Origin of the sequence: Sphingomonas sp. (assembly GCF_036677245.1) — a bacterium.
GTDB lineage: Bacteria > Pseudomonadota > Alphaproteobacteria > Sphingomonadales > Sphingomonadaceae > Allosphingosinicella.
In genome coordinates, this window is the sequence record NZ_JAKFCG010000060.1 from 1 (window position 1) to 41,145 (window position 41,145).

General features: G+C 65.9%; 37 protein-coding genes, 2 tRNA genes and 1 pseudogene. 29 read left to right on the forward strand and 11 right to left on the reverse strand.

Going from position 1 to position 41,145, the window contains the following annotated elements; translation table 11 throughout:
• On the forward strand, positions 1 to 340 hold a 340-nt coding region (locus V6M48_RS06805; RefSeq protein ID WP_332811780.1), incomplete at its 5' end, for a cytochrome P450.
• Between the two features lie 16 nt (positions 341 to 356).
• Here the strand turns inward: V6M48_RS06805 and V6M48_RS06810 are convergent.
• The 3 genes from V6M48_RS06810 to V6M48_RS06820 all read right to left on the reverse strand — a co-directional run bounded on the left by V6M48_RS06810 (position 357) and on the right by V6M48_RS06820 (position 2,150).
• Entirely contained in the window at positions 357 to 992 is a 636-nt protein-coding gene (locus V6M48_RS06810) for a 3-oxoacid CoA-transferase subunit B (protein ID WP_332811781.1), read from the reverse strand.
• Entirely contained in the window at positions 992 to 1,699 is a 708-nt protein-coding gene (locus V6M48_RS06815; RefSeq protein WP_332811782.1) for a CoA transferase subunit A, read from the reverse strand. Before V6M48_RS06815 ends, V6M48_RS06810 begins: the two co-directional genes overlap by 1 nt.
• Positions 1,700 to 1,844: 145 nt before the next feature.
• On the reverse strand, positions 1,845 to 2,150 hold the full coding sequence (locus tag V6M48_RS06820; protein WP_332811783.1) for an SCP2 sterol-binding domain-containing protein: 306 nt from the start codon (positions 2,148 to 2,150) through the stop codon (positions 1,845 to 1,847).
• A gap of 163 nt (positions 2,151 to 2,313) precedes the next feature.
• On the opposite strand from V6M48_RS06820, the gene V6M48_RS06825 reads away from it, so the two are divergent.
• Together V6M48_RS06825 and V6M48_RS06830 are read left to right on the forward strand one after the other, a co-directional pair.
• Positions 2,314 to 3,975 (forward strand): thiamine pyrophosphate-binding protein, encoded by a 1,662-nt coding sequence (locus V6M48_RS06825; protein WP_332811784.1) that lies wholly within the window; start codon positions 2,314 to 2,316, stop codon positions 3,973 to 3,975.
• A gap of 7 nt (positions 3,976 to 3,982) precedes the next feature.
• On the forward strand, positions 3,983 to 4,714 hold the full coding sequence (locus tag V6M48_RS06830; RefSeq protein ID WP_332811785.1) for a tetratricopeptide repeat protein: 732 nt from the start codon (positions 3,983 to 3,985) through the stop codon (positions 4,712 to 4,714).
• Here the strand turns inward: V6M48_RS06830 and V6M48_RS06835 are convergent.
• Both V6M48_RS06835 and thiS read right to left on the reverse strand, forming a co-directional pair.
• Positions 4,711 to 6,693: a protein-L-isoaspartate(D-aspartate) O-methyltransferase gene (locus tag V6M48_RS06835; RefSeq protein WP_332811786.1), complete on the reverse strand. Its 1,983-nt coding sequence runs from the start codon at positions 6,691 to 6,693 to the stop codon at positions 4,711 to 4,713. The two genes, V6M48_RS06830 and V6M48_RS06835, sit on opposite strands and share 4 nt — an antisense overlap.
• Positions 6,694 to 6,768: 75 nt before the next feature.
• Complete coding sequence (gene thiS / locus V6M48_RS06840) at positions 6,769 to 7,782, reverse strand: sulfur carrier protein ThiS (RefSeq protein ID WP_332811787.1); 1,014 nt, start codon at positions 7,780 to 7,782, stop codon at positions 6,769 to 6,771.
• A gap of 51 nt (positions 7,783 to 7,833) precedes the next feature.
• Here thiS and aroQ point away from each other — a divergent pair, with 51 nt between their 5' ends.
• The 6 genes from aroQ (at position 7,834) to aat (ending at position 12,292) form a co-directional block, all read left to right on the forward strand.
• Positions 7,834 to 8,274: a type II 3-dehydroquinate dehydratase gene (aroQ, locus tag V6M48_RS06845; RefSeq protein WP_332811788.1), complete on the forward strand. Its 441-nt coding sequence runs from the start codon at positions 7,834 to 7,836 to the stop codon at positions 8,272 to 8,274.
• A gap of 34 nt (positions 8,275 to 8,308) precedes the next feature.
• Complete coding sequence (gene accB, locus V6M48_RS06850; protein WP_332811789.1) at positions 8,309 to 8,788, forward strand: acetyl-CoA carboxylase biotin carboxyl carrier protein; 480 nt, start codon at positions 8,309 to 8,311, stop codon at positions 8,786 to 8,788.
• A 57-nt stretch (positions 8,789 to 8,845) separates the two neighbouring features.
• A complete protein-coding gene (accC, locus tag V6M48_RS06855) occupies positions 8,846 to 10,207 on the forward strand; it encodes an acetyl-CoA carboxylase biotin carboxylase subunit (protein ID WP_332811790.1) in 1,362 nt (453 codons plus the stop codon).
• Positions 10,204 to 10,551, forward strand: a complete 348-nt coding sequence (gene arsC, locus V6M48_RS06860; RefSeq protein ID WP_332811791.1) for an arsenate reductase (glutaredoxin) — start codon at positions 10,204 to 10,206, stop codon at positions 10,549 to 10,551. The genes accC and arsC overlap by 4 nt, the downstream gene beginning before the upstream one ends.
• A 146-nt stretch (positions 10,552 to 10,697) precedes the next feature.
• Entirely contained in the window at positions 10,698 to 11,444 is a 747-nt protein-coding gene (locus V6M48_RS06865; protein ID WP_332811792.1) for a ParA family protein, read from the forward strand.
• Between the two features lie 101 nt (positions 11,445 to 11,545).
• The gene (gene aat / locus V6M48_RS06870) at positions 11,546 to 12,292 is read left to right on the forward strand and encodes a leucyl/phenylalanyl-tRNA--protein transferase (protein WP_332811816.1); all 747 of its coding nucleotides are present in this window, start codon (positions 11,546 to 11,548) and stop codon (positions 12,290 to 12,292) included.
• Positions 12,293 to 12,327: 35 nt separating this feature from the next.
• Here aat and V6M48_RS06875 read toward each other — a convergent pair.
• From V6M48_RS06875 to V6M48_RS06895, 5 genes and pseudogenes are all read right to left on the reverse strand, one after another.
• Positions 12,328 to 12,711: pseudogene (locus V6M48_RS06875) on the reverse strand (DUF2155 domain-containing protein); the annotation flags it as partial.
• Between the two features lie 42 nt (positions 12,712 to 12,753).
• Positions 12,754 to 13,134 carry an NADH:ubiquinone oxidoreductase subunit NDUFA12 gene (locus V6M48_RS06880; protein WP_332811793.1) on the reverse strand — a complete coding sequence of 127 codons (381 nt, stop codon included), beginning with the start codon at positions 13,132 to 13,134 and terminating at the stop codon, positions 12,754 to 12,756.
• A gap of 166 nt (positions 13,135 to 13,300) precedes the next feature.
• A complete protein-coding gene (locus V6M48_RS06885; RefSeq protein ID WP_332811794.1) occupies positions 13,301 to 13,801 on the reverse strand; it encodes a DUF192 domain-containing protein in 501 nt (166 codons plus the stop codon).
• Positions 13,802 to 13,822: 21 nt separating this feature from the next.
• Positions 13,823 to 14,422 carry a cold-shock protein gene (locus tag V6M48_RS06890; protein ID WP_332811795.1) on the reverse strand — a complete coding sequence of 200 codons (600 nt, stop codon included), beginning with the start codon at positions 14,420 to 14,422 and terminating at the stop codon, positions 13,823 to 13,825.
• A gap of 77 nt (positions 14,423 to 14,499) precedes the next feature.
• Positions 14,500 to 15,036, reverse strand: coding sequence for a RecX family transcriptional regulator (locus V6M48_RS06895; RefSeq protein WP_332811796.1), 537 nt, complete (start codon positions 15,034 to 15,036; stop codon positions 14,500 to 14,502).
• 136 nt (positions 15,037 to 15,172) lie between these two features.
• On the opposite strand from V6M48_RS06895, the gene V6M48_RS06900 reads away from it, so the two are divergent.
• From V6M48_RS06900 to V6M48_RS06985, 18 genes are all read left to right on the forward strand, one after another.
• A complete protein-coding gene (locus tag V6M48_RS06900; RefSeq protein ID WP_332811797.1) occupies positions 15,173 to 16,921 on the forward strand; it encodes a fatty acyl-AMP ligase in 1,749 nt (582 codons plus the stop codon).
• A gap of 109 nt (positions 16,922 to 17,030) precedes the next feature.
• Positions 17,031 to 17,106 (forward strand) — tRNA-Trp (locus V6M48_RS06905).
• 125 nt (positions 17,107 to 17,231) lie between these two features.
• Positions 17,232 to 17,429, forward strand: coding sequence for a preprotein translocase subunit SecE (gene secE / locus V6M48_RS06910; RefSeq protein WP_332811798.1), 198 nt, complete (start codon positions 17,232 to 17,234; stop codon positions 17,427 to 17,429).
• Positions 17,430 to 17,437: 8 nt separating this feature from the next.
• The gene (nusG, locus tag V6M48_RS06915) at positions 17,438 to 17,977 is read left to right on the forward strand and encodes a transcription termination/antitermination protein NusG (RefSeq protein ID WP_332811799.1); all 540 of its coding nucleotides are present in this window, start codon (positions 17,438 to 17,440) and stop codon (positions 17,975 to 17,977) included.
• A gap of 111 nt (positions 17,978 to 18,088) precedes the next feature.
• Complete coding sequence (gene rplK, locus V6M48_RS06920; protein ID WP_332811800.1) at positions 18,089 to 18,520, forward strand: 50S ribosomal protein L11; 432 nt, start codon at positions 18,089 to 18,091, stop codon at positions 18,518 to 18,520.
• 4 nt (positions 18,521 to 18,524) lie between these two features.
• Positions 18,525 to 19,223, forward strand: coding sequence for a 50S ribosomal protein L1 (gene rplA, locus V6M48_RS06925; protein WP_332811801.1), 699 nt, complete (start codon positions 18,525 to 18,527; stop codon positions 19,221 to 19,223).
• 312 nt (positions 19,224 to 19,535) lie between these two features.
• Complete coding sequence (gene rplJ / locus V6M48_RS06930; RefSeq protein ID WP_332811802.1) at positions 19,536 to 20,051, forward strand: 50S ribosomal protein L10; 516 nt, start codon at positions 19,536 to 19,538, stop codon at positions 20,049 to 20,051.
• Between the two features lie 53 nt (positions 20,052 to 20,104).
• Positions 20,105 to 20,476: a 50S ribosomal protein L7/L12 gene (rplL, locus tag V6M48_RS06935; protein WP_332811803.1), complete on the forward strand. Its 372-nt coding sequence runs from the start codon at positions 20,105 to 20,107 to the stop codon at positions 20,474 to 20,476.
• A 361-nt stretch (positions 20,477 to 20,837) separates the two neighbouring features.
• Positions 20,838 to 25,004: a DNA-directed RNA polymerase subunit beta gene (rpoB, locus tag V6M48_RS06940; RefSeq protein WP_332811804.1), complete on the forward strand. Its 4,167-nt coding sequence runs from the start codon at positions 20,838 to 20,840 to the stop codon at positions 25,002 to 25,004.
• Positions 25,005 to 25,089: 85 nt separating this feature from the next.
• Positions 25,090 to 29,361 carry a DNA-directed RNA polymerase subunit beta' gene (gene rpoC / locus V6M48_RS06945; protein WP_332811805.1) on the forward strand — a complete coding sequence of 1,424 codons (4,272 nt, stop codon included), beginning with the start codon at positions 25,090 to 25,092 and terminating at the stop codon, positions 29,359 to 29,361.
• Between the two features lie 144 nt (positions 29,362 to 29,505).
• Entirely contained in the window at positions 29,506 to 30,687 is a 1,182-nt protein-coding gene (locus tag V6M48_RS06950) for a glycosyltransferase family 4 protein (RefSeq protein ID WP_332811806.1), read from the forward strand.
• A 62-nt stretch (positions 30,688 to 30,749) separates the two neighbouring features.
• Positions 30,750 to 32,075, forward strand: coding sequence for a replication-associated recombination protein A (locus V6M48_RS06955; RefSeq protein WP_332811807.1), 1,326 nt, complete (start codon positions 30,750 to 30,752; stop codon positions 32,073 to 32,075).
• Positions 32,076 to 32,132: 57 nt separating this feature from the next.
• A complete protein-coding gene (locus V6M48_RS06960) occupies positions 32,133 to 33,428 on the forward strand; it encodes a mechanosensitive ion channel (RefSeq protein ID WP_332811808.1) in 1,296 nt (431 codons plus the stop codon).
• Positions 33,425 to 34,276, forward strand: coding sequence for a hypothetical protein (locus tag V6M48_RS06965; RefSeq protein ID WP_332811809.1), 852 nt, complete (start codon positions 33,425 to 33,427; stop codon positions 34,274 to 34,276). Before V6M48_RS06960 ends, V6M48_RS06965 begins: the two co-directional genes overlap by 4 nt.
• 17 nt (positions 34,277 to 34,293) lie before the next feature.
• Positions 34,294 to 34,369, forward strand: a tRNA-Thr gene (locus tag V6M48_RS06970).
• A 77-nt stretch (positions 34,370 to 34,446) separates the two neighbouring features.
• Positions 34,447 to 35,211, forward strand: coding sequence for an SDR family NAD(P)-dependent oxidoreductase (locus V6M48_RS06975; protein WP_332811810.1), 765 nt, complete (start codon positions 34,447 to 34,449; stop codon positions 35,209 to 35,211).
• A gap of 7 nt (positions 35,212 to 35,218) precedes the next feature.
• Positions 35,219 to 36,409 carry an acyl-CoA dehydrogenase family protein gene (locus V6M48_RS06980; RefSeq protein ID WP_332811811.1) on the forward strand — a complete coding sequence of 397 codons (1,191 nt, stop codon included), beginning with the start codon at positions 35,219 to 35,221 and terminating at the stop codon, positions 36,407 to 36,409.
• On the forward strand, positions 36,399 to 37,460 hold the full coding sequence (locus V6M48_RS06985; RefSeq protein WP_332811812.1) for a phosphotransferase: 1,062 nt from the start codon (positions 36,399 to 36,401) through the stop codon (positions 37,458 to 37,460). Before V6M48_RS06980 ends, V6M48_RS06985 begins: the two co-directional genes overlap by 11 nt.
• Positions 37,461 to 37,500: 40 nt before the next feature.
• On the opposite strand, the gene V6M48_RS06990 is transcribed toward V6M48_RS06985, so the two are convergent.
• Positions 37,501 to 38,244 carry an alpha/beta hydrolase gene (locus V6M48_RS06990; RefSeq protein ID WP_332811813.1) on the reverse strand — a complete coding sequence of 248 codons (744 nt, stop codon included), beginning with the start codon at positions 38,242 to 38,244 and terminating at the stop codon, positions 37,501 to 37,503.
• Positions 38,245 to 38,430: 186 nt separating this feature from the next.
• Between V6M48_RS06990 and V6M48_RS06995 the strand changes: the two genes are divergently transcribed.
• A complete protein-coding gene (locus V6M48_RS06995; protein ID WP_332811814.1) occupies positions 38,431 to 39,171 on the forward strand; it encodes a dienelactone hydrolase family protein in 741 nt (246 codons plus the stop codon).
• Between the two features lie 175 nt (positions 39,172 to 39,346).
• The coding region (locus tag V6M48_RS07000) for a cytochrome P450 (protein WP_332811815.1) at positions 39,347 to 41,145 on the forward strand (1,799 nt) is incomplete at its 3' end.

Consider the following 41,145-nt stretch of genomic DNA (forward strand, 5'->3'; position numbering starts at 1 on the left):
CTCATTCGCGCGGCAGGTCACGACCGACCATGACATCGACGGAGTGACCCTGAAGGCCGGGTCCCGCGCATTGATGCTTTATGCCTGCGCCAACCGCGATCCGGCGAAATATCCGGACCCGGCTCGGTTCGACGTCACCCGCAAGCCCAGCGACCATCTCGGCTTCGGGTTCGGGACGCACGTCTGCGCCGGCATGCACCTCGCCAAGCTCGAGCTCGCCGTCCTGTTCGAGGCGATGGTGACGAGAGTCGCCGCGTTCCGCGCTGAAGCGCCGGTGCGCAGGCCCCACAATACATTGCGCGGCCTGGCGTCGCTGCAGGCGGAGCTGCTCGCCGCCTGACATCGGATCGCGGCGCTCAGCTGGTGTAGCGGGCGGTGGTCTTGGCGGCGACTTCCTCGGCGGTGACGCCAGGCGCCATCTCGATCAGCGCGAACGGCGCCTCGTGGTTGGGCCGGCGGAACACGCACAGATCGGTGATGATCATGTCCACCACATTCTTGCCGGTCAGCGGCAGCGTGCATTGCGGAATGAATTTGGGATCCCCGTTCTTGGAGACATGCTCCATCACGACGATGATCTGCTTGACGCCGGCGACGAGGTCCATCGCGCCGCCCATGCCCTTGATCATCTTCCCGGGGATCATCCAGTTGGCGATGTCGCCGTTCTCGCTGACCTCCATCGCGCCGAGCACGGTGAGATCGATATGTCCGCCCCTGATCATCGCGAAGCTGTCGGCCGACGAGAAGAAGGAGGAATCGGGAAGCTGGCTGATCGTCTGCTTGCCGGCGTTGATCAGATCGGGATCGGCTTCGTCCTCATAGGGAAAGGGGCCGATGCCGAGCATGCCGTTCTCGGACTGAAGGGTGACCTGCACGCCGGGCGGGATGTGGTTGGCGACCAAGGTCGGGATGCCGATGCCGAGATTGACATAATAGCCGTCGCGCAGCTCCTGCGCGGCGCGCGCGGCCATCTGGTTGCGATCCCAAGCCATCAGGCAGCCTCCCTCGGACGCGTCGTGCGGAATTCGATCTTCTTCTCGTAGGGCGATCCGTCGATCAGTCGTTTCACATAGATGCCCGGCAGATGGACGTGATCGGGATCGATGCTGCCGACCGGCACGATCTCCTCGACCTCGGCGACGCAGACGCGACCGGCGGTCGCGAGCGGCTGGTTGAAGTTGCGCGCGGTCTTGCGGAAGACGAGGTTGCCGGCCTCATCGGCCTTGTGGCCCTTGATGATCGCAAGGTCGGTGCGGATGCCGCGCTCGAGGATATAGGTCTCGCCGTCGAACTCCTTATGCTCCTTGCCCTCGGCGACGATCGTTCCGACCCCCGTCCTGGTGTAGAAGCCGGCGATCCCCGCGCCCCCTGCCCGGCAGCGTTCGGCGAGCGTCCCCTGCGGCGCGAATTCGACCTCGATCTCGCCCGCGAGATATTGCCGCTCGAACTCCTTGTTCTCGCCGACATAGGAGGAGACCATCTTCCTGATCTGGCGCGACCGCAGCAGCTTGCCGAGGCCTTCATTGTCGATGCCGGCATTGTTCGAGACGAAGGTCAGATCCTTGACGCCGCTTGCGAGGATCGCATCGATCAGCCGCTCGGGAATGCCGCTGAGCCCGAAGCCGCCGGCAGCAATCGTCATCCCGTCGAACAACAGGCCTTCGAGCGCCGCCCCGGCATTGGCATAGATTTTCTGCATCGATCGCTTCCTAAGCGAAGATCAGGCGATAGGCGGCGGCGGCGGACGCGGTCAAGGCACCTTTGCCGCAGTGCAATATTCCCCGGAATTGTTTGGGGCCGCATTGCTGTTTGCGAAAAGCCGGTACCCGCCTTTTCGCGCAATGCTAAGAGGCGCCCCCGAGGTCCGCGAAAATGCGCTGGAGGTGCAGCGCGTTAGCGAAATCACCGTCGATCCGGATGCGGCCCTGCATCAGCGCCGCCATTGGATCGAGCTCGCGCCGGCCGAGCGCCTTGAGATCGGCCCAGCTGACGCCGATCACCGTGTCGGCCGCGCCATCCTCTTCCGTGACCGCCTCCGCGACGCCGTCGAGCATCACCACGCCGTCGCTGCCGAAATCGATCTTGATACGCTTGCCGGGCAGCCAGCCGCGCTTGGCGTCCAGAATCGCCGTGATTTCACTCTTGGTCATGGCGCTCCCCTATGCGCCGCGACAATCGGGTCAAGCCTGTAGGCGGTGAAAGTCCGCGTCCCGGAGAGGATCCGGGTCGACGAGAGTGTCCGCGCGTCCGCCCTAACCCATATCGCGCATCGAGGCGTTTCCACCGCATTGGGAAATGGTCTAGGGCGCAGCCATGGCTGATCTTCGAAGCGGCGGTCGCATCCTCATCGACAATCTGGTCGCGCAAGGCTGCGAGCGGATCTTCTCGGTCCCGGGCGAGAGCTTCCTGCCGGTGCTCGACGCGCTGCTCGACACACCGCAGATCGAGTTTGTGATCTGCCGCCAGGAAGGCGGCGTCGGCTATGCGGCCGAAGCCGATGGCAAACTCACCGGCAGGCCCGGCGTCGCCTTCGTCACGCGCGGGCCAGGCGCGACCAATGCCGCGATCGGGGTCCACGCGGCGATGCAGGATTCGACGCCGATGATCCTGCTGATCGGCGATGTCGGGCGCGACGTGCGGGATCGCGAAGTCTTCCAGGAGGTCGACTTCGTCGCGATGTTCCGGCCGCTGGCGAAGTGGGTGGCGCGGATCGACGATGCGCGGCGAATCCCCGAATATATCGCGCGCGCTTATTCGACCGCGACGGCCGGCCGCCCCGGCCCCGTCGTGCTCGCGCTCCCCGAGGATGTGCTGAGCGATGAAGTCGAGGCAATCGATCGTCCTCAGGTGAAGCCGCCGGTCCAGCCTGCCTGTGCAATGGCGACGATGACGTTGATGGGCCTGCTCAACGACGCCGCCGCGCCGGTCGCGATCGTCGGCGGTGCCGGCTGGGATGCAGCCGCCGCGCATCATTTCACCGAATTCGCCGAGCGCATAGGACTGCCGGTGGCGACCGCCTTCCGGCGGCAGGATGCGATCCCGAGCAGCAGCGCGGTCTATGCCGGCAATCTCGGCTACGGCCCCAATCCCAAGCTGGTCGAGCGGATCAAGCAGGCCGATCTCCTGCTCGTCGTCGGCCCGCGGCTCGGCGAAGCGACGACCGACGGCTATACGATCGTCACGCCCGAGCATCCCGGCCAGATCCTCGTCCATGTCCACCCGGATCCCAACGAGCTCGGCAGCGTCTATCGCACTGATCTGCCGATCTGCGCCGACATGCGCGAGTTCGCCGAGCTGGTCGCCGGCTGGGACGATGAGGTGATCTCCTTCTCCTCGGGCGCCGAAGCGCGGCGCGAGTGGCTCGAATGGAGCACGCCGCAGCCCAAGGAGACGAAGCTCGATCTCGGCATGGTCGTGCTCGCGATGCGCGAGATGCTGCCCGCTGACACCATCCAATGCAGCGGCGCCGGCGCTTTCTCCGGCTGGTTCCACCGCTATTGGCGCCACGGCCCGTTCCCGAGCCAACTCGCGCCGACCAACGGCACGATGGGCTATGGCCTGCCCGCCGCGATTGCCGCGGCGCTGCGTTTCCCGGAGCGGATGGTGGTCGCGACCACCGGCGACGGCGACTTCCTGATGACCGGCCAGGAGCTTGCCACGGCCGTCCAATATGGTGCCGAGCTGATCGTGCTGGTGATCGACAACGGCAGCTACGGCACGGTGCGGATGCACCAGGAACGCGAATATCCCGAGCGTGTCTCGGGCACCGAGCTGCGCAATCCCGATTTCGCCGCGCTGGCGCGCGCCTATGGCGCGTGGGGAGAGACGGTGCTGACGACCGAGGAGTTCGCCCCGGCGCTCGAACGCGCCAAGGCCGAGCGCGGCGTCAGGCTGCTCCATCTCAAGACCGACGTCGAGATGATCGCGCACGGCACCACGATCACGCAGATCCGCAACCGCGCTCGCAAATCGTAGCATTGCGATGAGAGCAAGGTTGCGCCTGTTCCTGCCGCTCGCGCTGTTCGCCGCTTGCTGTCCCCCGGCCGCTGCGGCCGATGCGACTGTGAGGGCAAAGCTCGAAAAACTCGCAGCCGAGCGCAATCCCCAGGCCGCCTATCACCTCGGCATGATCTACCATCTTGGGCTGGGCGGGGCCGCGCGCGACCCCGCCAAAGCGTTCGAGCTGTTCAAGCAGGCCGCCGAAGGCGGCGATCCGCTCGGTGCCTATAAGATTGGATGCTATTATGCCGGCCAGGGCGAAGGTGTCGTCGCAGCCGATCCGGCCCTCGCGCTTCGCCACAAATTGGTGGCCGCCGAAGCGGGATACGCGCTCGCCCAATTTGAAGTGGCGCAGCATTATCTGCAGCGGGGCGACAGGGAAGAAGGGCTGCGTTGGCTCGAGGCGGCTGCGCGGCAAGGCTCTTCCCCCGCCTTGCTCGCGCTTGGCTCCTACCACTCCGGCCGGCCGTTTGCGGACGCAAGGGACGGCGCGAAATATTATGCTTACACCTTGCTCTCGCTCGCGGGCGAAGATGACGAGACGCGCGCCTTCGCCGCTGAGCTCAAGGCGATGTTCGCGACGGGCCTCTCCGAACAAGAGAGAGCCGGCGGCGAGAAGATCATCGCGAGCTGGCGCGCCGAACCGACGCCCCTGACCTTGAGGGCGAACGCCGGGCAGAAAGCTGCCGAAGCGCTGGTTGCCGCCCGCGATTAAAGCCCGAACGGGTAGGTATCGTCCTCGCCGGCCTGAACCGCGCCCGGCAACGGAGTCACCGCCCGCGTCTCATCGAACCACAGCCAGGCGTCGAACTGACCCGGCAGCGATGATTCGGCATAATGGCTCCAGCGCTCGGTCTCGGGCCGGTAGATCACCCCGATGAAGCGCTCGAGCTTCGAGGCCCAGAGCGCATCGCGCGCCTCCTCGTTGCGGCCCTCGCGCAGGTCGAGAAGAAAGCGGCCGACTCCGGAATCGTGGCAGAGGCGCTCATAGCTGTCGGCGAGCGACGGGCGCACATTCTTGATTTCCATCTCGGCATCCCAGTCGCTTGCGGCCGCAACGGTGCCGCTGTGGGTGCCGAAGCCGATCAGCACCGCGTCGTCGCCGAACCGTTCGCGGCAGAGCTGGCCGATGTTGAGCTCCTCGCGGACCCGGCCCATTTCGGTCTGCGACGCATCGCCGATATGCGAATTGTGGGCCCAGACGATCGCCTTGGCGCCGCTTCCCTTGGCGTCGAGAAGCTGGACGAGCGTCTCGAACATGTGCGTGTCGCGCAGGTTCCAGCTCTCGGCCGCGCCATGGTACATCACGCGGTAATAAGCCTCGGCGTTCTTGACGAGCCGCGCATTGGCGGCCGCATCGAGGAATTCGTCGCCGTCCTCCCCGACATAATCGGCGCGCTTCTGCAAAAGCTCGCGCAGCATCTGGACGACGGGCTGCTCGCATTGGGCGAACCCCTGGGTGATCGCCATGCGGCCATAGCCGGCCGGATCCTTGCTCCACGGGCGAAGGCAGCCGTAGCGCTCGCGTGCCACCGCCGCCGCCTCGGGATCGACATCGTCGAGATAGTCGATCACCGCGCGGATGGAGCCGCCGAGATTGTAGAGGTCGAGCCCGTAGAAGCCGGTCATGGCCTCGGCTGGCCGATCCTGATTGTGCCGGCGAAGCCAACGCACGAACGAATCGACGTCGGTGTTGCGCCACATCCATGTGGGGAACCGCTGGAAGGCCGCCTCCTCGCCTTCGCGCCTCGGGCGATGACGGACATAGCGGTCGATGTTGGCGGCGTCGGGCCAATCGGCTTCGACCGCGAGGATGTTGAAGCCGTGGCGCTCGATCAGGCGGCGCGAGATCGCGGCGCGCGCCTGGTAGAATTCGGACGTGCCGTGGCTCGCCTCCCCGAGCAGCACGATCCGCGCATCGCCAAAGCGGTCGAACAAGGCACCGAAGGCGGGATCGTCGAATTCGGGCAGCGGCTCGGCGGCCGAACGGATGAGCTCGGGCAAGGCGAGCGGCTGCGAGCGTTCGCCGCCGCCATCGCCGGCCGCGTCGCGCCAGCCGTGCTGGCCGATCAGCGGCACGAACCGGACCGGGCCAAGATCCTCCTGCTCATATTCGTCGGCGCCGACCCTGGTGACCTTGACCAGGCTCTGGACCGAATACGGCTCGCCGATCGGCATCACCAGCCGCCCGCCGATCACGAGCTGGGCGAGCAGCACCTCGGGGACGTGCGAACCGCTCGCGGCGGCGAGGATGGCATCGAACGGCGCTTCCTGCGGGCACCCCTTGCTGCCGTCGCCGTGACGGATTTCGACATTGGGGTAGCCGAGCCGCTCGATCCGCGCGCGGGCGAGATCGGCAAGCTCCTGGTGGCGCTCGATCGCAATCACCTGCTTCGCGACCCGCCCCATCACCGCCGCCGCATAACCCGAACCGGCGCCGATCTCGAGCACGCGGTCGGTAGGCGAGATTTCCGCCGCCTCGATCATCAGCGCGACGATATAGGGCTGCGAAATGGTCTGATCGGCTTCGATCGGGAGCGGCGAATCCTCGTAGGCGAATTCCTCGAGATGCGCGGGGACGAACGCCTCGCGCGGCACCTCGCGCATGGCATCGAGCAGGCGATGGCCCATGATTCCGCGGGCGGCGACCTGCCGCTTGACCATGCGGTTGCGCTCCGCGGCGAAGTCGCCCATTCGGACCCCTCCAATCGATGCGCCTACCAACTCGCGCCGGTGTCGGCTGTTCCTGCCGACGGCGGAGGGAGGAAGCTAGATCAGCCCTGCGAGCGGGCTCGACGGGTCGGCGTAGCGGCGCTTGCCCATGCGGCCGGCGCGATAGGCCAACCGGCCCGCCTCGACCGCTGCTTTCATCGCGCGCGCCATCAGCACCGGATCCTTCGCTTCCGCGATCGCGGTGTTCATCAGCACCCCGTCGCAGCCGAGCTCCATCGCCACCGCTGCGTCGGAGGCGGTGCCGACGCCGGCATCGACCAGCACCGGAACTTTGGAATTCTCGACCATCAGCCGGATCATCACCTGATTCTGCAGGCCAAGTCCGGAGCCGATCGGCGCACCCAACGGCATGATCGCGACGGCGCCCAGATCCTCGAGCCGCTTGGCCGCGATCGGATCGTCGGCACAATAGACCATCGGCTCGAAGCCTTCCTTGGCGAGGATCTCGGTTGCGCGCAAAGTCTCGACCATGTCGGGATAGAGCGTCTTCGCTTCGCCGAGCACCTCGAGCTTGACCAGGGTCCAGCCGCCGGCTTCGCGCGCGAGGCGCAAGGTGCGGATCGCCTCTTCGGCGGTGAAGCAGCCCGCGGTGTTCGGGAGATAGGTGATGATCTTGGGATCGATATAATCCATCAGCAGCGGCTGGCTGCGGTCAGCGATATTGACGCGACGCACCGCGACGGTGACGATTTCCGCGCCCGATGCCTCGACCGCAGCGGCATTCTGCTCGAGACTCTTATATTTGCCGGTCCCGACGATCAGCCGCGATCGGAAGGTGCGGCCGGCGACCGTCCAGCTGTCAGTCCCGCCTTCGGTGGCCGTGCCGACATGATCGCCGCCGCCGACGAAGGTGACGATCTCATAGTCGTCGCCATCCTCGATCTCGACGTCGGCCAGGGTCGAACGCGGCACGATTTCGAGGTTGCGCTCGACCGCCACCTTGGTCGGCTCCAGCCCGAGCTCGAGCGCGAGCTGCGCGATCGTCATCCCCTTCGGCACGCGACGGTGCTCGCCGTTCACGCGGATCGACAGGGTCTGGTCGTCTACCATAAGCGGGCTTGCCTTTGCGCTCTTCGGATTACCGCCATATAGGGACTCGCGATGGCGACGCTACCGATGATCTACGTGCTCAATGGCCCGAATCTCAACCTGCTTGGGACGCGGGAACCGCATATCTACGGATCGGACACGCTCGACGACATCGCAGGCGCGCTGGAGGACCGAGCGAAGGCGCTCGGCCTCGGCATCGACATGCGCCAATCCAACCATGAGGGGCATCTCGTCGACTGGCTGCAGGAGGCCAATGCGAGGGGTGCGAAAGCGGTGATCCTCAATGCCGGGGCGTTCACCCACACCTCGGTCGCGATCCACGACGCGATCAAGGGGATCGACGTGCCGGTCATCGAGGTTCACCTTTCGAACCCCCATTCGCGCGAGCCCTTTCGCCATCACAGCTATATCACGCCGGTCGCGAGGGGCATCGTCGCGGGCTTCGGAGCCTCGGGCTACGAGCTTGCTCTGGACGCGGCGGCGCGTCTCTGACAAGGCGCGCGACAACAGGGGATAAGAGGCTCGGATGACGGATAGTGACGGCAATGCCGAAACTGGCATGCAGGTCGATGCCGATCTGGTTCGCCAGCTCGCCGAATTGCTCACCGAAAACGATCTGACCGAGATCGAGGTCGAGGACGGCAGCCGCCGGATCGTCGTCAAGCGTCAGCTGATCGCCGCTCCGGTCGCGGCACCGGTCGCGGCGGCGCCGGTGGCGGTGCACAGCGAGCAAGCGGCAGCCGCCACGGCGGACGAGATCGCGCGCAACCATCCCGGCCTGGTCAAATCGCCGATGGTCGGCACTGCCTATCTTGCCGGCGAGCCGGGGGCAGAGCCGTTCGTTGCGCCGGGCACCAGGGTCAATGCCGGCGATACATTGCTGCTGATCGAGGCGATGAAGGTGATGAACGCCATCGCTGCGCCCCGCGCCGGCACGGTAACCCAGATATTGGTGCAGAACGCGCAGCCGGTGGAATACGATCAGCCGCTCGTCGTCATCGAGTAGAACGGACATGGCTGTTCACCCGGTCCCGACCGTCTCCGCCAGCGGGGCGAAGCGCTGATGCCGATCAAGAAGATCCTGATCGCCAACCGCGGCGAGATCGCGCTCCGCATCCACCGTGCCTGCCACGAGATGGGCATCAAGACGGTCGCGGCGCATTCGACCGCCGATGCCGACGCGATGCACGTGAGGCTCGCCGACGAAGCGATCTGCATCGGCCCGCCGCCGGCCGCCGATTCCTATCTCAACATCCCCAACATCATCTCGGCCGCCGAGCTCGCTCACGCCGATGCGATCCATCCCGGCTACGGCTTCCTTTCGGAGAATGCGCAATTCGCCGAGATCGTCGAGCTGCACAACATCATCTGGATCGGCCCCAAGCCCGAGCACATCCGCACGATGGGCGACAAGGTCGAGGCGAAAAGGACCGCGGCGAAGCTCGGCCTGCCGCTGGTGCCGGGCTCCGACGGTCCGGTCGAGGAGTTCGCCGCGGCGCGAATAATCGCGGCCGAGACCGGCTATCCGGTGATCATCAAGGCCGCATCGGGCGGCGGCGGCCGCGGGATGAAGGTCGTCCGCCACGAAGGCGAGCTCGAAGCGCAGATGATGCAGGCGCGCAGCGAGGCGAAGAACGCATTCGGCGACGACACCGTCTATATCGAGAAATATCTCGACGATCCCCGGCACATCGAGTTCCAGGTGTTCGGCGATGGCCAGGGCAATGCGATCCATCTCGGCGAGCGCGACTGCTCGCTCCAGCGCCGCCACCAGAAAGTGCTCGAGGAAGCACCCTCCCCGGTCATAACGGAAGAACAGCGTGCCCGGATGGGGGCGATCGTCGTCAAGGCGATGGCCGAGATGGGTTATCGCGGCGCGGGAACGATCGAATTCCTCTACGAGAACGGCGAATTCTACTTCATCGAGATGAACACGCGGCTTCAGGTCGAGCATCCGGTGACGGAGATGATCACCGGCATCGATCTGGTGCGCGAGCAGATCCGCATCGCATCGGGCGAAGGCCTGTCGTGCCGGCAGGAGCAGGTGCAGTTCCGCGGCCACGCGATCGAGTGCCGGATCAACGCCGAGGATCCGCAGACCTTCGCGCCCTCCCCGGGCCTGGTCAAAAATTACGTCGCCCCGGGCGGCATGCACGTCCGAGTCGATAGCGGCCTCTACGCCGGCTATCGCGTCCCGCCTTATTACGACAGCATGATCGGCAAATTGATCGTCTATGGGACGACCCGCGAGCGCTGCATCCTGCGGCTGCGGCGCGCGCTCGAGGAATTCGTCGTCGACGGCATGAAGACGACGATCCCGCTCCACCAGAAACTGGTCGACGATCCCGAATTCAGGAGCGGCGACTATACGATCAAATGGCTCGAGCAATGGCTGGCCCGGGCGGAGGTCGAGCAAGACGTATGAAAGCCACCATCTACCACAATCCACGCTGCGGCACGTCGCGCAAGACGCTCGAGCTGCTCGGCGATGCCGGCGCCGATGTCACGGTGATCGAATATCTCAAGAACCCGCCGAGCAAGGCGGAGCTCAAGCGGCTCTATGCGCGCGCCGGCATCAGTGCGCGCGAAGGCCTTCGCGCCAAGGAACCGCTCGCGCAGGAGCTCGGCCTGCTCGGCGACGACGTCAGCGATGAGGCTATCCTCGACGCGATGGTCGAGCATCCGATCCTGATCAACCGTCCTCTGGTCGAGACCGACAAGGGCGTGCGCTTGTGTCGCCCGCAAGAGGAAGTTCGCTCGATCCTCTGACTGTCCCCTCCCTGCGGAGAGGATGAGGGCAGCGGGCCAGGCGGCTCTGTCATAAAAGAGTCGCGGTCCGGCAGCTATCCCGTCTCCGATCCACGCAGCTTGCCGATCTTGCGGCAATGCCCAATAATGCGCGGATGCGGGGAAAGATGAAATCTATCGCCATCTACAGCCTCAAGGGCGGCGTGGGTAAGACCACCTTCGCGGTCAACCTCGCCTGGGCCGCGGCCGCCTTGTCGGCGCGCAGGACCTTGTTGTGGGATCTCGATCCGCAGGCGGCGGCAAGCTTCCTGCTCGACGGCGAGCGCAAGGGCGAAGGCGAGGCGCAGGCGGTGTTCGCGCGCGACGTCGCCCCTGCCAAGCTCATCCAGCCGACCGCCACGCCGCGGCTCGACCTGATCCCCGCCGATGCCTCGTTGCGCGGGCTCGACCGGCTGCTGTTCGGCCTTGGCAAGAAGAAGCGGCTCGAGAAGCTGCTCGAGCGGCTCAGCAAGGATTATGACCGGATCTTTCTCGATTGCCCGCCGGGGCTCACCGAGACCAGCGAGCAGGTGCTGCGCGCAGCCGACCTGATCATCGTGCCGGTGATCCCCTCGCCGCTCTCGCAGCGCGCGCTCAACGAGGTGATCGCGTTCCTCGATCGCCACGAGATCCGCCGCGGTGCGCTGCTGCCGGTCTACAATATGGCCGATCGGCGGCGCTCGATGCATCTGCTCGCGCTGCGATCGAACCCGGAATGGCCGGTGGTGCCGATGGCGAGCGCGATCGAGGCGACGACCGAGCGGCACCAGGCGGTCGGGGCGTTCGCGCCGCGCTCGCCGGGCGCTGAGGCGATGGCGGCCTTGTGGCAGGCGATCGAGCGGCGGCTCGCGCGCAGCAATTCGACGCCGCGCTAAGACCACCGACCCTAGGTCATTTCCCCGGCGACGGTTCAAAGTCGGCCGAAATCGAACCAAGCCGGTTGACCGGCCGTGCGGCCCGCTCCAATTTCACCACAATGGCGGTACTTGATCCGGAATTGCTGCTGCGTGCTTATTCCGTCGGAGTCTTCCCGATGGCCGACAGCCGGGACGCGGCGAAGATCTTCTGGGTCGAGCCGCGCCGCCGGGCGATCCTGCCGTTGAACCGCTTCAAGGTGTCGCGCTCGCTGCGCAAGACCCTGGTTCGCGGCACGTTCGAGGTGACGGCCGATCAGGCGTTCGGCGCGGTCGTCCGCCATTGCGCCGACCGCGAGGAAACCTGGATCAACGATGAGATCGAAAGCAGCTACAATCTGCTCCATCGGCTCGGCCATGCCCATTCGGTCGAATGCTGGGCCGACGGCGCGCTCGTCGGCGGCGTCTACGGCGTCAAGCTCGGCGGCGCCTTCTTCGGCGAAAGCATGTTCTCGACGCGCACCGACGCCTCGAAGGTTGCGCTGGCCTGGCTCGTCGCACGGCTGATCGTCGGCGGCTACAGGCTGCTCGATTGCCAATTCATGACCGAGCATCTGCGAAGCCTCGGCGCGATCGAGATCAGCCAGAAGGATTATCTGGCGCTGTTGTCGTCCGCGCTTGCCTCGGGCGCGCCCGAAGACGGTTCAGGCGCCGGTGCTGCGGGCGGCGCTGCCGGCGCCGGCGCGGCCGGCCCGGTCGGCGTCGAATTCGGGGCCCTCGACCGGTTGCTCGCCGGCGATCCGAGGCGGACGGTCGACTCCCCAGCCTCGGGATGGGTCATCGCGCAGCTCTTGGGCCAGACGTCGTAGATCGGATGCTCGACGACGTTGAGCGACGGCGTTTCCTTGTAGAGCCAGCCTGAGAAGACCCGCTGGAACTGGTCCTGCGGGTTGCGCACGTCGAGCTGGACGAACGCGCCGGTAAGCTTCTGCACCTCCCAGGGCGCGGTCGTCTCACAGGCACGCAGGCGGATGATCACGTCGCCGAGACGGACCGCCTGACCAGGCTTCAGCGTGACGTCCCGCGAAATCCCGTTGCGCTTGTTGAGCAGCCCGATCACCGCCACCCGCTCGGCCATCGGCGTCGTTCCCGGCGCGATCGCATCGACGGTCTGCGGCACGTCGACCGTCACCGGCTCCGGCTCGCCCTTGCCCGATCGCGCCGACGGCGTCGGCGAGCGATCGCAAGCGCCAAGCGCAAGCAGGCCGGCCGCGGCTGTCATGGCCATCAGGTGGTTGGGAAGCGGGCTCCTCACCGGGGCGCCATCAGCTCAATTCGGAGTCCAGGCTTCATAGTCGCCGCTCGCGGCCTGGCGTTGCCCGCCGCGGTCGAGCGAACCCGACGGCCGATAGGCAGCGGACGTGCCGGTCATGTTGGGCATCGGCGGCTTGAGGAATTTCGGCGGCGGCGGCAGCGCCTCATCCGGCAGGCCCTCGATCTGATGATGGATCCATGCATACCATTCGGGCGGGATCCGGCTCGCATCATTGGGGCCGTTGTAGATCACCCAGCGGCGCGTGCCCTTCTTGGCCTGGAAATAGACGTTGCCATAGACGTCGCTGCCGACGCGGACGCCGTTGAAGCGCGTGAACAATGCCGTCCCAAAGGTCGCGCCGTCCCACCAGGTGAACATCATCTTCAACGCTCGCATCATGACTGCACGAACCTTGCGCTGCGGGAGCCGCCGGAGCGGCGGGGGACGGGACCGGCTTTCATAGCAGCGGCGTTAGCGCCGAAGCCCGCGCGAGCGCAAGCATTGTCCCCCCAGGCGAGCATCATCCCGCGCAGCCCCAGGCATCATCCCAGTCGGCCAAAGGTCAGGACGCCGGAGCGCCCGCCCAGATCACGCGATCGCCGGCGGCGATGCCGAGCTCGGTGGAGCGGCCGCCCCTCAACTCGAGCACGGCAACGACCGGCTCGCCCGCGGATACCGGATCGAGCGAGTAAGGCACGGTGTTGACCGCGATGCGCGCGATGACGCCGTCGGCGCGGATGAAGAGCATGTCGAGCGGCACGACGGTGTTCTTCATCCAGAAGCTCGCGACGACCGGCGCGCGGAATGGGAAGATCATCCCTTCATTGTCGCCGACCCGCTCGCGGAACATCAGTCCGCGGGCCTGCTCGTTGGGCGTGCGCGCCACCTCGACCGAAAAATGGTGGGTGCGGCCGCGGCTCTTGATCTCGAGCGGCACCGTCTCCAGCCCGGCGGGCGACAGCTGCCGCGCCGCCGGCTGTGCGGCCGAACCGCGCGTCTCGGCCGTGCAGCCGGCGAGCGCGACGAAGATCGCAAGCGGAAGAAGGAAGGGATTGCGACTCACTGTGAAAACTCCGGGTCCGGCTCAGACAGGCTCGACCTCGACCGCGAGCGGGCCCTTGCGACCGAGCGCCACCCGGGCGCGCAACGGCTGGTCGGGCGTCAAATCGCTGAGGCCACCCCGCCTGACCGTCTCCATATGAACGAAGATGTCCTCGCCCCCGGTGGCAGCTTCGCTTTCGCGGACCAGAAAGCCATAGCCCTTGAGGCGATTGAACCATTTCACCCGCACCCGTTCGAACGGACCGGCCTCGTCGAGCAAGGCGGCGGGGTCGATGCGCTCGCCCCCTGCCGCGGCAGGCCGCGCCAGCTCGGGCACGATTGCCTGGCTGAGATCGATCGACAGGATCTTCTTGGCCTGGAGGCCGCGCTCCTGCTCCGCCACCAGGCACTCGACGATCGTCCCCTCGGGGAGGCTCCTGCGGTCATGCTCCTTGAGGATGCTGAAGTGGATGAGGATGTCGCCCTTGGCCTGATCGCTCACCAGGAAGCCGAAGCCGCGGGTCGCGTCGAACCATTTGACCGAGCCGGTCAGCTTGACGAATGCGTCGCCTTCGGACGGCCCGTCGCCAGCTCCGTCCGAAGGCGCGTCATTGTCTGCAGCCGCTCCGGGGCGCGCGATCATGAACCGTCCATTCACCATATTAGAGGGTCACGACTATCATGGTCTCCCCGGACTTGTGAACTGTTCCGACACGATTTTTACGGCTCGTCGAATTCCTGCAACTCTTCGGGGGACGCGCCGAGGACCTTCCGGACGATTTCACCGGGGTGGCCGGCCCTCATCATTGCCGCAAACGCCTTCTGCTGCGCCGCCCGATCGGCGGGCGCGGCGGCGTAGGGCCCGATCTTCCGCCGTCGCGCGAAGCGGAGCGCGGCGGCGAACGCGCCGTCCTCGAGCTGCTCGCGGACCGCATCCGCCGCGTCGCCCGCAACTCCTGCGCTGCGCAGCGCAAGCCCCACCCGGCGCGCGCCGAAGCCGCGTCGCTGCAGCGCCTCCCCTCGCGCCAGCGCAAAAGCTTCGTCGTCGATATAGCCGAGCTCGACGAACCGCTCGACGATCGAGTCCACTCCCGGCGCGGAGGGATCCTTCCATCCGCGTTCCCGCACCTTGCGGTTCAGATAAGTGCGAAGCTTGGCCTGGGTGGTGGCATAACGGCCGACGTAAAAAAGGCCGAGCCTCTCCAGGCCCGGCTGATCGAGCGGGCGAGGCGCTGCTTTGTGACGTCCAGATCTCACGCGCCATGATTGTGCCACAGTCGAGCCGGAATATGAACGCGCCTTGTTTCCAAAGCAGGGGAACAATGTGTGTGCGTCCTACCGGGCGACAATGAGGATCCATGCGACAGTGCTTGAAGAGGAAAAAGGCAAAGCTATGCCGCGCCAATCGGCTGACCAGCTCATTCCGACTCCAACTGCCGACGATCTTCCCCGCCGCTACGCGGACTTCGAAACGCTCGGGGACGCGCTCGACTATGCCGCCAAGGGTATTCGCGGCCTCAATTTCCACGATCCGCGCGGCACCTTGGCGCGCGCCTACCGTTTCAGCGAGCTGCGTGAGGATGCGCTCGCCGCCGCGCGACGCCTGATCGCGCGGGGGATCGGCCGCGGCGATCGCGTGGCGCTCGTCGCGGAAACCGGCCCCGACTTCGCAGCCTTGTTCTTCGGCGTCGTCTATGCCGGCGGCTGGCCTGTTCCGCTGCCGCTCCCGACCTCGTTCGGAGGGCGCGATTCCTACATCGACCAGATCGGCGTCCAGCTCAGGAGCTGCGATCCGAGCCTGCTTCTCTACCCCGCCGAGTTGGCGGCAATGGCCGGCGCCGCCGCCGACGCGATCGGCGTCGAGAGCATGGCCTGGGAAAGCTTCGCCTTATTGCCGTCGCCCGATGCCAAGCTGCCGCAGGCGCGGGGCGACGATATCGCCTATCTCCAATATTCGAGCGGCTCGACCCGTTTTCCGCATGGCGTGGCGGTGACTCACCAGGCGCTGCTCCATAATCTCGCCGCGCACAGCAACGGCATGGAGGTGGTCGACAGCGACCGCTGCGTGTCCTGGCTGCCCTGGTACCATGACATGGGGCTGGTCGGCTGCTTCCTCTCCCCGGTCGCCAATCAGGTTTCGACCGATTACCTCAAGACCGAGGATTTCGCTCGGCGGCCGCTCGCTTGGCTCGACCTCATCAGCCGCAACACCGGCACGACGCTGAGCTATTCACCGACTTTCGGCTATGACATTTGCGCGCGCCGGATCGGCAGCCAGAGCAAGGTCTCCGAGCGCTTCGACCTTTCGCGCTGGCGTGTCGCCGGCAATGGCGCGGACATGATCCGCCCCGACGTGATGCAGGCGTTCGTCGATGCCTTCGCCGAGGCCGGCTTCAAGGCCAGCAGCTTCCTGCCGAGCTACGGCCTCGCCGAAGCCACTTTGGCGGTGTCGATCATGCCCCCGGGCGAAGGTATCGTCGTCGAGCTGGTCGCCGAAACCGAGCTGGCCGGCGGCGACACCGCGCGGCGCGACCGGCCGCAGCGCTATCGGCCGATCGTCAATTGCGGCAGGCCGGTGCCGGGGATGGAAATCGCGATCCGCGACGACGAAGGCCAGTTGCTGCCCGAGCGCGCGATCGGCAGGCTCTACGCCCGCGGCCCCTCGATCATGGTCGGCTATTTCCGCGACGAGGAAGCGACCGCCGCCTGCCTCGATGCCGATGGCTGGCTCGACACCGGCGACATGGGCTATTTGTCCGACGGCTATGTCTACATCGTCGGCCGGGCGAAGGACATGATCATCATCAACGGCAGGAATCACTGGCCCCAGGACATCGAATGGGCGGTGGAACAGCTGCCGGGCTTCAAGGCGGGCGACATCGCCGCTTTCTCGATCACCACTCCGGGCGGCGAGGAGACGCCGGCGGTGCTGGTCCAATGCCGCACCTCCGACGCCGAGGAACGCGGCCGGCTGCGCGACGAGATCCGCGAACGCGTGCGCGCGATCACCGGCATGAACTGCGTGATCGAACTGGTGCCGCCGCGCACTTTGCCGCGCACCAGCTCGGGCAAGCTCAGCCGCGCCAAGGCGCGCAACCTCTATCTTTCGGGCGGCATCCAGCCGTACGACATCGCCGCCTGAAGCGGGCAGGCCGGAGTCTTCGGTTCGTCGCGCCGGCGCAGAGCATGTCTCCCCCTCCCTCTTGCGCGCAACGCGCTCCCTCGTTAAGTGCACGGCCTCTCCGGCTCGGAGGAGTGTAGCTCAGCTGGTAGAGCATCGGTCTCCAAAACCGAGGGCCGTGGGTTCGAGTCCCTCCACTCCTGCCATTTCACATTCCACGCCTCGTGGGATTGCGATTTGGGGCCGCAGGGACGAAATAAGGGTCGAGGCCGCTCCGGTCGGACGGAGCGCCATCGGCCTCTTTGCTGTTGGTTTTTGAAGGTGTGAGCAGGTGGCCAGGGTCAGCATCGGCGAATTTGCGCGGCAGGTTAAAGCCGAAACTGCCAAGGTCGTCTGGCCGACGCGCAGGGAAACGATTGTCACCACCATCATGGTGATCATCATGACCTCGCTGCTCGGTATCTTCTTCTTTGCCGTCGATTCGGCGTTCAGCACGCTCGTGAGAACGTTGCTGGGGCTGCTGAGCTAGGGATCATAATGTCTCGTTGGTACATCATTCACGCTTACTCGGGCTTCGAGAACAAGGTGCGCGACGCGATCATGGCGGAAGCGCATCGGCTTGGCCTCGACACGCTCGTCGAAGCGGTCGAAGTCCCGACCGAGAAGGTCACCGAGGTCCGCCGCGGCAAGAAGGTGACCTCGGACCGCAAATTCTTCCCGGGCTACGTGCTGGCGAAGCTGGCGATGAACGACGACGTCTACCATCTGGTGAAGAACACACCGAAGGTGACCGGCTTCCTCGGCTCGTCGGGGAAACCCCAGCCGATCTCGGAAGCCGAGGCGGCGCGCATCCTCAACACCAAGGACGAGGCTGCAGCCGCGACGCCCAAGGCGAAGGTCAGCGTCGATTATGAGATCGGCGACAGCGTCAAGGTGCTCGAAGGCCCGTTCGCGAGCTTCAACGGCATCGTCGAGGAGCTCGATTTCGACCGCGGCCGCGTCAAGGTCGGCGTCTCGATCTTCGGCCGCGCGACGCCGGTCGAGCTCGAGTTCGAGCAGGTCGAGCTGGCCAAATAGGATCATCACGAGATCGCCCGGGCCGCACGCGGTTTGGCCCGGGATGATGTGCGGGAGGCAGTGCCACTGCCGTTAGGACCGCTAAACCGCAAATTTGAAGGTGACTGAACAATGGCAAAGAAGATTACGGGCTATATCAAGCTCCAGGTGCCCGCGGGCGCCGCCAACCCGAGCCCGCCGATCGGGCCCGCATTGGGCCAGCGCGGCGTCAATATCATGGAATTCTGCAAGGCGTTCAACGCCTCGACCGGCGACCTCGAAAAGGGCATGCCGATCCCGACGGTGATCACCGTCTTTGCGGATCGCAGCTTTTCGTTCGAGACGAAGACGCCGCCGGCCTCGTTCCTGATCAAGAAGGCCGCCAACATCAAGTCGGGCTCGAAGGAGCCCGGCAAGGCAAGCGCCGGCAAGATCACGCGCTCGGCGCTTCGCCAGATCGCCGAGACCAAGATGAAGGACTTGAACGCCAACGATCTCGACGCGGCGACCAAGATCATCGAAGGCTCTGCCGTCTCGATGGGCCTCGAAGTGGTGGAGGGCTGATACGATGGCTAAGCTGACCAAGAAGCAGAAAGCGCAAGCGAGCACGGTCGATGCCGAGCGTCTCTATGGCGTTTCCGAGGCGATCGGGCTGGTGAAGTCCAACGCCACCGCCAAGTTCGACGAGACGATCGAGGTCGCGATGAACCTCGCCGTCGATCCGCGTCATGCGGACCAGATGGTGCGCGGCGTCGTCACCCTCCCCGCCGGCACCGGCAAGGACGTGCGCGTCGCGGTGTTCGCGCGCGGCAACAAGGCCGACGAGGCCCTGGCAGCGGGTGCGGACATCGTCGGCGCCGAGGATCTGATGGAGACCATCCAGGGCGGCACGATCGATTTCGACCGCGTGATCGCGACCCCCGACATGATGGGTGTCGTCGGCCGTCTCGGCAAGGTGCTTGGCCCCAAGGGCCTGATGCCGAACCCAAAGCTCGGCACCGTCACGCCGAACGTCGCCGAAGCGGTCAAGGCCGCCAAGGGCGGCCAGGTCGAGTTCCGCGTCGAGAAGGCCGGGATCATCCATTCCGGGATCGGCAAGGCGAGCTTCTCCGAAGCCGATCTTCGCCGCAACTTCGACGCCTTCGTCGATGCGATCGTCAAGGCCAAGCCGTCGGGCGCCAAGGGGCGCTATGTCCGCAAGGTGGCGCTGAGCTCGACGATGGGCCCCGGCGTCAAGGTCGACGCCGCGGAAGTGTCGCTGGTCTGAGAATATCGCCGGGCCGCGCCTCGCGCGTCCCGGCCTGAAATTGCCGGAGGGACATTCCCGCCGGCATCACCGCCGGAAAGCGATGCTTTCCGGCACACCGTCCGAGACAGCGGGGGTTCTCCTTTGGAGGACTTAAAATCCCCCCGCCAAGACGGGGAACAGTTTTCCGGCCCGCCCGTGCGATGGGAGGCCGGGTCTGCCGGGTGTGATCTCGGCCAGGCAACCAATCCCCTCGGACATCCGGTGAGCGGCAGTTCCGCTCATCGGTTCACCGTCCCGGCAGACATTCTGCCGGGCTGAATGGAGAGTGGCATGGATCGAGCTCAAAAGTCCGAGCTGGTTGCCGAGCTGAAGCAGACGTTATCCGAGACGAGCGTGGTGGTCGTCACCCGCAATCTCGGCCTCACAGTGGCGCAATCCACCGCCTTGAGGACGCGGATGCGCGAGGCAGGCGCCGGCTACAAGGTAGCGAAGAACCGGCTCGCTCTCATTGCGATCGAGGGGACCACCTACGCCAACATCAGCGATCTGCTGACGGGGCCGACGGCGCTCGCCACATCGACCGATCCCGTCGCGGCCGCCAAGGTGGCCGTCGACTTCGCGAAGACGACCGACAGGTTCGAAATCGTGGGCGGCGCGATGGGCGACACCATCCTCGACGTCAATGGGGTGCGGGCGCTCGCTGCGCTTCCGTCGCTTGACGAACTGCGTGCAACGATCGTGGGCCTGGTTCAGGCACCCGCGACCAAGCTCGCGCAGCTTGCCAATGCGCCGGCAGCCAAGCTGGCCCGCGTCTTTGGTGCTTATGCGGCCAAAGAAGACGCCTGAATTCACATCAACATCTGAACTGAACGGGGCAATTGCCCTCACGGAGACATCACATGGCAGACATTAACGCACTGGTTGATCAACTTTCGCAGCTCACCGTCCTCGAGGCGGCCGACCTCGCCAAGGCGCTCGAAGAGAAGTGGGGCGTCTCGGCCGCTGCAGCAGTTGCGGTTGCGGGTCCCGCCGCCGCCGCCGCTCCGGCCGCCGAAGAGAAGACCGAGTTCGACGTCATCCTCACCGGCGACGGCGGCAAGAAGATCAACGTGATCAAGGAAGTCCGCGCGCTGACCGGCCTCGGCCTGGGCGAAGCCAAGGCGCTCGTCGAGAGCGCTCCCAAGGCGATCAAGGAAGGCGTCAACAAGGACGAAGCCGAGAAGATCAAGAAGCAGATCGAGGAAGCCGGCGGCACCGTCGAGCTGAAATAAGCTGCTTCGGCCTCGGCCGAACAAGCCATGGCCAAAAAGCCGGGGCTGAAAAGTTGAAGGGGCGGCTCGCAAGGGCCGCCCCTTTTCTTTCGGTCCACCTCCCGGCCGCCTGCGCCGCGCTTTTGGGGGCGCGCAGAGTGCCGGATCGGCATCGGCCGGCAAGGTTTGACATTCAGAGCCCCACTCCCTAAATAGCCACCATCACCACAGCCTTTCGGGACATGATGCGCCGTCGCGCAGCGCATCGCACGTATGATCGGCTGAGGTTTCATAGACGCTGAAGCTGCGGTTTCCCCCTGGGAAACGCGGCTTTTTCTGTCTTGATGCGCACCTGTTTTGACAGACGAGGCAAAATTTTTTCATGGCAACCAAGGCAGCTCCGGCGACCGGTACCCGGTCAACCGCTTCGAAGCGTATCCGCAAGATCTTCGGCAACATCCACGAGGTTTCGGAAATGCCGAACCTCATCGAAGTCCAGCGCGACAGCTATGAGCAGTTCCTTCGCTCGCGGCCCCAGGACTCCTACATCTCCGGCCTTGAGAAGACCCTGCGCTCGGTCTTCCCGATCCGCGATTTCGCCGGCACCGCCGAGCTCGATTTCGTCAATTACGAGCTCGAGGATCCCAAGTACGACGTCGACGAGTGCCGCCAGCGCGGCATGACCTACGCCGCGCCGATGCGCGTGACGTTGCGCCTGATCGTGTTCGAGGTCGATCCCGATACCGAGACCCGCTCGGTGCTCGATATCAAGGAGCAGGACGTCTACATGGGCGACATGCCGCTGATGACGAAGAACGGCACGTTCATCGTCAACGGCACCGAGCGCGTGATCGTCAGCCAGATGCACCGCAGCCCCGGCGTGCTGTTCGACCATGACCGCGGCAAGACCCACGCCTCGGGCAAGTTCCTGTTCGCCGCGCGTGTCATCCCCTATCGCGGCTCGTGGCTCGATTTCGAGTTCGACGCCAAGGACATCGTCAACGTCCGCATCGACCGCAAGCGCAAGCTGCCGGTGACCGCCCTCCTCCACGCGCTCGAAATGTCGAGCGAGGAGATCCTCAACACCTTCTACGAGACGGTCACGTTCGTGCGCGACCCCAACGGCTGGCGCATTCCGTTCCTGCCCGAGCAATGGCGCGGCCTGAAGCCGACCTATGACGTCGTCGACGCGACGTCCGGCGAAGTCGTGTTCGCTGCCGGCACCAAGATCAGCCCGCGCGCCGCGAACAAGTCGGCCAAGGATGGGCTCACCGAGCTGCTGATCCCGACCGAGGAAATCCTCGGCCGCTATTCGGCATTCGATCTCGTCAACGACCAGACCGGCGAAATCTATATCGAGGCGGGCGACGAAGTGACGCCCGAGAACATCGAGAAGCTCGACAAGGCCGGGATCGACCGCATCGCCCTGCTCGACATCGACCATGTCAACGTCGGTGCCTGGATCCGCAACACGTTGAAGGCCGACAAGGCCGAGGACCGCGATCACGCGCTGTCCGACATCTATCGCGTGATGCGCCCCGGCGAGCCGCCGACCCGCGAGACCGCGGAGGCCCTGTTCGCAGGCCTGTTCTTCGACCCCGAGCGCTACGACCTTTCGGCCGTCGGCAGGGTCAAGCTCAACATGCGCCTCGACCTCGACGTCGAGGACACCGTCACGACCTTGCGCAAGGAAGACATCATCGCGGTCGTGAAGACCCTGGTCGACCTCAAGGACGGCAAGGGCGACATCGACGACATCGACAATCTCGGCAACCGCCGCGTGCGTTCGGTCGGCGAGCTGCTCGAGAACCAATATCGCGTCGGCCTGCTGCGCATGGAGCGCGCGGTGAAGGAGCGGATGAGCTCGGTCGACGTGTCGACCGTGATGCCGAACGATCTGATCAACGCCAAGCCTGCAGTCGCCGCGGTGCGCGAGTTCTTCGGATCCTCGCAGCTGTCGCAGTTCATGGACCAGACCAACCCGCTCTCCGAAGTGACGCACAAGCGTCGCGTGTCGGCGCTCGGGCCGGGCGGCCTCACCCGCGAGCGCGCGGGCTTCGAGGTCCGCGACGTCCACCCGACCCATTATGGCCGGATCTGCCCGATCGAGACTCCCGAAGGGCCGAACATCGGCCTGATCAACAGCCTCGCGAGCTTCAGCCGGGTCAACAAATACGGCTTCATCGAGACGCCGTACCGCCGCGTCGTCGACAATAAGGTGACCGACGAGGTCGTCTATCTGTCGGCGATGGAAGAGGCCAAGCACACCATCGCGCAGGCCAATGCCGAGCTGACCGGCGACGGCAGCTTCGTCGAGGAGATCGTCTCCTCACGGCGTGCCGGCGACTTCCTGATGGCGCCGCGCGATCAGATCACCCTGATGGACGTCAGCCCCAAGCAGCTGGTGTCGGTCGCCGCGTCGCTGATCCCGTTCCTTGAGAACGATGACGCCAACCGCGCGCTGATGGGCTCGAACATGCAGCGCCAGGCGGTGCCGCTGGTCCGGGCCGAGGCGCCGTTCGTCGGCACCGGCATGGAAGAGACCGTTGCGCGCGATTCGGGCGCAGCGATCGCTGCCCGCCGCAGCGGCATCGTCGACCAGGTCGACGCCGCCCGCATCGTCGTGCGCGCCACCGGCGACGTCGATGCCGGCACGTCCGGCGTCGACATCTACTCGCTGATGAAGTTCCAGCGTTCGAACCAGAATACCTGCATCAACCAGCGTCCGCTGGTGAAGGTGGGCGAAGTGGTCAACGCCGGCGACGTCATTGCCGACGGCCCATCGACCGAGTTCGGCGAGCTCGCGCTCGGCCGCAACGTGCTGGTCGCGTTCATGCCGTGGAACGGGTATAATTTCGAGGATTCCATCCTGATCTCCGAACGGATCGTCAAGGACGACGTCTTCACCTCGATCCACATCGAAGAGTTCGAGGTGATGGCCCGCGACACCAAGCTGGGGCCCGAGGACATCACCCGCGACATCCCCAACGTCGGCGAGGAAGCTTTGCGCAATCTCGACGAGGCGGGCATCGTCTACATCGGCGCCGAGGTCGAGCCGGGTGACATATTGGTCGGCAAGATCACGCCCAAGGGCGAGAGCCCGATGACGCCGGAGGAGAAGCTCCTGCGCGCGATCTTCGGCGAGAAGGCCTCGGACGTGCGCGACACGTCGCTGCGCCTGCCGCCGGGCGTCTCGGGCACGATCGTCGAGGTGCGCGTGTTCAACCGCCACGGCATCGACATCGACGACCGTACCCGCCAGATCCAGGCGGAGGAGAAGGATCGCCTCCGCAAGGACAGCGAGGACGAGCGTTCGATCCTCAAGCGCGCCACCTACACCCGCCTGCGCGAGATGCTCGTCGGCCAGACCGCCACGGCGGCGCCGAAGGGCTTCAAGAAGGGCGGCGAGATCGACGATGAATCGCTCCAGGCGGTCGAGCGCCACGAATGGTGGAAGTTCGCGGTCAAGGAAGACAAGGTCCAGGCCGATCTCGAGGCGGTGAAGACGCAATATGACGAGGCCGAGGCGACGATCCGCCGCCGGCTCGAGGATCGCATCGAGAAGCTCGAGCGCGGCGACGAGCTGCCGCCGGGCGTGCTCAAGATGGTCAAAGTGTTCGTCGCGGTGAAGCGCAAGCTGCAGCCGGGCGACAAGATGGCCGGCCGTCACGGCAACAAGGGCGTGATCAGCCGCATCCTGCCGCAGGAGGACATGCCGTTCCTCGAAGACGGGACTCCGGTCGACATCGTGCTCAATCCGCTCGGCGTGCCGAGCCGGATGAACGTCGGCCAGATCTTCGAGACCCATCTCGGCTGGGCCGCGCGCGGCCTCGGCAAACAGATCGGGGCGATGCTCGAGGACATGCACCACCGCGGCAAGGACATCGACACCAAGGACGTCAAAGGGCTGCGTACCAAGCTCAAGGACATCTACGGCACGCATTATGATGGCGACATCGACGGGCGTGACGACGACCAGGTGATCGAGCTCGCGTCCAACCTGGTCAGCGGCGTCCCGATGGGCACGCCGGTGTTCGACGGTGCCCGCGAGGCCGATGTCTCGGCGATGCTGCGCATGGCGGGGCTGGACGAAAGCGGTCAGGTCGAGCTGTTCGACGGCCGTACCGGCGACGCGTTCGATCGCAAGGTGACGGTGGGCTATATCTACATGCTCAAGCTGCACCATCTGGTCGACGACAAGATCCACGCCCGCTCGATCGGGCCGTACAGCCTCGTCACGCAGCAGCCGCTGGGCGGCAAGGCGCAGTTCGGCGGACAAAGGTTCGGCGAAATGGAGGTCTGGGCGCTCCAGGCCTACGGCGCCGCCTACACGCTGCAGGAGATGCTCACGGTGAAGTCGGACGACGTGATCGGCCGCACCAAGGTCTACGAGGCGATCGTCAAGGGCGACGACACGTTCGAGGCCGGCATCCCCGAGAGCTTCAACGTGCTCGTCAAGGAAATGCGCTCGCTCGGCCTCAACGTCGAACTCAATTCGGTCGCCGGACCGGATGACGAGGACGACCAGCAGCAGCTCGCCGCCGAGTGAATGAGATATCCCTTCCCGCGTGCGGGAGGGGAACACCCCCCTACCCCCACCCGCAAGCGGGCGGGGAGTTTGAGGAACAGAGAATATGAACGAACTGACCCATTTCGCCAATCCGGTCGCCAAGCCGGAGACCTTCGACCAGATCCAGATCGGCATCGCCTCGCCGGAACGCATCCGCTCGTGGTCGTTCGGCGAGATCAAGAAGCCCGAGACGATCAACTACCGCACGTTCAAGCCCGAGCGTGACGGCCTGTTCTGCGCGCGCATCTTCGGTCCGATCAAGGATTACGAATGCCTGTGCGGCAAGTACAAGCGCATGAAGTACAAGGGCATCGTCTGCGAGAAGTGCGGCGTCGAGGTGACCGTCTCGAAGGTCCGGCGCGAGCGCATGGGCCATATCGAGCTCGCCGCGCCGGTCGCCCACATCTGGTTCCTGAAGTCGCTGCCGAGCCGCATCGGCCTGCTGCTCGACATGCAGTTGAAGCAGCTCGAGCGCATCCTCTATTTCGAAGCCTATGTTGTGATCGAGCCCGGCCTGACCGCGCTCGAGAAATACCAGCTGCTGACCGAGGACGAGCTGCTCGAGGCGCAGGACGAATATGGCGAGGACGCCTTCTCGGCCGGCATCGGCGCCGAGGCCGTCAAGCAGATGCTGATGGACCTCGACCTCGAGGGTGAGCGCGAGGACCTGCTGAAGGAGCTCGCCGAGACCAAGTCGGAGCTGAAGCCCAAGAAGATCATCAAGCGGCTCAAGGTGGTCGAATCGTTCCTCGAGTCGGGCAACCGGCCGGAGTGGATGATCCTCGACGTGGTTCCCGTGATCCCGCCCGAGCTTCGCCCGCTGGTGCCGCTCGACGGCGGCCGCTTCGCAACCTCCGACCTCAACGATCTCTACCGCCGCGTGATCAACCGCAACAACCGCCTGAAGCGGCTGATGGAGCTGCGCGCGCCCGACATCATCGTGCGCAACGAAAAGCGCATGCTGCAGGAGTCGGTCGACGCTCTGTTCGACAACGGCCGCCGCGGCCGCACGATCACCGGCGCCAACAAGCGTCCGCTCAAGTCGCTCAGCGACATGCTCAAGGGCAAGCAGGGCCGCTTCCGCCAGAATCTGCTTGGCAAGCGCGTCGATTATTCGGGCCGTTCGGTGATCGTCACCGGTCCGGAGCTCAAGCTCCACCAATGCGGCCTGCCCAAGAAGATGGCGCTTGAGCTGTTCAAGCCGTTCATCTACTCGCGGCTCGACGCCAAGGGTCTGTCGATGACCCTGAAGCAGGCGAAGAAGTGGGTCGAGAAGGAACGCAAGGAAGTCTGGGACATCCTCGACGAGGTGATCCGCGAGCATCCGGTGCTGCTGAACCGCGCGCCGACGCTCCACCGTCTCGGCATCCAGGCGTTCGAGCCGGTGCTGATCGAGGGCAAGGCGATCCAGCTCCATCCGCTCGTCTGCGCGGCGTTCAACGCCGATTTCGACGGCGATCAGATGGCCGTGCACGTCCCGCTGAGCCTTGAGGCCCAGCTCGAAGCACGCGTGCTGATGATGTCGACCAACAACATCCTCTCGCCTGCCAACGGCAAGCCGATCATCGTTCCCTCGCAGGACATGGTGCTCGGGCTCTATTATCTGTCGCTCGAGCGTGACGGCGAGCCGGGCGAAGGCTCGTTGCTGTCCGACATGAACGAGGTCCACCAGGCTCTCCACGCCAAGGCGGTGACCCTGCACACCAAGATCACCAGCCGCGTTCCCCAGGTCGACGAGGCCGGCAAGGAATATATGAAGCGGGTCGAGACCACGCCGGGCCGCATGCTGCTCGGCGAGACCCTGCCGAAGAGCCACAAGGTGCCGTTCGAGACGGTCAACCGCCTGCTCACCAAGAAGGAGATCGGCGACGTCATCGACACCGTCTATCGCCACACCGGGCAGAAGGAGACCGTGCTGTTCGCCGACGCGATCATGGGCCTCGGCTTCCGCCACGCGTTCCGCGCCGGCATCAGCTTCGGCAAGGACGACATGATCATCCCGCCGGAGAAGGTGCAGCTGGTCGACGACGCTCGTGCGCTCGTGAAGGACTATGAGCAGCAATATCAGGACGGGCTGATCACCCAGCAGGAGAAATACAACAAGGTGATCGACGCCTGGAGCCGCTGCGGCGACCAGGTGGCCAACGCGATGATGGAGAAGATCAAGGCCCAGCCGCTCGACGAGAACGGCCGTGCCGCCCCGATCAACTCGATCTACATGATGGCGCATTCGGGTGCCCGCGGTTCGCAGGCGCAGATGAAGCAGCTCGCCGGCATGCGCGGCCTGATGGCCAAGCCTTCGGGCGAGATCATCGAGACGCCGATCATCTCGAACTTCAAGGAAGGCCTCACCGTCCTTGAATATTTCAACTCGACGCACGGCGCCCGCAAGGGCCTGGCCGACACCGCGCTCAAGACGGCGAACTCGGGTTATCTGACCCGCCGTCTGGTCGACGTCAGCCAGGATTGCGTGATCGTCGAGCTCGACTGCAAGACCGACAGGTCGCTCGACATGCGCGCGATCGTCCAGGGCGGCGCCGTGATCGCGTCGCTCGGCGAGCGGATCCTCGGCCGCACCCCGGCCGAAGACATCGTCGACGATAAGACCGGCGACGTCCTCGCCAAGGAAGGCGAGCTGATCGACGAGCCCGCTGCGCTGCGCATCGACGAGATGGGCATCCAGGCGGTCAAGATCCGCTCGCCGCTGATCTGCGAGAGCCAGCACGGCGTCTGCGGCAAATGCTACGGGCGCGACCTCGCGCGCGGAACGCCGGTCAACATCGGCGAGGCGGTCGGCGTGATCGCCGCCCAGTCGATCGGCGAGCCGGGCACCCAGCTGACGATGCGGACCTTCCACATCGGCGGCGCCGCGCAGCTCAACGAGACGTCGAACCTCGAAGCGGTTGCGGACGGCACGATCGAGTTCCGCGACCTGCCGACGATCGTCGATGCGCGTGGTCGGCGGGTGGCGATGGCCCGCAACGGCGAGCTCGCGATCGTCGACATGGACGGCCGCGAGCGGGCGGTGCACCGTATTCCCTACGGCGCCCACCTGATGGCCGACACCGGCCATATCGTCTCGAAGGGCGACCGGATCGCCGAATGGGATCCGTTCATGATGCCGGTGATCACCGAAAAAGGCGGCATCGTGAAATTCCAGGACATGGTCGAGGGCAAGACGCTCGTCGAGCAAACCGACGAGGCGACCGGCATCGCCCAGCGGGTGGTGACCGAATTCCGCGGCTCCGCGCGTTCGAAGGAGGATCTGCGTCCGCGCATCACCCTCCTCGACGAGGAGAGCGGTGAGGCGGCACGCTACATGCTCTCGCCGGGTGCGACGCTTTCGGTCGAGGACGGACAGAAGGTCGCCGCCGGCGAAGTTCTGGCCCGCGTCTCGCGCGAAGCTGCCAAGACCCGCGACATCACCGGCGGTCTGCCGCGGGTGGCGGAGCTGTTCGAGGCGCGCAAGCCCAAGGAGAATGCGATCATCGCCAAGGTCTCCGGCCGGGTCGAATTCGGCAAGGACTATAAGGCCAAGCGCAAGATCGCGATCCGTCCCGACGACGGCAGCGAGCCGGTCGAATATCTGGTGCCGAAGTCGAAGGTCATCGACGTGCAGGAAGGCGACTTCATCAAGCGCGGCGACAATCTGATCGGCGGAAGCCCCGATCCGCACGACATCCTCGAGGTGCTCGGGGTCGAGGCGCTGGCCGAATATCTCGTCTCGGAGATCCAGGAGGTCTATCGACTGCAGGGCGTGAAGATCAACGACAAGCACATCGAGGTGATCGTTCGCCAGATGCTGCAGAAGGTCGAGATCACCGATGCGGGCGACAGCACCTTCCTGCCGGGCGAGCAGGTCGACCTGATGGAGATGAACGAGGTCAACGCCAAGCTGAAGGCGCAGAAGAAGACGCTCGCCGAAGGCAAGCCGGTGCTGCTCGGCATCACCAAGGCGAGCCTCCAGACGCGCAGCTTCATCTCGGCCGCGTCGTTCCAGGAGACGACCCGCGTGCTCACCGAAGCCTCCGTGCAGGGCAAGATCGACACGCTCGACGGGCTCAAGGAGAATGTCATCGTCGGCCGCCTGATCCCGGCGGGCACCGGCGCGGGCATGAACCGGCTGCGCGTTGCCGCCACCAGCCGCGATGCGGCGCTGCGCGCGCAGCACCGCAAGCTGCAGGAAGCGCTCATCCTGCCGAACACGGCGGCCGAGGAGCATGCGGCCGAGCTGGCGCAGGGACCGGAAGCGGCGATCGGCGACGATCCGCTCGCCGCGGTCGCTCCGACCGGGCACGGCACCGATGCCGATGCCGGCGAGTATCTGCAGGACTAAAGCCTGCTAAAGCCAAAGGACCCCGCCGGATCGCTCCGGCGGGGTTTTTTGTGCGCGGCGACGTCAGGGTTTTGTGGCGGGCGTGCGCCGAACGGAGGCTGCTTTGCTTGGTCTTTCCGTCCGCACTGACTAGTCAGGGCGCAAATGGACATTTCCGACCTTCGCATCGCGCTGTTCACCGGCAATTACAATTATGTCCGCGACGGCGCCAACCAGGCGCTCAACCGGCTGGTCGAGTTTCTGCTCCGCCGCGGCGCCGCGGTGCGGATCTACTCGCCGACGGTGAAAAAGCCCGCCTTCCCGCCCAACGGCGACGTCGTTGGCGTGCCGTCCATCCCAATTCCGCGCCGCGCCGAATATCGGGCGCCAATCATGCTCCCGCCGTCGGCGAAGCGAGACATCCGTCGCTTCCGGCCCAACATGTTCCACGTCGCCAGCCCCGAGCTGCTCGGCCATCGCGCGGTCACGCTCGCGCGCCGGCTCGATGTGCCGGTCGTGGCCTCGGTCCACACCCGCTTCGAGACCTATTTCCGCTATTATGGGCTCGCCTTCCTCGAGCCGCTGGTCGTCGCCGGCCTGCGCCGTTTCTACCGGCGCTGCGACGCGATCTTCGCTCCCTCGGAATCGATGGCGCAATTGCTGCGCGAGCAAAGGATGAATTTCGACGTCGGCATCTGGACGCGCGGCATTGACCGCGAGATCTTCAATCCAGGGCGGCGCGATCCGGCATGGCGACGAAGCCTCGGCATCGCGGACGACGTGCCGGTGATCGGATTTGCCGGGCGGGTGGTGATGGAAAAGGGCCTCGACGTCTTTTCGGACACGATCGATCATCTCGAGCGGCGCCAGGTGCGCCACAAGGTGCTGGTCGTCGGTGACGGCCCGGCGCGCAACTGGTTCGAGAAGCGGCTGCCCAATGCCATCTTTGTCGGCTTCCAGCGCGGCGGTGACGTCGGCCGGGCGATCGCGTCGATGGACATGCTGTTCAACCCGTCGATGACCGAGACGTTCGGCAACGTGACGCTCGAGGCGATGGCGGTCGGCATACCGGTCGTCGCCGCGATCGCGACCGGAAGCCAGTGCCTGGTCGATGATGGCCGCACCGGACGGCTGATCCGCGGCGGCGCCATCACGGCCTATGCCGATGCGCTGGCCTTCTACTGCACCGATGCCGAAGCGCGCCGCGCGGCGGGAGCGGCCGGCGAGGCTGCCAGCGGCCCCTACGGCTGGGACGAGGTCAACGCGGCGCTGATCGATTCCTATTTGCGCATCATCCGCCAGCGTGCGGCAGGCGGCAGGCTGCCGCGCTCGAGCCCGGTTCCTTAGCCGGGGCGCGACCATCGCAGCGCGGATTCCAACTCGGCATCAAATGGGGTACTGCACGGGGCGTGGCCGACCTGTTCGAAAATGAGGCTCCCTCCCCCGCGGCGCCGCGCGCCGCTGCGGACAATGCGCCGCTCGCCGATCGGCTACGGCCGCAGCGGCTCGACGATGTCGTCGGCCAGGATCATCTGACCGGTCCCGAAGGCGCGATCGGGCGGATGGTCGCGGCGGGCAAGCTTGCCTCGATGATCTTCTGGGGTCCGCCGGGAACCGGCAAGACGACGATCGCGCGGCTGCTTGCCGATGCGGTCGGAATGCGCTTCGTCGCTATCTCGGCGGTGTTTTCCGGAGTGGCGGATCTCAAGAAACTGTTCGCCGAGGCACGCGAGCATGCGCGGCTCGGCAGGCACACCTTGCTGTTCGTGGACGAGATCCACCGCTTCAACCGCGCGCAGCAGGACGGCTTCCTGCCCTATGTCGAGGACGGGACGGTGGTGCTGGTCGGCGCAACCACCGAAAATCCCTCGTTCGAGCTCAACGCGGCCTTGCTGTCGCGGGCGCAGGTGCTGATCCTCAACCGGCTCGACACTGCGGCGCTCAACCGGCTGCTCGAGCGCGCAGAGGCGCTGATGGATCGTGCGCTGCCGCTGACGCCGGCCGCGCGCGAGGCGCTGATCGCAACGGCCGACGGCGACGGCCGCTTCCTGCTCAACCAGGCCGAGACCTTGTTTTCGATCGCGATCGAAGAGCCGCTCGATCCGGCCGGCCTTTCGGCGCTGCTCCACCGCCGGGTGGCGGTCTACGACAAGGACCGCGAGGGCCATTACAATCTGATCTCGGCGCTCCACAAGGCGATGCGCGGCTCCGACCCGCAGGCCTCGCTTTATTATCTGGCGCGGATGCTGGTGGCGGGCGAGGAGCCGCTCTACGTCCTGCGCCGCATCACCCGCTTCGCGTCCGAGGACATCGGCCTCGCCGATCCGCAGGCGCTGGTGCAATGCCTGGCGGCCAAGGACGCTTATGATTTCCTCGGCTCGCCCGAAGGCGAACTCGCGATCGCCCAGGCCTGCCTCTATTGCGCGACCGCGCCGAAATCGAACGCAGCCTATCAGGCGCAGAAAGCGGCGTGGCGATCGGCGCGCGACACCGGATCGCTGATGCCGCCGAAGAACATCCTCAACGCGCCGACGCGGCTGATGAAGGACATCGGCTACGCCAAAGACTATCATTATGATCACCATGCCGACGAGGCATTCTCAGGCGACAATTATTGGCCCGAGGAGATGCCGCCCCAGACGTTCTACGAGCCCTCCGACCGAGGGTTCGAGGCCAAACTCGCCGAGCGGCTTGCCTATTGGTCGCGGCTTCGTCAGGAACGCGGCAAAAGCTGAGGCAATGCCGGCGGCCGCAGCAGCGAACACAGGGCCGGATCGAGTGGAGGAACCCGTATGTACGGCGTGAACGGCGACACCAATTACTGGCAGGTCCAAGGCTACGAATGGACGCCGCGCATCCTGAGCGCGATCGCGATCCTGATCGTCGCCTATATCCTGGCGCGCGCCGCGAAATGGGCGATCGCCCGGCTGGTCGACCGGATCCCGATCCTCCAGCGCCATCATGAGGCGGAGCCCGGCAAGACGGTCGGCAGCCTGATCGGCGACGTCGCCTTCTGGCTGCTGCTGCTGGTCGGCATCCTGCTCGCGCTGCAGCCGCTTCGGCTCACCCAGGTGCTCGAGCCGGTCAACCGCCTGACCACCACCACATTCTCGTTCATTCCCAACATCGTCGGCGCGGGGCTGGTCTTCTTCATCGGCCTGGTGCTCGCCAAGATCGTGCGGCGGATCGTCGAAGGCGCCCTGCTCGCCGCCAATGCCGACGGCTGGCTGCGCCGGACCGGCCTCGTCGAGAGCGCCGGCACGGCGCCGGCCACGGCCGCCGGCGCGCCCCCGGCCGTGTCGGGCAGGCCTTCGATCAGCCGCTCGGTCGGCACGATCGTCTTTTTCCTGATCATCATCCCGTTCACGATCATGGCGCTCGACGTGCTCCAGATCGAGGTGATCGCCGGCCCCGCGCGCGAGATGCTGACCGCCATCGGCCTCGCGATCCCGCGCATCGCCGGGGCGCTGATCCTGCTCGCGATCGGCTATATGGTCGGCAGAGTCGCCAAGAGCGCGATCGAGCAGATCCTTCCCTCGATGGGCTTCGACCGCGCGGTGAGCGCGATCGGCATCTCGACCGAGAGCACGACGCCATCGCGCACCGTCGGCGCGGTGGTGATGATCGCGATCCTTTTGTTCTTCGCGATCAAGGCCGCCGAATTGCTCGATTCGCCGATCATCGCGATGATGCTCGCGCAGGCGCTCGAGCTTGGCAGCCGGGTGCTGTTCGGCACCGCGATCATCCTGGTCGGCGTCGTCATCGCCCGGATCGTGTCGAAGCTGGTCAGCGGCAGCGGCAGCGAAGGCTGGCTTCCCGCCATCCTCAAATGGTCGATCATCGCCTTGTCGGTTGCAATGGGCCTGCGCTTCATGGGCCTCGCCAACGAGATCGTGATCATCGCCTTCGGATCGATCATCGGATCGGCGGCGGTCGCCTGCGCGCTCGCATTCGGGCTTGGCGGGCGGCCGACCGCGCACAAATTGCTCGAACGCTGGACCGACGCCAATCGCCCGCCGAGCGTGCCCGCGCGGCCCCGCGCCCCGCGCAGCCCGCGCGAGGACGAAAGCCAGCCGCCTCTGGTGTGAGCCGCTTCGGACGTTTCGCCGCGATCGACTGGTCGGGCGCCAAGGGCCGCCGTCACAAGGGCATCGCGATCGCGGTCTGCGAGGCCGGCGAGGCGGCGCCGAAGCTGGTCGAGCGCGACCGGCCGTGGTCACGCAGCGAGGTGCTCGAATGGCTGCTCGCCGCGGCGGACGAGGCCCCTACCCTGTTCGGCTTCGACTTCAGCTATGCGCCGCCGCTGCACGAACGCGGCGCCTATCTGCCCGGCGAAGCGGCCGTCCCCGAAGATGCGCGCAGCTTCTGGGCCTATGTCGACGCCTTGTGCGAGGACGAGGATCTCGGCGCCGCAAGCTTTCTCGAACAGCATCACCGGCCGCATTTCTATTTCGGCGCTGCCGACGGGACCAAGGCCGACTTCCTCCATCACCGGCTCTGCGAACATGCGTTCAATGCGATGGGCGGCGGCAAGGCCTCGACCCTCTACGATGCGATCGGCGCATCGCAGGTCGCGAAGGCGAGCTATGCGGGGATGCGGCTGCTCCACCGGCTCGAAGGCCGAGTGCCGGTCTGGCCGTTCGACCCGCTCCCGGCGACCGGCAGCCTCGTGGTCGAAATCTATACCCGCGTGTTCATCCGCCTCGGCGGCTTGCCGGGGGGCAAGGTGCGCGCGCTGGAGCCGCTCAACCACGCGCTGGCGACCCTCGGCAGCAGGCCGTTCACCGCCTCCGCCGCTCCAAACGATCATGAGACCGACGTGCTCATCGCCGCAGCCGGCCTGCGCGCGATCGCCGACCGCCCAAGCTATTGGCAGCCGGCCGGCCTGACCCCCGAAATCGCGCGTACCGAGGGCTGGACCTTCGGCGTCCCTTGACGCATGGGATTTCCGGGGCCGGGTTAGCTCAGCTGGTAGAGCAACCGCCTTGTAAGCGGTAGGTCGTCGGTTCGAGTCCGACACCCGGCACCACAAAGGTTCCTGCTCCGCCGCACCGCGGATCGGCACCGACGCGGTGGCGTCGCAGGGGGTAGGATAGAGGGGATGGAATGAGCGACGCGTCCGGCCGGTTCGACCTGAAATCACGCACCGCGCTGGTGACCGGCGCATCGAGCGGCCTTGGCGTGCATTTCGCGCGGGTGCTCGCGCGCGCCGGCGCCGAGGTGGTGATCGGCGCGCGCCGTGTCGAAGCACTCGAGCGGCTGGTCGGCGAGATCGAGGCGGAGGGCGGCACCGCCCGCGCGATTGCGCTCGACGTCAGCGATACCGCCTCGGTCGCCGCCGCCGAAGCGCAGCTCGACCGGCTCGACATCCTCGTCAACAATGCCGGGATCGTGCGCGAAGCGTCCGCCTTCGACCAGAGCGAGGAGGATTGGGACGCGGTCATCGACACCAACCTCAAGGGAGCGTTCCTCGTCGCGCAAATGGCCGGGCGGCTGATGCGCGCCGCTGAAAAAGGCGGTTCGATCATCAACATCGCGTCGGTGCTCGGGCTGCGTCAGACCAGCGGCGTGCTGCCTTATGCGGTGTCGAAGGCCGGCGTGGTCCAGCTCACCCAGACGCTCGCGCTGGAATGGGCGCGCTACGGCATTCGCGTCAACGCCATCGCGCCCGGCTATTTCAAGACCGAGCTCAACGCCCATTTCTGGGAGACCGACGCCGGCGCAGCCGCGATCAAGCGCATCCCGCAGCGGCGCATCGGCCGCTACGAGGATCTCGACGGGCCGTTGCTGCTGCTCGCCTCCGATGCCTCGCTCTACATGACCGGCGCGATCGTCTCGGTCGACGGCGGCCACGTCGTCAACAGCCTGTGAGCCGCCGATGACCGATCAGGGCCCCTCCAGTGTCGAAGCGCTCGCGAGCCGGGTCGAGCGCTTTGTCCGCGACGTCGTCGTCCCCTACGAACGCGATCCGCGTTGCGGCGCGCATGGCCCAAGCGAGGAGCTGGTCTTGGAGTTGCGCGCCAAGGCCCGCACTGCGGGCCTGATGACGCCGCATATTTTGGTCGACGGATCGCATCTCAATCAGCGCGAGACCGCGATCGTGCTGCGCAAGTCGGGACTGTCGCCGCTCGGGCCGGTCGCGCTCAACACCGCCGCGCCCGATGAAGGCAATATGTACCTGATCGGCAAGGTCGGCACCGATGAGCAGAAGGCGCGCTTCCTGGCGCCTTTGATCGCCGGCGAGGCGCGCTCCGCCTTCTTCATGACCGAGCCAGCCGACGAGGGCGGTGCCGGCTCGGACCCGTCGATGATGAAGACGCGGGCGCGGCTCGACGGCAACCATTGGGTGATCTCGGGGCGCAAGGCGTTCATCACCGGCGCGGTCGGTGCGCGGGTCGGGATCGTCATGGCCAATAGCGGCACGGACGAGCGGCTCGCCGCGACGATGTTCCTGGTCGACCTGCCCGACCCGGCGATCAAGGTCGAACGCGTGCTCGACACGATCGACAGCGCGATGCCCGGCGGCCATGCGATCATCGCGATCGACGAGCTGCGCGTGCCCGCAGACCAGATCTTGGGCGAGGTCCATGAGGGCTTCCGCTATGCGCAGGTCCGCCTCTCACCGGCGCGGCTGTCGCACTGCATGCGCTGGCACGGCGCTGCGACCCGCGCCCACGAGATCGCGACTGCTTATGCGGTCAAGCGCCAGGCGTTCGGCAAATTGCTGATCGACCATGAAGGCGTCGGCTTCATGCTCGCCGACAATGCGATCGACCTCAAGCAGGCCGAGCTGATGACCGACTGGTGCGCCGGGCTCCTCGACGAGGGCTCGCTCGGCACCGCCGAAAGCTCGATGGCCAAGGTCGCGGTGTCAGACGCCTTGTTCCGGGTCGCCGACCGCTGCGTCCAGGTGATGGGCGGAACCGGCGTCAGCGGCGACACGATCGTCGAGCAGGTGTTCCGTGAGATCCGCGCGTTCCGCATCTACGACGGGCCGACCGAGGTCCACAAATGGTCGCTCGCCAAGAAGATCAAGCGCGATGCGCTGAAGGGCAACGATGGGCGATGACAGCCCGTTCGCGGGCAGCGGATCGGTCCGCGAAGCGCACAGGTTCGACGAAGCCGCGCTCGCGCGCTGGATGGAAGCGAATGTCGCCGGCTACCGAGGGCCGCTGACGGTCGAGCAGTTCAAGGGCGGCCAATCGAACCCGACCTACAAATTGATCACACCTGGCCGCAGCTACGTCCTCAGGCGCAAGCCGCCGGGCGAGCTGCTCAAGGGCGCGCACGCGGTCGAGCGCGAGGCCCGCGTGATGGCAGCGCTCGGGAGAGCCGGCTTCCCGGTGCCGCACGTCCATGCTTTGTGCGACGATGAGAGCGTCATCGGCACGTCCTTCTTCGTGATGGACATGGTCGAGGGGCGGATCTTCTGGAAGGCGACGCTCGATGAGGTGCCGCGCGGCGAGCGGCCGGCCTATTATGATGCGATGAACGCGACGATCGCCCAGCTTCACGGCATCGCGCCCGACACGATCGGTCTTGGCGATTACGGCCGCCCCGGCGACTATTTCGCTCGCCAGATCGGCCGCTGGTCCAAGCAATATCTCAGTGACACGGAGGCGGGGCGCGATCCCAACATGGATCGGCTGGTCGAATGGCTGCCTGCGCACATCCCACCGGGCGATGAGACCAGCATCGTCCACGGCGACTTCCGTATCGACAATCTCATCTTCCATCCCAGCGAGCCGCGCGTGCTCGCGGTGCTCGATTGGGAATTGTCGACGCTCGGCCATCCGCTCGCCGATTTCGCCTATCATCTGATGATGTACCGAATGCCGAGCCTGACGATCCCTGGCCTGGCCGGGGTCGATCTCGTCGCGCAGAACCTGCCGAGCGAGCAGGACTATGTCGCCGCTTATTGCGCGCGAACCGGACGCGCCGGCATCCCCGGCCTCGACTTCTACCTGGCATTCAACCTGTTCCGCTTCGCCGCGATCATCCACGGCATCAAGGGCCGCGCCGCCCGCGGCACCGCCGCCTCGCCGCACGCCGCCGCGCTGATCGCCGATCTGCCCAAGATCGCCGAGCTGGGGTGGCAACAGGCGCAGATCCTGGGCTAGCGACACGCACCAGCACGCGGACCTGCGATCAGAGGCCTGGTCAGCCCTTGAGCGCGCCCTCCCAAGCGGCGACCGACGCCTCTGGCTGCTCGACCTGCGGATAATGGCCGGCGCCCTCGATGGCGCCGAAACTTGCGTGCGGCAACGCCTTCATCGTGTCGGCGAGATAATCCTTGGTCACGAACGGATCGTTCGCGCCGATGAAGATGCTGACCGGCATCGTGCAACGGCTGAGCTCCTCCATGAAGCTGCAGCCGGTCCAGTTCGCCAGATAGGCCTCCCACACGTCCCGGCTCATCGTGGCATGGTGGCGCTGGACGAGGCGGCGAATGTCCGCCTCGCTCATCGTCGGCGCCAGGCCGCCGTTGACCGCGGCTCCGAAACTGTCCCACGCGCCCTTGAACATCTCGTAGGTTGCCGGATCGAACGGCGTGCCCGCCGGCGACACCGGCGTCAGCGCGACGATCGATGTCACCCGCTCGGGCGCAAAGGTCGCGACGCGCAGCGCGACGGCGCCGCTCATCGAATGGCCCAGGATGGCGAAGCGATCCCAGCCAAGGGCATCGGCCGCATCGAGCGCCGAGCGCGCCATTCCGTCGATCCCGTCGGCGGGCTTCGCATCGCGGTTCACGCCATAACCGGGATAATCGACATAAGCGTAAGTGAAGCGTTCCTGATCGGTCAGCCAGCGCGCCGGCAGCCACACGCTGCTGTCGAGCCCCCACCCGTGAAGCACGAGCACATTCTCGGCGCCGGCACCCTCTACTGCTGCAAGACTGGTCATTCGCCTCTCCGCTTTTCGTTGTCGCTCCGCGCTAATCGAACCGGTAGTCGAATGAAACCCGGATTGCGCGCGGCGGAGCAGGCAGAGCGGCACAACCCTTGTCGTTGCGCTGGTGTGCTGTAGGCATAGGGCCGCGATCTGCTATGCCTCGGACAAGAGGCAAAAGCTGCGACAGGAGAGAGACAGATGGCCGCCGATCCGACGTTCGAAGACGTTTCCTACGACTATCAGGGCGCACCGCTGCGCGGGCTGCTGTTCAAGCCGGCCGGCGCCGACGGTAAGCGCCCCGGCGTGCTGCTCGCGCCCGCAGCGTTCGGGCTCACCAAGCATGCGCGCGATCGCGCCGCGATGATCGCCCAGCTCGGCTATGTCGTGCTCGTCCTCGATCATTATGGCAACGGCGCCACCTATGAGGTTCAGCAAGCGATGGAAGCGATGGGCGGATTGTTCGCCGACGTGGCGACCTGGCGGGGGCGCCTCGCCGCCGGGGTCGAGGCGCTCCGCGCTCGCTCCGAGGTCGACGAATCGAAGCTCGGTGCAGTGGGCTATTGCGTCGGCGGCACCGCGGTGCTCGAGCTGGCCTATAGCGGTGCGCCGCTGAGCGCGGTGGTGAGCTTCCACGGCGGCCTCACCCTCTCCGATCCCGCCGCAGCCGCGGACCTGACCGGGAGCATCCTCGTCTGCACCGGCGCCGACGATCCGCTCGTCCCGCCCGCGGACGTGCAGGAATTCGAGCGGCAGATGCGCAGCAGCAAGGCCGATTGGCAGATTCATGTCTACGGCAATACGCTCCACGCCTTCACCGACCCCGACATCGACGCGCTTGGCCTGCCGGTGGCGCGCTACAACCAGGACGCCGACGAACGCAGCTGGGTCGCAATGCGGCAATTGTTCGAGGAGAGGTTGGGCAGCGTTTCGGCGGGCTGACCTCGCGGCGCTCGGCGCTTGCTGGTGCGAAGGCGGTGTCGGAGATGCCGCTAGTGCCCTCGCATCGGGGCCGATATACTCTTTTAAAAGATGGTGGGTATGAGACGCCGCTGATCGGCGCCACCCATCCGGCCCTTGCGACCGGCACGGGCGGAACGAGCGGAGAGAGTTGCCGATGAACGAGTCGCAGCCAGCGCCTCCAGCTTCGAGCGGATGCCCGTTCCACGCCGGCTCGAACGTCTCGCCGCAAGCCGCCGAATTCGACATGTTCGAAGGCCTCTACAATGTCGATCCGCCCGAGGCCCTGCGGTGGTCGCGCGAGCAGGAGCCGGTCTTCTTTAGCCCCAAGCTTAATTATTGGGTGGTCAGCCGCTACGATGACGTCAAGGCGGTGTTCCGCGACAACATCATTTTCTCGCCGGCGATCGCGCTCGAGAAGGTGAGCCCCACCTGCCCCGAGGCGAGTGCGATCCTCGAGCGCTACGGCTATGCGATGAACCGCACGCTCGTGAACGAGGACGAGCCGGCGCACACCGAGCGCCGCCGCGCGCTGATGCAATCGTTCCTCGAAGAAGAGCTGATGCACCATGAGCCAATGGTGCGGCGGCTGACCCGCGAATATGTCGATCGTTTCATCGCTCGCGGCGAGGCCGATCTGGTCGATGAGATGCTGTGGGAGATCCCGCTCACCATCGCCCTCCATTTCCTCGGTATCCCCGAAAAGGACATGGACACTTTGCGCCAATATTCGATCGCGCACACAGTCAACACCTGGGGGCGGCCGACCGTCGAGGAGCAGCTCGCGGTCGCGGAGGCGGTCGGCAAATTCTGGCGCTTCGCGGGCGAGGTGCTCGACCGCATGCGCGAGGCCCCCGACGGGCAAGGCTGGATGCAATATGCGATCCGCCGCCAACGCGAGCTGCCGGAGGTCGTCACCGATTCCTACCTCCATTCGATGATGATGGCCGGGATCGTCGCGGCCCACGAAACCACCGCTCACGCCGCCGCCAATGCGATGCGGCTGCTGCTGACCCATCGCGAGGCGTGGGACGCCTTATGCGCGGACCCGTCGCTGATCCCGAACGCGGTCGAGGAATGCCTGCGCTACTCGGGCTCGGTGATTGCCTGGCGGCGGATCGCCACGGCCGACACGCAAGTCGGCGGTGTCGCGATCCCCAAGGGCGCGAAGCTGCTGATCGTCTCGACCTCGGCCAATCACGACGAGCGCCATTTCGACGATCCCGACAGCTTCGACATCTACCGCACCAACACCACCGACCATCTGACGTTCGGTTATGGCAGCCATCAGTGCATCGGGAAGAATCTGGCGCGGATGGAGATGCGCATCTTCGTCGAGGAATTCACGCGGCGCATCCCGCACATGCAATTGGCGCCCGAGCAGCAGTTCACCTATTTGCCGAACACCTCGTTCCGCGGACCGGATCATGTTCACGTGCGATGGGATCCGGCGCTCAATCCCGAGCGCAACGATCGCGCGGTCCTCGACCACCATGTCGACTTCCCGTTCGGAGCGCCGCGAAACACCGCCGCCGTGCACGACATGCGCGTCGTCGAGGTCCATCGCGAGGCGGAGGATGTGGTGCGGCTCGTGCTCGAAGCCGAGGGCAGACCCCTGCCCGCCTGGTCGCCGGGCGCTCACGTCGACCTGATCGTCGGCGACTATGTCCGCAATTATTCCTTGTGCAGCGAAAGCGCGACGCGGCGGCGGATCGAGATCGCGATCCTGCGCGAAGCCAATGGCCGCGGCGGCTCGGCCTTCATCCACAGCGCCGTCGAACCGGGCACGCTCGTCCAAATCCGCGGCCCCAAGAACCACTTCCGGCTCGACGAGAATGCCGATCATTATCTGCTGATCGCCGGCGGGATCGGAATCACGCCGATCATCGCGATGGCCGACCGGCTGAAGCAGCTCGGGAAGGATTATCAGCTTCATTATGCCGGGCGCACGATCGA

What these genes read in the sequence shown, in the direction of transcription:
- V6M48_RS06990 (WP_332811813.1), bottom strand. Translation starts at nt 38,244, where the DNA reads ATGACCAGTCTTGCAGCAGTAGAGGGTGCCGGCGCCGAGAATGTGCTC.
- arsC (WP_332811791.1), top strand. Translation starts at nt 10,204, where the DNA reads ATGAAAGCCACCATCTACCACAATCCACGCTGCGGCACGTCGCGCAAG.
- V6M48_RS06820 (WP_332811783.1), bottom strand. Translation starts at nt 2,150, where the DNA reads ATGACCAAGAGTGAAATCACGGCGATTCTGGACGCCAAGCGCGGCTGG.
- V6M48_RS06865 (WP_332811792.1), top strand. Translation starts at nt 10,698, where the DNA reads ATGAAATCTATCGCCATCTACAGCCTCAAGGGCGGCGTGGGTAAGACC.
- rplA (WP_332811801.1), top strand. Translation starts at nt 18,525, where the DNA reads ATGGCTAAGCTGACCAAGAAGCAGAAAGCGCAAGCGAGCACGGTCGAT.
- rplJ (WP_332811802.1), top strand. Translation starts at nt 19,536, where the DNA reads ATGGATCGAGCTCAAAAGTCCGAGCTGGTTGCCGAGCTGAAGCAGACG.
- V6M48_RS06900 (WP_332811797.1), top strand. Translation starts at nt 15,173, where the DNA reads ATGCCGCGCCAATCGGCTGACCAGCTCATTCCGACTCCAACTGCCGAC.
- V6M48_RS06835 (WP_332811786.1), bottom strand. Translation starts at nt 6,693, where the DNA reads ATGGGCGACTTCGCCGCGGAGCGCAACCGCATGGTCAAGCGGCAGGTC.
- aat (WP_332811816.1), top strand. Translation starts at nt 11,546, where the DNA reads ATGGCGGTACTTGATCCGGAATTGCTGCTGCGTGCTTATTCCGTCGGA.
- V6M48_RS06975 (WP_332811810.1), top strand. Translation starts at nt 34,447, where the DNA reads ATGAGCGACGCGTCCGGCCGGTTCGACCTGAAATCACGCACCGCGCTG.
- aroQ (WP_332811788.1), top strand. Translation starts at nt 7,834, where the DNA reads ATGGCGACGCTACCGATGATCTACGTGCTCAATGGCCCGAATCTCAAC.
- V6M48_RS06995 (WP_332811814.1), top strand. Translation starts at nt 38,431, where the DNA reads ATGGCCGCCGATCCGACGTTCGAAGACGTTTCCTACGACTATCAGGGC.
- rpoC (WP_332811805.1), top strand. Translation starts at nt 25,090, where the DNA reads ATGAACGAACTGACCCATTTCGCCAATCCGGTCGCCAAGCCGGAGACC.
- V6M48_RS06950 (WP_332811806.1), top strand. Translation starts at nt 29,506, where the DNA reads ATGGACATTTCCGACCTTCGCATCGCGCTGTTCACCGGCAATTACAAT.
- rplK (WP_332811800.1), top strand. Translation starts at nt 18,089, where the DNA reads ATGGCAAAGAAGATTACGGGCTATATCAAGCTCCAGGTGCCCGCGGGC.
- V6M48_RS06985 (WP_332811812.1), top strand. Translation starts at nt 36,399, where the DNA reads ATGGGCGATGACAGCCCGTTCGCGGGCAGCGGATCGGTCCGCGAAGCG.
- V6M48_RS06980 (WP_332811811.1), top strand. Translation starts at nt 35,219, where the DNA reads ATGACCGATCAGGGCCCCTCCAGTGTCGAAGCGCTCGCGAGCCGGGTC.
- V6M48_RS06880 (WP_332811793.1), bottom strand. Translation starts at nt 13,134, where the DNA reads ATGCGAGCGTTGAAGATGATGTTCACCTGGTGGGACGGCGCGACCTTT.
- accC (WP_332811790.1), top strand. Translation starts at nt 8,846, where the DNA reads ATGCCGATCAAGAAGATCCTGATCGCCAACCGCGGCGAGATCGCGCTC.
- rplL (WP_332811803.1), top strand. Translation starts at nt 20,105, where the DNA reads ATGGCAGACATTAACGCACTGGTTGATCAACTTTCGCAGCTCACCGTC.
- nusG (WP_332811799.1), top strand. Translation starts at nt 17,438, where the DNA reads ATGTCTCGTTGGTACATCATTCACGCTTACTCGGGCTTCGAGAACAAG.
- V6M48_RS06960 (WP_332811808.1), top strand. Translation starts at nt 32,133, where the DNA reads ATGTACGGCGTGAACGGCGACACCAATTACTGGCAGGTCCAAGGCTAC.
- V6M48_RS06810 (WP_332811781.1), bottom strand. Translation starts at nt 992, where the DNA reads ATGGCTTGGGATCGCAACCAGATGGCCGCGCGCGCCGCGCAGGAGCTG.
- accB (WP_332811789.1), top strand. Translation starts at nt 8,309, where the DNA reads ATGACGGATAGTGACGGCAATGCCGAAACTGGCATGCAGGTCGATGCC.
- V6M48_RS06815 (WP_332811782.1), bottom strand. Translation starts at nt 1,699, where the DNA reads ATGCAGAAAATCTATGCCAATGCCGGGGCGGCGCTCGAAGGCCTGTTG.
- rpoB (WP_332811804.1), top strand. Translation starts at nt 20,838, where the DNA reads ATGGCAACCAAGGCAGCTCCGGCGACCGGTACCCGGTCAACCGCTTCG.
- thiS (WP_332811787.1), bottom strand. Translation starts at nt 7,782, where the DNA reads ATGGTAGACGACCAGACCCTGTCGATCCGCGTGAACGGCGAGCACCGT.
- V6M48_RS06890 (WP_332811795.1), bottom strand. Translation starts at nt 14,422, where the DNA reads ATGATCGCGCGCCCCGGAGCGGCTGCAGACAATGACGCGCCTTCGGAC.
- V6M48_RS06825 (WP_332811784.1), top strand. Translation starts at nt 2,314, where the DNA reads ATGGCTGATCTTCGAAGCGGCGGTCGCATCCTCATCGACAATCTGGTC.
- V6M48_RS06830 (WP_332811785.1), top strand. Translation starts at nt 3,983, where the DNA reads ATGAGAGCAAGGTTGCGCCTGTTCCTGCCGCTCGCGCTGTTCGCCGCT.